This is a genomic window from Enterococcus sp. DIV0901a (assembly GCF_051711525.1).
GTDB lineage: Bacteria > Bacillota > Bacilli > Lactobacillales > Enterococcaceae > Enterococcus_B > Enterococcus_B faecium.
The window spans coordinates 2,296,542-2,354,212 of the sequence record NZ_JBIOMW010000001.1; the positions used below are offsets into that span (position 1 = coordinate 2,296,542).

Consider the following 57,671-nt stretch of genomic DNA (forward strand, 5'->3'; position numbering starts at 1 on the left):
TTCAATCATCCCTTTGATTGCATCAGCTTTGCTTTCGCCAAATGCCATCAAGACGATTTCTTTACTTTTCATAATTGAACCGATTCCCATTGAAACAGCTTTTGTTGGTACATCTTCTGCTTTATCGAAGAATCGTTTGTTTGCATTGATTGTTGATTCTGTTAAGTCAACTACTGAAGTCGTTCCGTCAAATGAAGCACCAGGTTCATTGAAACCGATATGTCCATTTTGCCCGATTCCTAAGATTTGGATATCGATTGGATGTGCATCGATGATTTGATCATACTTTTTGCATGCTGCTTCCAGATCTTCTGCTTTTCCATCTGGTACAAACGTTTCTTTGAATGGTTTTTTATCAAATAATTGGACATCCATGAAATGACGGTAGCTTTGTTCATCTGAACCGCCTAGTCCAACGTACTCATCTAAGTTTACAGAAGTCATTTCACTGAAATCCAAATCGCTTGAAGTCATTTCTTTATATAAAGTAACTGGTGTGCTTCCTGTTGCCAATCCTAATACTTTTGCACCTTTGTTCATACCTTCTTTGATGATTTCAAATGCTTTTTTTCCGCCTTCTTCAGCGTTTTTTACACGAATGATTTCCATAGTGATTGCTCCTTTGTATTTTGGTATAGCCCAATTATAGCATTCTTTTTTTCTTTTTACAATAATTAGTATAGACCAAATTGCATTTTTTTCATTTTCTTGACAATAAATAGGAATCCGTGTTAGGTTTCATAAGATGGTTCAATCAAACAATCCATGTTGCATGAAAACCAAGCAAGTGATTCACTGTGGACGCTTTATGTCTGCAGTTTTTTTATGAAAAAGGAGTTATTATGAGTATACTGACATTAAACAACATTACCCAGCAATTTGGCGACAAAATCCTCTATGAAGGTGTCGATCTGCAATTAAATGCTGGCGAACATCTTGGGCTGATTGGACAAAACGGAGCCGGTAAAAGTACATTGATTAAAATCATCACTGGTGAGATCTTACCAGATGACGGACAGATCCATTGGCAAAAAAATATTCACAAAGGTTACCTCGATCAATATGTGGAAGTCGATGAAACATTAACAATCGAAGAATTTCTAAAAACTGCGTACGCAAAAGAATACGAAAAGGAAGAAAAAATTGCTTTTCTTTACCAAACATATAGCGAGACCTTCGATGATTCTTTGCTGGAAAAAGCTGGGAAACTCCAAACGGAATTAGACCAAGGAGTGTTTTATCAAATCGACACCTTAGTTGCTGAGATGAGCAGCGGGTTGGGGATCGATGTCTTAGGTTTAGATTCACTGTTGAAAAATCTAAGTGGTGGACAACGTTCAAAGGTGATTTTAGCAAAACTACTTTTAGAAAACCCAGATGTTCTGATCTTAGATGAACCAACCAATCACTTAGATGATCAGCATATCCAATGGCTGACGCAGTTTCTTCAGGATTTTGACGGTGCGTATATCGTGATTTCCCATGACCAAGAATTTCTTGATCAGATCACCACCCATATCGCAGACATCGAGTTTGGAAAGATTACTAAGTATACTGGCCATCTAAAACAAGCATTGAAACAAAAGGAACAAAATCGCGAAAGCTATTTGCGCCAATATCATGCTCAACAAAAACAAATCGAAAAGACCGAAGCTTATATTCGAAAATACAAAGCCGGTTCCCGATCAACGATGGCAAAAAGCCGACAAAAACAATTAGATAAAATCGAACGGCTGACGCCTCCAGCTTCAGCAAGTAAAGCTGTCTTTGATTTTCCATTCTCGCCTATTGTCACGACATTAGCAGTGGAAACAACTGATTTAGTCATCGGATATGATCGACCGCTACTTGCACCCATCAATTTGACCATCCGCTTTGGTGAAAATATTGCCATTCGAGGCTTCAACGGGATTGGAAAATCTACTTTATTAAAAACACTGATCGGTGAGATTGAAAAAATAAGTGGCGATTTCCACTTCCCAGATAACACAAAAATCAATTACTTTTCACAAGATCTGTACTGGGAAAATCCATTAGAAACACCACTACAATATTTAAGCAGTCAATTTCCAAAAGCGACTATCAAAGAATTACGTCGCCAACTAGCTAAAGCAGGGTTAGTTAATCAATTAGCAAGTGAACCTCTCACTACATTAAGTGGTGGGGAACAAACTAAGGTAAAACTTGCACAGTTGACAATGAACCAAGGTAATTTACTGATTCTCGATGAACCGACGAACCATATCGATCAAGAAACGAAAGAAAGCTTACAAGACGGGATACAGAAATTTCCAGGAACAGTAATCATCGTCTCTCATGAACAAGAATTTTATCAAGATCTTGTGCAACGAGTCATTGAGATTGAACCAAAATAAACGTTTGATTGAATAGTTGAAAAAAAGGAGCTGTGACAAAAGTTTTGTCACAACTCCTTCTTCTGAATAAATGGTGGCCAATTAGCTGACCTTCGGTATTAGCTCAAAAAACGGCAAAATATGAGGAGCTATTTTTATTTGGCTATTCTTATTACTTGATGCAGAACAGCTTTTCACAACCTCTTTTCGTCTATTTTTTATTTTCGAGATTTCTCTTTCCTTTAAAAACAACTGTTTGAAAGAAGAACGCACATCCTTGAAAAACAAGCCCGCTAACCGTTACACCTAACCAGCCATACTGCTGCCACATTGTCGTCCCTAGCAATGAACCAGCCGCACCTCCAATAAAGTACATAAACATAAATACAGTATTATTTCGGTTGCTTGCTGCTTCACCTAGCCCTTGTACTCGTGTTTGATTGGCGACTTGACCAAATTGATTCCCGACGTCTAATAAAATAATAGCTAAAAGCAAAATGGCCAAATGGCTTCCGCCAACCAATAAAGCAATAAAGCTTATTGTTTGCATAACAAGTCCCATATACACGATTTTTCTTTCAGAATAAGAATCTGCCAGTCGTCCCACGATAGGTGCAGCAACTGCTCCAGACAAACCAAAAATCGCTAATATCCCTGCTTCGAATGTTCCCCAATTGTAGGCGGGACTGCTGATATAAAAAATCAACGTAGACCAAAAGATAGAAAATGTTCCAAACATGAAAAATCCACTGACTGCCGCTTCTCTTAATAGACGTTGAGAAGCAACTAAATGCGGCAAACTTTTAAGTGAATCAAGGTATGAAACAGCTGTACTACTTTGCTGGACAGAACGCGGCATTTTCCAGTAAAGCAGAAGTGTAAGAATTCCGACTGCACATAAAGCAAATAAATAGATCATCCGCCAAGAAAAAAGACTTGCAACAATGCCAGATACCGTGCGAGAAAGCAAAATCCCCACGAGTAAACCGCTAAGCAATGTACCCATGACCTTCCCTCTTGCTTTTGGTCCCGCTAATACCGCACCATAAGGAATGATGATCTGTGGTACGATTGAAAGTAACCCAATCAAGAAAGAAGCGCATGCAAATAACGTAAACGAAGGCGCAAAAAAAGCGGCCAACAGAGAGACGGCAGATAACGCTGCCATTCGAATGATCAATTTTGGACGATCCACCACGTCCCCTAAAGGAACTAAAAACAGTAACCCTAACGCATAGCCTAATTGGGTCAACATCGTCAATATCCCGACTGCACTTGTGCTAACAGATAAGCTTGCTGCTACTTTCGTTCCAATCGGCTGGATATAATACATATTGGCAACAACAACGCCACAAGTGATTGATAATAGTAAAATAAGCGAAGTTGTTAAAGGTGTTTTTTCATTACTCTTCATTGATTTCCCCCATTTCCTATCTTAGTTTACAACTTATGGAAAAGATTGGAAATAGAAAAATACAACTATTCGCCACACTTATTATTTGTGCTTTTGTTTTCCTTGTTTTTTCTTGCGATCTTTATAAATAAAGACAACTAACCCTACTAGTACAGTAACACTTGCAACCAACATAACTGCAGTTTTATTATATCCATGAAACAGAGCTTCTCCACCACACGCATACAACACAGACGAAGGGATGACTCCAATCACGATCGACAATATGATTTGCTGTAGAGGCAATTTCATCGCATCTGCAGCAAAATTGACCATAGAAGATGGGATCACCGGTATCATGTAACCTAACATTACGCCTATTTTTGGATGTTTCATTTGCCGAATAGATTGCACCCAATGATTCGTTTCGGTTTTCTTATCTAAAAATTTCAATCGGTGCATCAAAAACACAGCGGAGATATTGCCCAAAGCATTCCCTAAAACATTGATACCTGCCCCAATAAACGGACCAAAGCTCAAACCAGCGATGACTCCAACTACTGAAGTAGGAATACCTGGAACAGCACACATCACCGCTGTCAATACGATCAAGAGTATCGATGCAAAAGTCCCATGCGAACGAATATGTGCGAGTAGCTCTGCCTTACTTGCTCTCGGATTTAAAAATAATTGGATGTCTGTCTGATATTCTAAATACAACCGATAGCCCACTACCAGTATCAGAATGATTCCCAACGTGATCAACATCAATCGGATTATTTTCTTTTTCATATTTCCTCCTGAAAAAAATCTATATTCATTAAATAATAGTTTAACATAAAAACAAAAAAGCACCGAAATCCAACATAGGATCTCAGTGCTTTTAAATAGTAAAAATTATTTAACAGTTACAGATGCGCCAACTTCTTCAAGTTTAGCTTTCAATTCTTCAGCTTCTTCTTTAGATACGCCTTCTTTAACTGGTGCAGGAGCGCCATCAACTACAGCTTTAGCTTCTTTCAAGCCTAAACCAGTTGCTTCACGAACTGCTTTGATAACTTTAACTTTTTGGTCTCCAGCTGCAGTTAATTCTACAGTGAATTCTGTTTGTTCTTCAGCAGCAGCAGCGCCACCAGCAGCAGCTACAGCTACAGGAGCAGCAGCAGATACGCCAAATTCTTCTTCAATAGCTTTAACTAGGTCGTTAAGTTCTAGGATAGTTGCTTCTTTTAACTCAGCAACGATGTTTTCAATGTTCAATGCCATTATAATTTCCTCCGTTTAATTGTTCTTTTTTATTTAATGCTTTATGCGGCAATTAAGCTGCATCTCCATCTTCTTTGTCTGCCACTGCTTTGACAGCGTAAGCCACGTTGCGGACTGGCGCTTGTAGTACAGATAGCAACATAGATAGAAGTCCTTCGCGATTTGGCAATTTTGCCAATGCTGTGATTTCTTCCAATGAAGAGACTTTACCTTCGATGATACCGCCTTTGATTTCTAATGCTTTTGCTTCTTTAGCAAATTCGTCCATGATTTTCGCTGGTGCGACTACATCTTCGTTACTGAATGCAACAGCTGTAGGTCCAGTGAATACTTCGTCCATGCCTTCAAGGCCAGCTTTTTTAGCTGCACGTGAAAGAATAGAATTTTTGATAACTTTCATTTCTACGTTAGCATCACGAAGTTGTTTACGTAAACGTGTTACTTCATCAACTGTTAATCCGCGGTAGTCAACGACTACTACTGATGCAGCTGCTGTAAATTTTTCGCTTACTTCATCAACGATTGCTGCTTTTTTTGCGATAATTGCTTCACTCATTTTTGAGTTTCACCTCCTGAATTTTGATGGAAGAGTTTTTTGCACTGAAAAGGCAAGTCACTTTTATAGTTACTTTGCTCAACCAGTATTGTTCATCACCTATTCACTTCGTTCATAGTGATTCTACTCGCTTTGCTCGAAAGGAAACTCCTTTCGCTTTGCTCAACCAGTATTGTTCATCATCTCTTCACTTCGTTCATAGTGATTCACAATAAAAAACTCTATGCCACCGCAGACATAGAGGGACTATTGAATATATTCAATAAACGTCCTCGGTAGGAAATTAAGGCTTGATGCCACCTACTGTCTTCGGTACAAGTTAATTATTAACCTCAACTAGCTTAGCATGCTAAACTAGTTGAGTCAAGAATTATTTTTCAGTTGGATCAATCAACATTCTAATATTTAATTAGAAAGAAGCTTGGTCAACATGGATACCAGGTCCAAATGTTGTTGTGATCGTTACATTTTTCATGTATTGACCTTTAGCTGCTGATGGTTTAGCTTTTAGCAATACATCATGGATTGCTGCAAAGTTTTCAACTAATTTTTCATCGTCAAATGAAACTTTTCCGATTGGTACATGGATATTTCCAGCTTTGTCCACACGGTAAGTTACTTTACCAGCTTTCACTTCGTTTACTGCTTTTGTTACGTCCATTGTAACTGTACCAGTTTTAGGGTTTGGCATTAAGCCTTTTGGTCCTAATACTCGTCCTAGACGACCTACAGTAGCCATCATATCAGGTGTTGCAACAACTACATCAAAGTCAAACCATCCGTTTTGGATTTTTTGAACCATGTCGTCGTCACCTACGAAATCTGCACCAGCTGCTTCAGCTTCTTTTGCTTTGTCTCCTTTAGCAAAAACTAAAACAGTTTGTGTTTTACCAGTTCCGTTTGGTAATACAACAGCACCACGGATTTGTTGGTCTGCTTTTTTAGGGTCTACGTTCAAACGGTATGCAACTTCAACTGTTGCATCAAATTTTGCAATGTTTGTTTCTTTTGCTAAAGCTACTGCTTCGGCAACAGGATAAACTTTACTTGAATCAACTTTTTTTAATGCATCTTGCATTTTTTTGCTCTTTTTAGCCATTTTGGTTCCTCCTTGATTGTGGTTATAACGGTTGTACCTCCCACGTGTTCTATATCTTTCAATATAGAGCCAACTGAGAAGCTGCTGTCTTAGGGTGTATAGATTATTCTACAGTGATCCCCATGCTTCGTGCAGTTCCTTCAACCATGCGCATTGCTGCTTCAACGTTAGCTGCGTTTAGGTCTTCCATTTTTAATTCAGCGATTTCTCTTACTTGATCGCTAGAAACTTTCGCAACTTTATTTTTGTTTGGTTCGCCTGAACCTTTTTCGATTTTAGCTGCTTTTTTCAATAGAACAGCAGCTGGCGGTGTTTTTGTAACGAATGTGAATGAACGGTCTTCGTATACAGAAATAACAACCGGAATGATCAAACCTGCTTGATCAGCTGTACGAGCGTTGAATTCTTTTGTGAATCCCATGATATTGATACCCGCTTGACCTAGTGCAGGACCTACTGGTGGAGCTGGAGTTGCTTTACCTGCAGGAATTTGCAATTTAACGATTTTTTCTACTTTCTTTGCCACGAGACATACCTCCTTAAGTCCGTGATGTGGTTAATTGGAGATGCATATTTCTCCTCCCACGTTTTATCTGATCTGAAAAAATCCAGACAAATAATGTGCAAAACAATGCACACTGGTACAGTATAGCAAATTTATTTGTTTTTTCAAGATTTTTTTCTGCTATTTTTACATTTTGCTTGAATAAACGCTAAATTTATTCTAAAAAAACAACAATTTTTCGTTCCCATTTCTTCTTTTATGTTACACTTGCGCTAGCATGGTTCAACAGATGAAAGCAAACAATAACACGGTTTTTTAGACCCTTGTACAAAGATTCCTACATAACAAAATGAGGTGGAGAAAATGAAAGATTTAAGGTATAGAAGTGTCTTTGATATTATTGGACCTGTGATGATTGGTCCAAGTAGCTCTCACACTGCCGGAGCTGCTAGAATCGGGAAAATCATACGTAGTATATTTGGCGAACAACCTGATTCTGTAGATATTTATCTATATGAATCATTTGCAAAAACCTATCGGGGGCACGGAACAGATATTGCATTAGTTGGCGGTCTGTTAGGGATGGAACCCGATGATGAACGTTTAGCTGATTCTTTGAAATTGGCATATGAAGCCGGTATGGAAGTCTTGTTTGTTCCTAAGAGTGAAAAAGCCGAACATCCAAACTCTGTAAAGATGCTTCTAAAAAAAGGAACACGAAAGCTTTCAGTCACCGGCATTTCGATCGGCGGTGGCAATATCCAGATTTCTGAATTGAATGGATTCAAAATTTCTTTAAGCATGGGTACTCCTACCTTGATCGTTGTCCACCAAGATGTTCCAGGTATGATTGCTAAAGTGACTAGTATACTTTCTGAGACCAATACAAATATCGGTACTATGACAGTGACACGGGAATCAAAAGGCGAAAGTGCCATCATGATCATTGAAGTAGATAATCCTCAAGTTGAAGAAACGGTAAAAAGACTCAAACAGCTGCCAAATATCGACAGCGTAAATTATTTCGATTAAGGAGCTAAAAAAATGTTTTTATCGATTGAAGAATTAGTAGATCAAGCAAAAGCTTATCCAAGTGTAGCAGAATTGATGATTGCAGTTGAAATGGAAATGAGTGGCCGTTCCCGTAGTCACATCATCGAGATTATGGAAAAAAACCTCTCAGTAATGGAACAATCAATCAACGAGGGAAAAGAAGGTGTTACCTCCGTCACAGGAATTACCGGTGGTGATGCAAAAAAATTAGATGATTATTTAAATGAGGCAGACTTTTTAAGTGGAGAAACAATCTTAAAAGCTGTACGCAATGCTGTAGCTGTTAATGAAGTCAATGCAAAAATGGGGTTGATTTGTGCTACACCGACTGCCGGAAGCGCGGGTGTTGTTCCTGGTGTGCTGATGGCTGTCCGAGATCGGCTTGATTTGACACATGAACAGCAATTGGAATTCTTATTTACCGCTGGCGCTTTCGGGTTAGTTATCGCAAACAACGCTTCTATCAGTGGTGCAGAAGGGGGATGTCAAGCAGAAGTTGGTTCTGCAAGTGCAATGGCAGCAGCAGCTTTGGTTTGTGCAAAAAATGGGACTCCTCATCAAGCAGCACAAGCAGTAGCCATTACATTGAAAAATATGATGGGACTGATTTGCGATCCCGTTGCAGGCTTAGTTGAAGTCCCGTGTGTCAAACGTAATGCTTTAGGCTCTTCTCAAGCTTTTATCTCTGCTGATATGGCATTAGCGGGTATCGAAAGTGTCATTCCGCCGGATGAAGTCGTTGCTGCAATGTACCAAGTCGGACGTCAAATGCCGTCGATTTTCAAAGAAACAGCAGAAGGTGGCTTAGCTGTTACGCCAACTGCTAAACGACTTGCGGAAGAGATTTTAAATAAGAGGGCGTGATAAAGCTCCTTAATTTCGAGTATTAAGAGATTAGTTATCTTCATAACAAAAAACGAAGAGAGGACTAATTGCCCTTCTCTTCGTTTTTTATTAATCCATCAATTTCGTATTTTTTACTTCATCGATCGTTTTTGTTCCTGCAAGTTGCATCGTGATCGACAATTCTTTGTTCAGGTGTTCAAAAACAGATGTTACTCCTTCTGCCCCACCTAGATTCAACCCATAAATCACTGGTCGGCCAATCGCAACTAAGTCAGCACCACTTGCCAGAGCTTTGAAGACATGCTCTCCTCGACGGACACCAGAGTCGAAAATCACTGGTACACGTTTGTTGACTACTTCGGCAATTTTTGGCAATACTTCAAAGGAAGCAGGACCTCCATCTAATTGACGTCCACCATGATTGGATACCCAGATACCATCTGCCCCTGCAGAGATAGCGATTACTGCATCTTCTGGCGATTGTATTCCTTTTACGATAACTGGAAGATGGGTGATTTCTTTGATTGTTTTGATGTCATCTGGTGTCAAGCCTTGTTTTGCAGCTGCATAAATTTCTGCGATTCCTTTTCCTTCGCCATTACCACTTGCACTTTGTTCGCTATACGCAGCTAAGTTAGGCATTGGTAATGGAAATTGGAATTGATTGATGACGTCTTCTTCACGGTAACCACCGAGCGTTGAATCTGCCGTTAAAATGATAGCTTTAGCCCCTGCTTCTACTGCTTTGTTCAAAATGAACTCATTGAATCTGTCGTCTTTACTCATATATAATTGGAAAAACTGCGGTGCGCCTGGCGCTGCATCGGCTGCGTCTTTGATTGTCGTATTTGCATAAGTGCTGATGGAAAAGATTGATCCAGCAGCAGCTACTCCTTTAGCTGTATCAGCTTCCCCTTTTTCATGTGCCAATCCTTGGGCCGCTGATGGCGCTTGGATAATCGGTGTATCTAATTCAATTCCGAAAACAGATGTATGCAAATCGGCTGAGTCGATTCCGCGTATTATCCGTGGCATGATTTTCTTTGTATTAAAAGAAGTCGTATTTTCTTTCATCGTCCACTCATCTTCAGAACCACCGCGAATATAGCCAAAAGCTCCTGCTTCCATGCGCTCTTTTACACGACCTTCTAGTGAGGCAATGTTTACAATATCGATTGGATGTTCTTCATTACTTGTATGATAAGTCATAGTAGATCCTTCTTTCATCTTCTTGATTACATATAAATCATACTAAACTTACAAAAAGTAAGCAAACATTTACTCTCAGATACTTTTATCGCTATTCTTTCCAAATAAATCGACTTACAAGCTGATCTACTTCTTGGTTTTCATGAAGCATACTATGAGAGGCATTTTCACCTGTCACTACTTTTTCCTCTATTTCATTTCCGCGTTGCTTCAACAACGCATAGACCGCTAATGCACTGTTTAACGGTACTGTTCCATCACTCAAGTCTGTTTCATCTAGTTGACCAGCAATCAAGAAAAATCGAGTGGTTATAGGAATATTACCGATCATTTGCTGGTAATCTTGATAGCGGTTAGAAACGACAGCAGGCCCCTTTGCTAACTCATCTGTCAGAGACTGCGCACTGTCATCGACAAAATCATTAAAAGGCGCGCCAATTGCTGTTAATGTCTGAACTTGTGGCAATGACGTATCCTGTCCATACGTTCCTAAATAGCGTAGTGCACTAACTCCTCCCATGGAATGCCCCACTATGTTGACTTTATCTATGCCGTAGTTTTCTTTCAGATACAAAAGACAAGATTTGATCCATTCTGCTTGATTCCACTCGTTATTTTTATTATCTTCAAACAATACTTGGACCATCGGATTGTCTGCTTTTCCAGACAAATCTCCTGTTGCTTGTATTTGTCCATCTGTTCCTACTGTTAAAACCAATTCTTTTACTGCTTGCTGATTTTTTTCCAAACGCCGCAACATCCCTTTAAAGGAATTTTCTGTCCCGCTGTAGCCGTGGAAAAAAAGTGTTGGAATAGTGGTTTTTTCTATCACTTTACTGGATTCTGCCGTTTTTTCTTTATCAGAAACTTCAGTAGTATTTATCTTCGTCGTCTGGCAACCACTTAACGCAAACAAACTGATAAGGACTAAAGCTGCTGCAGTTGCACGTTTGCATAAATTTTTGATTGGTTCTGTCATACACCTCTTCCTTTCCATATAGAAAAAAAGAAAGACTTGAAAGGCCAATCATATGATCGACATTTCAAGTCTCTTTATTAATCGATTTTATCTACTTGATCGAAATCAAGTTCTGTACTGGTTTCACGTCCAAACATATCGATGTTGACTTTCAATTTTTCTTTTTCTCCGTCAACTTCTGTTACTTGTCCTTCTAATCCAGCAAATGCGCCTTCGATGATTTTCACGACTTCGCCAACTTCTACTTCTAGATCATTTTGTCGCAGGCTCATACCGATAGAACGCAAGATATGATTGACTTCTTCTGGAAGTAATGGTGCTGGTTTGCTTCCGGCTCCGTGTGAACCAACGAATCCTGTCACACCAGGTGTGTTGCGGACAACATACCATGAAGCGTCTGTCATGATCATTTCAACAAGTACGTATCCTGGGAATGTTTTATGAACGATTTCTTTTTCTTTCCCATTTTTGACTTCAGTTTCTTTTTCTTCAGGAACAACGACACGGAAAATAAAGTCGGCCATTTTCATACTTTGCGCACGAGATTCGATATTTGCTTTTACTTTGTTTTCATATCCTGAATATGTATGCAAGACATACCAGTTTTTTTCAAAAGATTCCATTGAAGGCTCCTCATTTCATTGTAAAATAAAAAAACCTCAGTACACCCGAAGTTTTTCTTTCGCTTCATTATAGCACTAAAAGTACGTTGTGGCTAGCGAGTTATTTTAAGATCCAGCCAAATAAGCTTTGGATGGCTGTATCCATTACGTAAAACATCAATCCGAAAATAATAGAAGTTTCGATGACTACTAACGTATCTTTACGGAGTTGTTTTCTGCTTGGCCAAGTTACTTGTTTGATTTCATCTTTTACGCTTTTTAGAAATTTCATGAGACAACCTCCCTTGCTACTGTTTATTTCGTTTCTTTATGTAATGTATATTGATTACAATATTTACAAAACTTATTGATTTCCAAACGTTCGCCGCTTTTTCCTTCACTGACTGATTTTGTGTAGTTGCGAGACCCACAAACGGAACAAGCGAGTGCTGCTTTTTTCTTTGCCATTTACTTCTGCCCCCTTGCTGAGAATCAGACTTATACTTCATAACAGTATCACGTAACTTTTTACTTGTCAATTTGTGAAATAAACTATCTATTGTTTTGGATAAAATTATGATATGATTAATTTGAAATTAAGCTAAAATGAGACAATTGGAGGTATAGCGATGCTATTAAAAACACTTGTATATAAGAAAAAAGATCTGACAACCGTTACAGAGACTAGTACATTAGAAGAAGCATTAAAAATTTTAGAAACTTCCGGATACCGTTGTGTGCCGATCTTAGATTCTTCAGGTAATATTTTCCGTGGAAACATTTACAAAATGCATATCTATCGTCATAAAGCAAATGGCGGTGATATGACGCTTCCTGTCACTCATCTTTTGAAAAACGCTACAAAGTTCATTTACCTGGATACTTCTTTCTTCAAAGTATTCTTTACGATCAAAGAGCTTCCTTATATTGCTGTCCTTGACAGTGAAAATCATTTTTATGGTATTTTGACACATAGTACGTTGCTTAATATGCTCTCTCAATCTTGGAGCGTAGAACAAGGAAGCTATGTACTGACAATTGCTTCCACAGGAAAGCAAGGAGATTTGGCTGCTATTGCAAAAATCATTTCAAAACACAGCAGCATTGCCAGCTGTATTACTCTTGATATCGAAAAAGACGAATACATTCGACGTACATTGATCACGCTACCGGCTAACACTGAAGCGAAAGTATGTGAAACGATCGTCAACCACTTAGAGAAAAAGAATTATAAAGTGGTAGAAATTGAAAATTTGCAAAACCAAGAAGCATAATCAAAAAGCGAAAAAAGAAAACAGCTAATCTGCTTTCTTTTTTCGCTTTTTATAATTAGACACGCTTTTCAAAATCAAGCGCGCGATCTAAATAATACATCAATGGTGCTGAAACAGCCATGACGATAAACTCACTTAATGCAAGCGTGCCATAGGTTGTCCAAAATGCTTGGCCACCTGTTGGAACTAACATATAAGCAATCAGTCCCATGCTGATGGTAAAGAAGATCGTGTTCAATACTAAACGCATCTTTACATTTTTCACTTTGTTTTGCAATAAAGCTGTCAGGCCTAAAGAAAGCAATGTTTGGCCGCCACCAAAAACCACATCCATGATACCAAAACCAAAGAAGGCATTATAGACGATGACCCCGCCTAAAACTCCCCAAAGCAATTTACGGTTAAAGACAACTAAATGATTCAAACTTTCTGAAATACGAAACTGGATCGGCCCTGAGGATACAGGCGCAACTAAAATAGTTAACGCTAGATAAAGAGCCATGATGATGCCATTTACAACGATTACGGATAACCGTTGTCTGCTTTTCGTTTTTTGCATTTTCTCTCCTCTTTTCTCCTAGTTTTTTTAACGCGGGATGGTTGATGAACCGCGGTTATGTGAAACAAACAATAATTATAACAGACTTTTCATTTATTTCAATCCGTCTTATCTGCTTTTAAAAAAGCAAAAGCTTAAATAATGTAAACGTTTGCTAAAAATCGTGGGATATGGTATAAAGTAAGTGTAAGGGGTCATAAGAATTCCCAGTAAAGCAGACGAAGTAGGATCTGCAAGAACAGAATTGTTGTGAAACTTAAATAAATAAAAAAGGATGTGGGAATTTGAGCAACCTCTTACTAGAGAACGGTCTAGCAAGCAGCTGAAGATCTAAGTGGACATGCCGAACCTTGGAACTTCTCCTTACGTAAGTAATGGATCATGCGCTTGCTAGGCTTTTTTGTGTTTTTCGGTCTTCGGACCTTTTTCATTTTCCTAGACTTCTGCTATAATAACCAAGAATTAATTTTGTAACAGATTTTTTTGAAAAAACAAGTTTCTTTCATTCAAAAAATAGAAAAAGCTTGCTAATTATTGGTTAACCAGCAAACAGGAGTATTAAAATATCTTGTTTTATTGAATAGCAGGAGGAAATTATGAAATTCCATTATCATATATTGATCAATCCATCGGCAGGCAGCGGAAATGGCTATAAAGTAGCAGAAAGAATTTTACCGGTATTAAAAAATAAGCATATTGACTATACACTTCATTATAGTGAATACAAAGGACACGATGCTGAGATTGCTGAAACTTTGGCAAAAGAAACATTGATTCCTTGGATAGAAGAAGAACAGAAAACAATCGATATTTTCCCCCTTTTGATCATCGTAGGAGGTGACGGCACCTTACATCAGGTACTTGATACTTTCTATCAGATGGAAGTAGAATTCCCAGTTGCTTATATTCCAGCAGGTTCTGGAAATGATTTTGCTCGAGGGGCAGGCCTTCCAAAAAATCCCAAAAAAGGACTTCAGCTGATTTTAGCAGCTCAATCACCAGAAAAAGTCCACATAATGGCTTATGAAGAAAAAATAAGTGAAAAAAAAGGAATAGCTGTTAATAATTTCGGTATAGGATTAGATGCAGCTATCGTCCATGCGACAAATCATTCTTCCACAAAAAAGCGATTGAACAAATACAACTTAGGATCATTTTCGTATTTATTCTCTATTCTCCGTGCTTTATTCACTCAAAAAGGATTTCCAATTCTGGTAGATGCAGGAGGAAAACAATTAAGTTTTTCAAACGCATTTTTATGTACAGCAACGAAGCATCCTTTTTTTGGCGGAGGAATCGCGATTGTTCCAACTGCTGATGCGTCTAAACCAGTCATTGATTTTGTCGTGGTCGAACGAATCAATTTCTTTAAAATCTTGTGGCTCATTCTTTTACTTATACAGAAAAAACAATTGAAATCGAAATATTTCCATCACTACACAACAAACAGATTACGTATCGTTTCAACAACACCGCAACATGGTCAAGAAGATGGAGAAGAAATGGAAAAACGACCTTTTGATATCACAATAACCACAACTAAACAGTTGTTTTGGTGTTAATAAAAGAGGTTTTGTCAGAAGCTACATCTGGAACACCGTTTATTCGGAAAAAAGGACTGTGACACGACTTTTGTCACAGTCCTTTTTTTACTATGCAGTTAATTCTTTGCCCAATTGGGTTGCCATCGATAGTTTCTTTCTTTACCCAAAATAAATTGGATCATTGAAAACACCGCAGCAAAAGCAACTAAGACACAACCATTGAACCAAAAAGATTCTGCAAATGTTTGATTGTAACTGAGTGTTTCACTGATCAAGTTATTATTTTGAACAAACCAATATGTTGGTGTGAATGCCGCTATTTTGCTAACCATTTCTGGCAAGTATTCTGCTGGTACAAACACCCCACCGATAAAGCAACTGCCTGTGATAAAAATATCTTTGATCCCACTGCTGGTTTCTGAGTTTTTTACCAATGAAGTGATACAAGCCGAAAAGCTAATGACCGGCAATAAAAACAAGAAAGTATTTAAAATATGATACCATACCGTTATATCCCACGAGGTGTGGATCACTAACAGAACCATTAGAAGTAAGAAGCCACTGAACAACAGCAGCGAGTAACTAATCAAACTAAAGGTTACTTTGCGATTCAAGTTTCGTTTGGTAATGGGCGCACTCTGGTTTCGTTTACTGATCTCTTTGCGATTAAACGCTAGATTGATGACGCTGAAACCGCTAAAAATGGATAGAAACAACCCATAAGACAAGAAATTAAAGGTTGTGCCCGTCAACAGCTTTTTCATCCGCTGACTATATCCCGCACTTAGCTCAACTTCTCCAGTAACCGAGAGTGCCATTTGTGTCTGTTCCATAGCTGCATCGATTGTTTTATCTTCTTCTTGAAACAGAATCAGTGTTTGCAAAAAGGTGTTCACTTGCTGTGTAACAACTGTTTTAGAAAAGGCATCTGGGCGACTCTGTATCTTGATCGTCGGCATCTTTCCTACTTCGACTTGTTCGGTAAAGTCTGCAGGCAGATGTAAGATAATGTTTACACGATTAAAATAAAGAGCATCATCGATTTCTTTTTGTGAGGTTCCATCCAATGTAACGACTGTTTCCTTGTCATTCAAATATTTACGAAGGCCATCGACTACAGGCGACTCTTCTTCACTAATCAAGGCGATTTTCGCATCTTGCAGAGAGGTATTTTCAACATCAATATTTTGCGCAAAAAAGAATGTGGCAACAACAGTGATAATTACACCTATCAGTAAATTCGATTTATTTGCTTTAAGCAATGTCCAAATCGTTTTATAAAGCGTCATAACGCACCCCTCTTTCCATCCAAGCATTTCCTAACGCAAAAAGGAAAATAAATCCGATCAACCATAGAAGATTGGTATAAAAACTAGCCAAATCAGTGTAGAAATAAAGTTTATACAAACTTTCGCTGATCAAGTTGACGAGATTTAATTGACCAACAATCGGAATATGAAGATCAATCCAATACTTCACTTGTTCCGACCCCATCATACCAGCAAAAAAGCTCATCGCAATCGTCACTGAAATCAAGATGCTATCCTTTTGCACCAGATTCATTTTTGGTATCAAATTACCAACCAATGTACCTAACAAAATCGCACACAACGACCCCAGAGCGGTAACAATCATCAACCATTGCCAACGTTCACCAAAGTCTACTTGATAGATAAAACGAAAGACAGCTAACATAATATAAATCTCTGTCAAAACAATCGTAAAGCTTGCTGCCAAATTAGCGATTGAAACTAACGATTGCTTTCTAGGAATCAAGGACAAGCGAATACCATTTGACGATTGATTTGCTTGCTGATCCTGTACATTGCGGACCCCCCACATCGTCCCGTAGAGAATCGCCATTCCAATCAGAGTGAAGAAATAAAAACTTTTGAAACTCATATTACGACCTGCATGAACTTCTTGAAAAGATACTTCTTGTTCAAAAACAGTCATGATGGGCGCGAGATCAACGTTCTCCACTTCTGCCACTTTACTCGAAATTATACCAATACGCTGTAAAAATTGATCCATGACGTTTTTCATCAACGTCTGACTCATTCCTGCTTGACCCACATGGAGCGAAACAGATGAACCATCAATGAGATAAAAACCAGCCAAATCATCTGCATTTAGCTTTTCATTCGCTTCTACTTCCGATAGTTCCTGTACTTCAAATAATGGTTTATCATTGACTTCGACTTGTTCTAAGACTGTGGTAAAATTTTCCGAAAGCGCTGTTTGATCCGCTTTGATTACAATTCCAGTATTAATCGTTTCGAGATTGCCACCTTGATCAATCTCGCCAAAGGCCGCCATAAACATCAATCCTAAAAGAATTGGAAAGGCCAATGTCCAAAACAACATGGATTTATTTCGCAGCAGTATTTTTGTGCGATATTTATAAAAATGCCAAAACATTATTTCCCCTCCTCTAGTCTCTCAAATCCTTGCCAGTAATCTCTAAAAAGACATCATTCAAGGACGCTTCTTTGGTTGCTATTTTTCCGTAACTGATCTTTTCTTCTTGTAAGATTGTAAGAATCGGCAACAATACTGTATTTAGTTCAGTAGTTGTTACTTGGAGCTGACCTTTTTTATAAGCGATTCCATCAGAAGCTATTGTTCGCTGAATCGCTGACAACACGTTTTCTGGGAGTAATGGGATGTCGATCGTCAAACGATCCGCCGTCCGTACCATATCTTTTAGAGATTCTTTGGTTCCTTTAGCAATCACCTGTCCTTGATCCATGATCACGATCTGGTCGCAAAGAATTTCTACTTCTTCCATGTAATGTGTTGTATAGACAATGGTTGCTCCTTGTCGATTCAGCTCCTTGATACTTTCTAAAATTTTATTCCGACTTTGGGGGTCTACAGCTACTGTCGGCTCATCTAAAAAAATTAACCGCGGCTTGTGGGCAATCCCACATGCGATGTTCAACCGACGTTTCAAGCCACCACTAAGTTCTCCTGGACGAAACGAAACATATTTTTCTAATCCCACTAATTGAATCACCTCTTCAATCAAGGCTTTCCTTTTCTCTTTTTCGGAAACATATAAACCGCAAAAATAATCGATATTTTCTTGCACACTTAGTTCGTCAAAGACCGCAACGTCTTGAGGAACGACCCCAATCATTGCCTTGACAGCATAATTTTCAGGAGTCATTGTTGTCCCGAACAATTTAATGGTTCCTTTGTCATAATTTAACAAAGAAAGCATACAGTTGATGGCAGTCGATTTCCCACTGCCGTTTGGTCCTAACAGACCTAAGACTTCTCCTTCTTGTACTTGCAGATCAAAATGATTCAATGCTACAAAATCTCCATAGCGTTTGACTAATTTATCAATTTCGATAATCATCATGAAAAACTCCTTCCAAATTTCTTGTTGATCTGACTATAATAAAGTGCAAGAAAAGAAACTAGTGACGATTGGCTAAACCACACATGACATTTGTCACAATGAAGGAGTCTGCTATGCATAAATCTCGGCTACTCAACGAAACTAGCTTTCTACTGGTTATCTCATTGCTTTTGCTGGTAAGTCAAGGATTCGTTGCTATGCAAGTTATCTATTTATTGATCGCCGTTTTATTCACTGGTGTCAGTTATTTACTGCCTACAAAGCCAAATTGGATTTTCCAAGTTATTCTATTTCTTTTATGTGCCTTTTTACCTGATCTTGTCCTGTTTCTGCCAGCGACGATGCGAGTGATCGCCCCTGAAGAAAGCCACCTTGATTACTTGTTTTTGTTAGGTTTTTTGTTGATTTCGACGGTTGGTAATCATCCCCCCATCAAGGTCGCCTTTGTCGTAATTTTGCTGTTTTTTTCCTTTTACTTACGAAAAAAAGATCAACGAACGACCGATCTTGAGAAAAAGTACATTGTCTCCAAAGATACTCATTGGGAAAAACAACAAGAGTTATCGGAACAAAATAAAGCATTGGCCCTGTCACAAGAAACACAATTAGCCTTGCAAATTGTGGAAGAACGGAACCGAATTGCCCGAGACATCCATGACAATGTCGGTCATCTGCTGTCAAGTGCGATTTTACAAATTGGTGCGCTTGAAATGATCAATCAAGAACCAAAACTAAAAGAACCATTAGAAAATTTAAGTGCCACCGTTCACACTGGGATGGATCGGATTCGTCAAAGTGTCCATGACCTCCATGAGACATCGATCTCTTTTCAACACTCCTTAGAGTTTCTGATCGCTGATTTTCCTTCTTCTGTTACGATTGAAGGAAACTTGTTTGAAGGATTGAATGAAACGCAGCAAAACTGCTTCTTAATGGTCATCAAAGAAGCCTTAACCAACAGTATCAAACATAGTCATGCCAAAACCGTTGTTTTACATTTTCGAACGTTGCCGGCCTTTTATCGCTTGCAAATCACGAATGATGGCACCAGCCCACAAAAAAATTCTGCTCCCGGTATTGGTTTGAAAACGATGCGTCAACGTGTTCAAGAACAAAAGGGACAAGTCCATATTTTCCAAGAAAACCAGCAATTTCAGTTAACGATCATTTTACCAAGGGAGGGACACCAATGATAACAGTAGTCATTATTGATGATGATCCATTTGTGACGAAATCGTTACAAACCATTTTAGAAAGCACGAAAGAGATCCGTGTGTTAGGCATTGGTCATTGTGCCAAGGATGCGCTAGTCTTATACGAAACCCATCGTCCCGATGTTTTGCTGACGGACATCCGCATGCCTAAACAAACGGGCATCGATGCTGCCAAAGAAATTTTGGCTAAATTTCCCAAAGCCATCCTTTTGCTTTTGACGACATTCAAAGATGAAGAATACATCCGCGAAGCATTTTCCATCGGTGTCAAAGGGTATTTAATCAAACAGAACTTGCAAGCGATTATTCCTTCTGTCAAATCCGCTTATAATGGACAGGCCGTATTTGGTAATGAAATCATCGAGACTTTCACTCAAATGTTGAAGAATAAACCGACGATTGATAGTCATGCTTATGCTTCTTTTAGTGAACGTGAGCTTGCAATCATCAAAGAAGTAGCTGCCGGGAAAAACAATAAAGAAATTGCAGATGCCTTGTACTTGAGTGACGGCACTGTTCGCAATTACATCAGCCAATTACTAGAAAAGCTAGATTTACGGGATCGCACGCAATTGGCTATCTATTTTTATCAGCATTTGCAATAAGTCTTATCTAACACAAAAAAACCTGAATGATGCTCCTTCGCATCATTCAGGTTTTTTTCACATCTTCTATTCAATTGTCCCGCAAACCATTTCCTCACGATTGAAAGAATCAAGGATTCGCAGGGCTGCCAGGATTCGTTGGATTGTTCGGCGTGTTAGGCGGAAAAATAGGCGCCTTGTCTAACGTTTTTTCTAGTTTTGATTCTTCACGATCGTCTCGTTCTACATCAGGACTTTCATTCAATTTGAATTCTTTTTCCATCTCATCTAACTTTTTAAAGTCATTGCCAGATTCTTTTGCTAATTTCGCTAATTTATCTTCGGTTTCTTTAGCCATAAAGTAACGCCCCCCTTTTGATTTCAGCTTAGCATATCACACTGAAAAAACAAAAGAAAACGCTAACCAACGATCATTTTTAGCTATTTCTCATCTTTAAAATCAAGCATTTTTTGCCGGTATAAAATCGTAGGGAGAACTGTTTTCCATACCAATCATCGGATCTACTAACTGGTTATCGATCACTTCTGCTGTAAGAACGAAATCTTTAGAAACAGCAGGTTCTACCTCTTCTTTCTTTTCTTCTCCAACAAATGAAGAAAACAGATCTGGTTCCACTGTTTCCGTTACTTGTTTTTTCGATTCATTCGTCCCACTGTCATCTTCTACAGGTAGCTTTTCTTTTACAACCCGTGGCTCTTTTGTATAGTTCCCATCTTCAAATGGATCATTTCCGACCAAAGAATCTTCATAAGCTGCTAGTTTGGTCCGGAGAGTGATATTCATTTTATCATTATCTATGATCCTTGATTTCAACGTAGTCATCCGGCTTGCTGATTCATTCGCTACACAAGTGACATAGGCTTGCTCTTCCCCTAACAAAATCAACAGTTCCTTACTGCGGGTCACTGCCGTGTAGAGCAAATTACGCTGAAGCATTCGCTGATATTGATGGACCATGGGCAAAATAACCATCTTGAATTCACTGCCTTGTGATTTATGGATTGAGCAACAATAAGAAAGAGTGATTTTATTCCATTCGTTTCTTTTATAAGTGACCTCATTTGCATCAAACTGGATAACTAATTCATCCACTTTATCTTCAGAATCTTTTGCCAAGATGATACCCGTGATTTCTCCCATATCTCCATTGAATACATTCAATTCGGGAGTATTGACTAATTGGAGGACTTTGTCTCCTATCCGATAAACGGTGTCGTTCCAATGTACTTCCTTTTTTCCAGGTTTCCCTGGATTGAATATCTCCTGCATCATTTTATTTAACGCATCGATCCCTGCAGGTCCCCGATACATTGGTGCTAATACTTGGATATCTTGTGCACGGAATCCCTTATTTTTCGCTTTTTCCACAATTTTAGAGATCAAGGGTTCAATTTGATAAGCATCACTTCGGAAATAGGAACGATCTTTTTGATTCTTTGTGAAATCTTTTGGCAGACGTCCTTCTTTGATCTCATGGGCAAGAGGAATAATACTAGAACCATCACCTTGCCGATAAATCTGATTGAGTTCCATTTTGGGAATTTGTTCGATTTCCAAAAGATCATGGAGTACTTGACCAGGACCGACAGAGGGAAGCTGATCTTTGTCTCCTACTAAGATAACTTGCATATTCGTCGGAATCGCTTTGAATAATGTGTTAGCCAGCCATGTATCGACCATAGACATCTCATCAACAATCAAAAGTCCGCCTTCTAATTCTTTCGTACTGACTGAAGGTGTTTTTTCCCGTCCATTCAGCCCCAGAAGACGATGGATCGTACTGGCAGGCAGACCTGTCGTTTCGTTCATTCGTTTAGCTGCTCGGCCAGTTGGTGCTGCAAGTAGAATAGGAAAAATTTCTTGGGTATATTTTGAAGGATCCAATTCCAGTCCGTTCAACTCTGCAAAAAGATTGACGATTCCGTTGATCACAGTAGTTTTCCCCGTACCTGGTCCTCCTGTTAAAATAAATAGAGGGGAACGGATTGCTTCAGCGATAGCTTGTTCTTGCGAAGGTCCATACTGTATGCCGAATATTTTTTCGATACGCCGAATATTCTTCTGCACTTCTTTTTCAGGATAATGGATTTCTTTTTTACGACTGAGAAGGCGCTGGATCGAATTACCGATCCCCCATTCAGAAAAGTACAAACTGTTTTCGTAAAGATTAGTCTCTTCTTGTTGTATCTTTCCTTCTTCAACAAGTTGGATAATTACAGTAGCAACCTGATCAGGCTGGATTTCAATTGGGCGACTTGTTTCTAAAATACGGATCGTTTGCTGAAGCAATGTCTCCGCCGGTACGTATGTATCTCCTGTTTGAACTGCATGCTGAAAAATCTGATGCAAGATAGCTGCTCGAATTCTTCTCGGTGAATCTGCTGCAATACCGATTTGTTCGGCTAGATTATCTGCACGTTTGAACCCGATTCCTTCTATGTCTTCGACTAGCTGGTACGGATTTTCTTCGATGATATCCAAAGACTCGTTCTTATAGGCCTGGTAGATACTGAAAGCTAACTGACTACCGAACCCGTAACGATTCAGTCCCATGATCACTTGATCCATCCCGTGGTTTAGCCGAATCGTCTCAGCAAGCATTTCTCTTTTTGGCTTCGTCAAACCGGAGATTTGTTTTAATACCGAAGGATCAGCAATGATTTTTTCGATAGCATCTTCTCCCAGCAATTCTACAATTTTTTCTGCTGTTTTCTTCCCGATTCCTGGGAATTTTTCGCTGGAAAGATACGCTACGATCCCATTTGCAGTTGTTGGCTTTTCTTGCTCATATCTTTCGAGTTTAAGCTGCCTTCCGTATTTAGGATGATCCACTAATTCTCCATAAAAACGATAAGTCTCATTTTCTTGAATATCGCCGAAACTTCCGGTGACTACAATCTCTTTTTCACGGTAATCAGCTGTGGTTTCACTGATGTGTACCAAAAGCACTTTGTAAAAATTACTAGGATTTTGAAAAAAAATCGCGGCAACTGTACCAACGAAATAAGGCATTTCTTCTGGCTGCATCGGAAGCCGCCTCCTTCTTCTATAGTAAAGGTTCTGGTGCTGTTTCAGTTCCTAAAAAATCTGTTTGGTTCCATACTTTCAGTTCATATGGCAATAATCTGCAAGGCTCTTCAGTCTCTAAAATCGTCAAACTACTATTGAACAATCCACCCATTTCACGCAACTCACTTAGCTCTTTTCCTGTCATCCATTGAATAGCTGCAGTTAAAGAAGCTCCATGTCCTACGAATAAAAGTGGGCCATCTTTATGTTGGGCAACCGCATCTGCTACAACAGTTTCGATACGTGTGATTGCCGATTCAATCGTTTCTCCGTGAAAAGGAGAAGGATCATACAGATCTAAATGATTACGCAAATTCGGCAGATTATCCGGATATTTCTGGTACATTTCATCGATCGACTGACCTTCTAAAGTACCCAGCCCTAGTTCTCTTAGCTTATCTGTATAAAAAATCTCTACCGGACGAGCAAGCTCTTTGTTGATACCTTCTGCTGTATCACGTGCTCGCTTTGCTGTACTGGAATAAATTGCTTTAAAAGGAACATATTTTACCTTTTTCCCAAATGCTTTGATTTCTTCGTAACTTTGTGGCAAAAGCGGAGAATCGCCATTGCTCCCTTGAAAACGTCTTTCCTGATTCCATTGTGTCTTCCCATGTCGGGTAAAATATAGTTCCATACGCAGCACTCTCCTGTCTTTCTTTTATTTTACTCTATAATAAACTGTCTAATCCAGCTTGTCATTTTCATAGTGATGCGTCAATTCTAAATTAGGGAATCCTTGCTGGCGAAGTGCTTCATACACTATCATTGCAGCTGTATTCGATAAATTCAATGAGCGGACATGCTCATCATTCATAGGGATGCGTAAACACTTTTCTTCGTTTTCACGCATAAATGTTTCTGGCAAACCGGTTGTTTCTTTTCCAAATAAAAAGAAGTGCTCTTCTCCATCAGCAAAATTTTCGTCACTATATACTTTATGGGCAAATTTTGAGATCAAATGTAGTTTACGATTACCTAAAAATGTTAAAAAAGCTTCTAAATTACTGTGGTAAGTAATATTTACATCATTCCAATAATCCAACCCTGCCCGTTTTAGATGTTTGTCATCAGTTGAAAAACCTAGTGGCTCGATTAAATGAAGCGGAGTATTCGTGGCTGCACACGTACGGGCAATATTTCCAGTGTTTGCAGGGATTAATGGTTCAAATAAAACGATATGATTCATCAGGATCATTCCTCTCATATTTATGTTCGTTTCTATTTTCTGACAATTTGATTTTTGCATAAAAAAAAAACGTATCAACTCGGTGTCAGTCACTGCGAGTCGTTACGTTAGTGAAGCTCTTCTCACTAACTTTTATCAGAACAGGAACCTGATAAAAACCAATGAAAAAACAACTTGTTGCTAATATAACACCCTCAACTTTTTTTTGCAACCTCTACTCATTAAAAACTGCTAGAAAAACGCTTTCTCTTAGTTCCTTTTAATAATTCTATGTCAATTGTAATCTTCTTCAAAGGATTCTTATATAAGTCTGCTTTGATTCGCTCTTCTACCTGCCATTCTAAAGGTGACATGGCCAAAAGATCTTTTTGATTTTCCTCTGGTATCTCAAATTCATAGGTTACACGCTGACGTTCAGTTAATTTCATTGCTTCAGCAAACTTAGCTACTACACGTTCATTGGAATAACTCTGTTTTTCAGGTTGATTCGGATAAAAAGCCTGACGTAGTTCCTTTAAATAATTTTCTTGTGGCACCACCTTCAACACTTCTCCATCTTCTGAGAGTACACGTTGGAATTCTTGGTAATGAGAAGGCGAAAAGATATTTAAAACCGCGTTGAATGTTTGATCAGCAAACGGCAAATTGGTCAAATCAGCTACACACCAAAATGCTTCGGCAGATTGTTCTGTAGCTGCGTAGACTCCTTCTTTTGAAATATCAAATCCAACAGCATTTTGAATCTTTTTCAATTTTGAAAGTTCATTCAAGAAGCTACCTTCTCCGCAGCCAACATCTAATAGCGAGACTTCTTCAGGTAAATGCTGCGCAATAGTCTCAATAACGGGCTGATACATGCCAGATTGGATCATTCTACGCCTTGGAACGAACATTCCTTGATCGTATTCTGTTTTAACCGCATGGGATAAAAAATAAAGTGTTCCTTTTTTGGAAAGGTCAAAACGGTGATTATTTTTGCATATCAAGCCATTATCAGACTTTTTTACTTCTTCTTGGCAAACCGGACAGCGGAACAGCTGATGATTTTCTGCCAAAAACTGGCGTCCTCGGTCAATTTTTTTTAACATACTTCCCCCTCATTTCTGTTTTATCTTACCGTTAGATGCTCACTTTGGCAACTGCTAAAAATATGATACAATGCCTAGAAGAAAGTGAAAGATAAAGGAGAAGATTAGATGATCAAAGAATTTTGCGCTGAAAACTACACATCTATTCCTCTAGCAATTGCTAGAGGAGCCGATCGGATCGAATTGTGTGACAACTTAGCGGTCGGTGGCACAACCCCGAGTACTGGTGTGATCGAAGAAACGTTAAGTTATGCTGGGGAAAAAGATATCCCCGTAATGACGATTATTCGTCCTAGAGGGGGCGACTTCGTCTATAACGATATCGAATTGAAAATCATGCATACTGATTTGATTGAAGCAAAGAAATTAGGGACGGATGGCGTAGTATTTGGTTGTCTTACTCCTTCAGGCTGGCTAGACGAAGAGGCCTTGGAACTATTGATCGAAACAGCAGAAGGGTTGCAGATCACCTTCCATATGGCTTTTGACAGTATTCCTGAAGATCGGCAATTCGAAGCAATCGATTGGCTGGTAGAACATGGTGTTGACCGTATCTTGACTCATGGCGGTCCTGCTGACAAAACTATTGTAGAAAATTTCCCACGGCTTAAAGAATTGATTGCCTATACAGATGGCCGCTTAATCATTTTGCCTGGTGGTGGTGTCACTGCAGAGAATGCAGCACATGTAGCTAAAGAATTGAACGTAAGCGAAGTACACGGAACCAAAATCGTGGATCTTCAGTTATAATCTTATAAACAAAAAAACATTTGCAACAGGCATAATGCTTATTGCAAATGTTTTTGTTTTTTTACATAAAATAGCCCATAAATAAAGAAGCAATATTGAAATAAATCAGTACACTCGTCAAATCGCTCAAAGTCGTGATAAAGGGGCCGCTTGCTACTGCTGGATCAAATCCTAGACGATCCATTAGCATCGGGATTAAACTACCTGCAAGATTCGCCACTGTGATTGCAAATAGCATAGCCATCCCTATGACAAACCCCAAGATAAAATTATGTTTCCAAAAACCTACGATTAGAAAAATCGTGATCCCCGTAACAGCTCCTGTGACAACGCCGGTCAAGACTTCAGCCAAAACAAGTCGAACAAATCCATGATCTTTCTCATCAGAAATCGCAAGTCGACGAACAGCCACAGCTAGCGACTGGGTTCCAGCATTACCGGCAGTTCCTGTAATCAGCGAAATGAAGACTGCTAAAATACTCGCTTCACTTACCAAGTCTTCATAGTGACTGATTAAAGAAGCGGTCGACATACCTAAAAACAACAGAGTGATCAGCCAAGGCAAACGTCGAGACGCTGCCTTTACTGGATTTTCATTAATTTCTTCCACATTGACCCCGGCAAGTCCTGAATAATCGCTAGCAGCTTCATCATCAATAACGTCGATGATATCATCGACTGTGACGATTCCTAACAAATGATCATCATAATCGGTAACAGGAAGAGCTAAGAAGTCATAATCCCTAAATGTTTGTGCCACATCTTCTTGGTCGTCGCCTACATGAACTGAAAGCACTCGTTCGCTCATCAGATCAGAAATCATTGCGTCGTCATCATTCACGATTAGGTCGCGCAGAGAAATAACCCCTACTAGCTGACCTTCTTGATTAACGACATAGATGTAATAGATTGTTTCAGCTACATCTGCTTCGTTCTTCAGCACGTACATCGCAGAGCGAACAGTTTGATTGGCTACGATCGAAACAAATTCAGTTGTCATGATCGCGCCAGCTGTTTCATCCTCGTAATGGAGAAGTTCCTTGATTTCACTGGCATCGTCTGCCGACATCAAACTTAAATATTTAGCAATTTGCTTTTTATCCAGCGTATTAAGCAAGTCAACAGCATTATCTGTATACATCTCAGAAAGCATATCAGCTGCATAGCTAGGACGCATTTCATCTAGGTATTCTTTCATATGTTCGTTGTCTTCTTCAATCACATCGAACATATCCGCTAATTCTTTAGGCGACAGATAGGAATAGATCAGCTGTCTGTTCTCTTCTGTAAGAGATTGGTAGAATTGCCCCTGCTCATAGATATGCATCTCTAAAAAACTGTTTCTGAATGCCTGAATATTATTTTCCCTTAAATCTTGAGTCAACTGGGCAAATCTTTCCTCTAATTCTTGATTTTCATCCAAACCAATCTCACCTCGCCTTATTCTTCAAACCGTCTCACAACTGCCTCCATGTCTGCGGCTAAAGGCTGCTTGAACTCCAGCAACTCTTCTGTAAATGGATGGTAAAAACGCAGATCATAACAATGAAGGGCTTGTCTTTTTATTCCCAGATCCATTCGCCCGCCATACATATCATCACCGAGCAGGGCACAGCCAATTGCGGAAAAATGAACTCTTATTTGATGTGTCCTTCCTGTATGCAGCTGGATATCAACTAACGCGATTTCTGTTAGTCGCTTCTCTATCCAGTACTCAGTCTGTGCCGAACGTCCTTCATCAGAGACCATTCGCTTCAATAGCGAAGAATAATCTCGGGCGATCGGCAAATCGATATGTCCATGTGCCGATAAATCTGAAAGCCTTCCACTGACTAAGGCCTGATATTTTTTCACAAACTTCTTTTCACGAAGTTGCATATCTAATTTTGCGTGCGCAAATCCATGCTTTGCAAAAAGCATCAAACCAGATGTATCCCGATCTAGTCGCGTCACCACATGGATTACTTGGTTTTCGTAACCTTTTTTTTTATAATAAGCCTTTACACGATTAGCCATTGTCCCATTTGGATGGTATTGGGCAGGAATAGACGAAACGCCTGCTGGTTTATTTACTACCAGAACGTGTTCATCTTCATACACGATATCGATCGGTGTTTCATCCAAAAGTACGGTTTCATGTTCTCCTTCAGCAGGAATCACAATGGTTACCTTATCATCCTTAGCTAGAGAAAACAAGACATTTTCTACTTGATCATTAACTTTGATTTGACCGCCTTGAAATTTTATTTTCGCTAACAGACCCTTTGAGATCCCTTTTTCTTTTAAAAAATATTTTACTTGCTGAGAATGATCTTTCTCATAATCCCATGTAAACTGCATATCAATCCTCACTAATAAAGGCATCTTTCACACGATGCCAAAAATGCATATGTCGATAAGAAGCAAAATGGATCCGTTCTTCTGCTATTCGATAATAAATTGAGCGGATATTTGCTTTTGCGACATTCAATTGATCAACCGTTACAAGATAATCTTCTGTATTTTCCAATTTTATTTCTAGCCATTCATCATGGGCAATCACGATCGGAGAACCCAAAGTACGAAACACTCGATTATTCAGTGAAGCAATCTCTGCCAACTGAAAGGCATTGATACTAGGATGGATCACAGCACCGCCGACACTTTTATTATATGCTGTCGAACCAGTAGGCGTAGAAATCGTCAATCCATCTCCTCTAAAACTTTCAAACAGCTCGTTTTTGATGTATACATCGGCTACCATCGTACGATTGGCCCGTTTAATCGTTGATTCATTCAGTGCTAAAAAATGCTGGTCCGGTGTTTCATCCAAATAACTGATCCGAACATCCAGCAAGGGATAACTAACACTTTGTTCCCGATTCGTTCGTAAGCTGTCTACTAGTTCTTCCAGCTCGTAATCCCGCCAATCCGTGTAAAACCCTAAATGACCTGTATGCACGCCCAAGAAACGCACATCATTCAGACAATGACTGTAGTGATGGAACGCCGACAATAATGTGCCGTCTCCGCCGACTGAGATGACTAATTCTGGCTCATGATCATCTCGTTGAATCCCTGCTTGTTCTAAAAGTGCGTTCAACCGTTCTGTCACTTCTATAGTCTTTGCTTCTTTATTATGAACGATCGCTACTTTCATCCCCTGCCTCCTCTCTTTCGCTTTCTTTCTTCAAAAGCGTTCGATAGTAGACATCATCTGATTTTCCTCTTCCATGGGAGAATAACCGCTGTGCTTCTTGGATTTCTTCACGGATACTGGACATCTCTTCATCCAACTGATAGGCAGCTTCTGCCGCACGCTGAAGTCGTTCACTCATTTCTTCTGGAAAAACGCCTTGATATTTATAATTCAGCGAATGCTCAATCGTTGCCCAGAAATTCATCGCAAGAGTCCGAATCTGGATTTCCGCCAAAATTTTCTTCTCACCGCTGATCAGCTGTACAGGATACTCGATCACCAGATGATAAGAACGGTAGCCACTTGCTTTTTTATTTGTGATGTAATCTCGTTCTTGGAGAACTTTCATGTCTTTTCTTTTACGGATGATCTCAACAACTTGATGGATATCTTCTACAAACTGACACATGATCCTTAACCCGGCAATATCAGACATTTCTTCTTCTAAACGTCCCATTGGAATATGCCGTAATTGTGATTTTGTTACAATACTATCGACTGGCTTGACTCTCCCAGTGACAAATTCAATCGGGACATGTCGATTTTGTTCACGGAACTGTTTGCGGATCCCCCGCAGTTTCACTTTCAATTCTGATACAGTTTGTTCATATGGTGCTAAAAATGCTTCCCAATCTCGTTCCATAGCTGATACCTCTACTTCATTAACATTCATTGTTTATTCTACCATATATGCAAAGTTTTTTCGTACTCTTGATTTATGCATTGACCAAAAAAAGAAAATTAGGCAAAATAGACAAAAAGGAGTCGATCAAATGACACAAATGCTTGAAATCGAATATAAATCTATGCTGACAAAGCAAGAGTACGAGATATTCATCGCTCACTATCAATTAACAGATAAAGATTTCCGTGTACAGACTAATATTTATTTCGATACCGTTGATGAACAGCTGAAGAAACAAAATTGTGGCCTACGGATCCGTTTCGTTGGTCATCAAGCTGAATATACATTAAAAACACCTGCTGAAAAAGGGCGTCTCGAAACAACGGATACCTTTATAACAGAAGAAGCAGAAGCATTTATCTTCGAAAAACGTCTGCCTCGTTCAGGCGCAGTTTTTCAAAAACTTTCTGATTTGAATATCGATCCTGCTTCATTAATCCAAACCGGAAAGCTTACAACAAAACGGGCTGAATTCCCTATTGAAGAAGGACTTTTAGCTATTGATGAAAGCTGGGGAGACAATCTACACGATTTTGAACTGGAACTAGAGGTAGGGGATGCATCTGTGGGAAAAATTGCTTTTATAAATTTTTTAAAACGTTTTTCTTTACCTTATCGTCCTGCTAAAAACAAGATCCAACGTATGCTTGAAGCTAAAAATTAGAAACCTTTCATTTTCACAAGGCACTTGAGTTCATTTTTTTACTTTTTTCTGTTAAGTTATAGGATGTGAAAGAATCTAGTCACTAGTTGTATAGAATCTATTTTGGGGGAGATTCATATGATCGAAATCTATTTATTTGTTAATCCTTTAGGGGAATACTGTTTCGAAATGGAACAACAGTTATTACAATTTATCGAAGAAGAGTACGGGACACCATCAAAAGAAAAGATGCAATTTCGCTTTCTTCCTTTGGTCAATTTGCAGACAATTGGGGATGTCATGCAACAAAAAGGAATTTCTCAGAACAATCTTGAGGAACGTAATCACTTATTCTCAATGACTTATTCTGCAGCATTAGACTGCAAAGCGGCGCAGTTTCAAGGAAAGAAAAAAGGCCGCCGTTTTTTGATCAAATTGCAAGAAGCAGTCGGCTGTAATGACATACCATATTCTCAAGAACTTGCTGAATCCATATTTGAAGAAATCGGCGGCGATTTGAATATGTTTAAAGAAGATCGGCAGTCTGACTTCGTTAAAGAAGTATTCTTTTCTGATCAAAAAATTGCTCGGGAAATGGGCATCACAAAACACCCTTCTGCAGTCGTTTACAATTATGCCTGCGACCGTGATTTTGGTGTTTTAGTAGAAGTAAAAGGTACAAGTAGCCTTTGGAGAATCACAGAGCTGTGTAAAACAACAGATAACTCATATCAAGTTTTTAATGGTGAACATTTACATACAAATGATTCTCAGTTCCATTCAAGAACTAGCCATTTACACTTGCTTTCTAATTAAAAAAATACGTCGACTCCCTTACAAGAGAGCCGACGTATTTTTTTCGTTTCTATTCGAGAATATCAAAAATAGAAAGCCTTATAAACGATCGATCAATTCTTCTAATTCATTTAGACGTTGTTCAAACATCGAAATTGCATCTTCGATATATGCAGCCTGTGTCATATCAACTCCTGCTTTTTTCATTACTTCCACAGGATAATCGCTGTTACCTGCTTTTAGGTAAGCCAAGTAGTTCTCTAGTGCCTCTGGTTCCTGGTTTAGTATTTTCTTCGCCAGTGCTGAAGCAGCAGAAAAGCCAGTCGAGTATTGGAAAACATAGTAATTATAATAAAAATGCGGTATCCGTGACCATTCGAATTTAATTTCTGGGTCTTCTTCGACTGCTGGACCATAATATTTTGCATTCAATTTACCATAACTATCACTTAGGTATTCACTAGTCAATGGCACACCTTTTTCATCTTCCGTATGCATGAAATGCTCGAATTCAGCGAATTGTGTCTGGCGGAAAACTGTTCCTTTAAACCCATCCAAGTAATGGTTGAGTACATAAGCCCGTACACGAGGGTCTTTTTCTGTTTCCAATAAATACTCCGTTAGGATATTTTCATTCGTTGTCGAAGCAATTTCTGCTAAAAAGATGGAGTAGTCGCCGTACACATAAGGCTGGTTCGAACGAGTGAAATAACTATGAACACTATGTCCCATTTCGTGGACAAGCGTAAATAGCTGATCCAGCGTATCATGCCAATTCAATAAAATATATGGATTTGTGTCATAGCTTCCCGAAGAATAAGCACCGCTTCGTTTCCCTTTATTTTCGACAACATCGATCCAACGTTCAGAGAATGCTTTTTCTACGATGGCCATGTATTCTTCACCCATTGGTTTCAGTGCTTCTAAAGCTTTTTCTTTTGCTTCTTCGTACGTAAAGGTAATTGGAGCTTCCCCTAAGACCGGTGTATAAAGATCATACATGTGCAGTTTTTCCACTTCTAATAAACGTTTCCGTAATTCCATGTATCGATGTAACAAAGGCAAATGCTTGTTTACCACGTCTACCAAAGTATCGTATACACTTTCAGGAATATGATTATTGCTCAAAGACGCTTCTCTGGCAGAGCTGTAATTACGGACTTTCGCTTTAAAATTATGTCCTTTTATATGTGTGCCTAAAGTAGAAGCAAATGTATTTCTAAATTGTTCGTAAACACTGTACAATCCCTTAAATGCTGCTTCGCGTACCCTTCGATCCGTGCTTTCTAGCAACTGACCATACACGCCATGAGATAATTGGACTATTTCACCATTTTCTCCTTCAATCGTTGGAAAAACTAGATCTGCATTATTCAAAACAGCAAATGTATCACTTGAAGCATCAAAGATTTCACCTGCTCCAGCAAGAAGAGATTCCTGCTCAGCAGATAAGACATGGGCTCGATTATCTACTATTTGCTGGATATAATGGCGATAGACTTCCAATTTTGGTTCTTCTTTGAAATATTGCCAAATCTGGTCATCTGACAATTGCAATATTTCTGGTTCAAACCAGGAAACGGCTTCACTAACTTTCGAAAACAGACTGCTTGCTCTTGCATAAAGCGCTTGGTAATCTGTATTTCCAGTGTCTTGATCGTTTTTAAGGTGCGCATATACATAAATGACTTCAGTTTGGCGATAAACCCTCAATACGAATTCAATCGCATTTAAAAATTGAGAAGCGCCTTGATCAAGTGTTCCTTTGTGTTTTTCAGATTGTTTTAACTCTTCTGATAATTCCAAATATTTCTCATCAAACTCTTGGTCGCTTGAAAAGATCTTGGTCAAGTCCCAAGTTAAATTTTCAGGCAATTCTTCTCGTTTTGGCAACTGCTTTACTTCCATGAAATCCACTCCTTTTCTTCCCTTAGCTCTATCTATCAAAATAGATCATAGTCTAACATCCACATGTCACAGCATCTAACTTTTCTACTCATTCATGTGTCTGCTTCCATCAATTTTAGCATAACTAAATCTTGTTTTACATAGAAAACCGATTCCTAGCCTATTTTTATACTTACTATTTTTTCAAAGAAGACAAGTGTATGCATTCGTTAAAAAACTGCTGATAGACCATCTCTTCATCAATCATAGGAAAAAGCCATTCCCTTTTATGTTCTTTTATTTGGCAAAGCCATGAGTTGAAATCAGGAACTTTCTGGTTTTCCAAGGCTTCTTCGTACAACATTCGATAAAGAAAAACCTGTTCTTGTAAATAAAAGAAAAACCGACTTTTTTGATAGATCCACGATGATAGATGCAAAAGATGTTTATGACGCAAGTAGCATTGTTCTTGTATGGATACTGTATTCTTTTGCTTGTGAATAAGTTGGCGTGTCAGCCATTTCTTCCCATCTTCACTCACTTTTTCTATTTTTTTCATTTGGTTCATTTTAATTTCGTTACTAGTGAATATTTCTTTAAGGTCCCTACTAGAAAAAGTCCAACAGCTACTGCAAAAGGAAATATGCCCTGATACAGTCTCTGTAATATGATGATACAAATAAAGCTTTTGTTTCTTGAGATCAGCTTTCCAGCAATGCACTCCTCTTTTTCTATTATAGTAGCAGCAACTTTTTTCTATCAATGAGAATTGCGATTGTCCAAGAAAAGAATTACCAAGTATCCACCATACTTGGTAACTGTTATTCAAATAATTTTGGGTTCTTTCAATAAATCTCTGGTGAGACAGTCTAGAACATTGGATTTCTATTGCTAGATTCGCCAACAAAATATCCGGCCTTTGCCGCAACCTCGGCAAATAGGCTTCCAAAAATACTGGTTCTACTGACTGTCCCAGCCAATTCATGAAGCATTCCTTTAACTGTAAGTGCTCTTTTGATTCTCTTTCACTAAAGACCGAACAGTTATCTGATTTTTGATGGGCAAAATGAGCACATTTTTTCTTTCCCTTTTTCAAAATCACTCTTTTTCGACAGCCACGACAATAATATTTCTTTCCTTTTTCTGCATGTTTAGCAAAACAGCACTTATTATATTCATTCATTGCAAGCAGCATTTTTCTCCCTCTGAACTTATTTACGTCTAAGAATTTATTTACACGAAAAAAGAGGGCGTGAAAAAGCTATTCTGCATCAAGTAATAAGAACAGCTAAACAAAAATAGTTCCCAATATTTTTCGTTTGGTTGGGCTTGTTACCGCAGATGCAAGCTTTTGAACACTATTTATACGAAAAAAAGACTGCGACACAATTTTTGTCACAGTCTCTTACTATAATGCTGATTTATACAAAATAAAATTTCGTTCGCTCGATAGCATTACGTGCCATCAGACATTTTCCATATTCATTCAATGTTTCTGGTGTACGATCGCTCTTTTCAGCAAACTCCAAAATTCGAGCAATCTGATTCTCTACATCCGCTTGGTTGAGATTTTCCATCCAGAAGTGAACGACTAGGTAATAGCGCTCTTCGAATAAATACAAATCAGTCCAAGCAGACTCTAGTTCGACATCTGTTGCAAGTTGGATCACTTGTTCAAAATCTTCAAAAGCAAAAGTTGCTTGTCTTTCCTGTTCTTCTAGGGCGCTTCCAGATAATTCTTCATCCGGATCGCTGCCAATAATCTGCTGACGAAGAAAGTCACTCACATCTTCTGAATCAACAGTAGAATCTTCTGATTGAGAAATTTCTTCATCCGGAAGATTTTTACTGATAAACAGTTCTAATCCGTCTCCTTTTGGCAAAACTTGGAAAGTGACAGCTTCGCTTCCTCGGAACTCCTCTTCGATATCAACTTCTTCCAAAATACTATAAAAGAAATTTTCGATTTCTTTGTGATTGCCAAGTAAATCCAAAAATGAAACGCCCCGTTCCTCTAAATCTTCATGACCAATTAGTACACGGATCGTATTTTCATTAATATGTTCCATTTCCATTTTGCTACACCTCACTTTGCCACAATGTTTAATATAGATTCATTGTAGCGAAATCAGCTTAAATGTAAAGAAAAAAAATCTCGCTGTTAAGTGAATTTAATAAAACCAGCGGATTTTTCAACCTTTCAAGCTATCTTATTTAACTATAACATTTTTGGCAGACGAATACTATATAGCCGACTTTTCAGCTAATTTTTCCTCTCTATTTTTCGTGCAATCATCATCTTCTACTACCTTTTTATACATCTAATCAAGAATACTTTTTGTAAAAACAAAAAAACTTGGAAAAACTATCTTTGTAATAGTCTTTTCCAAGTTTCGTATTATCCTTCTATAATCCAGCCATCAATTGTGCTTGACGTAATTCTAATTGTCGTACATCGCGCGGTAGGAACCGACGAATTTCATCTTCATTAAAACCAACTTGCAGACGTTTATCATCAATCATGATTGGACGGCGAAGCAATCCAGGATTGTTTTGCACAAGTTCCAATAATTCTTGTAACGGCAGATCATCTAAATCCATGTTCAGTTTTTGGAATACTTTGGAACGTGTCGAGATGATTTCTTCTGTTCCGTCTTCTGTCATTTGTAAAATCGCTTTTAATTCAGAACTGTTCAATGGTTCTGAAAAAATATTACGTTCAACAAATGGAATCTGATGTTCTTGCAACCACGCACGAGCCTTTCTGCAGGAAGTACAACTTGGGGAAGTATATAATGTTAACAACGTGCACCACTCCTTTTCGTGATAAGAATCACTTTTTTGTAACAGAAGATCATAATAATCTCCCATCTGTTTCTATTATACATAATCAACTTTTAAATAGCTACCTTTTTTTCATAATTTTTTTAAAAAAATGAAAGTTATCTAAGGTTAATATACAGTAAAACCAGCATTCTCGCTTTTTTTATCATTTAAAAATTAGAGTTTTCAAATCTAATTCAAATTTTCTAAACATATGAAACAGCGTATAAAACTGTACTATTATTTTATCTCAAAAGCTAAATGAAACCGATTTCTTAAGATTTTTTATGTTTTTTATTTCTTTAATAGTAATGTTTTCTGTCATTTTAAATAATACTGTTCTTTATCATAACGCTTATTTTCTCTGTTATATAAGCGTAGTATTTTAAAGCAATGATTACTAAATAAAATTTACTATAAACAAATAAATCAAATAACGTTATTTTATGTTTGAATAGTTATATTGAGACTGTATTAAAAAAATAAATCTTTCGAAAATTCCACAGAGATTGCATTAAAATAAATCAATCGACTTCTACCATAATGATTAATTTGTTCATCAAACTTATTGACGTGTTTCACGATTTTTAGTGAAAAAAACTGAAATATAAAAACCTTATTCTGTCAAGGAAATAGAAATATAGTAAGAAAAACCTTTATTTATCAGCTTTTTTAGACAATTTTTTCTGTTACAATAGTCAAGGATTTGTGAAAAAATCAATGAAAACCGAAAGGCGTGTAAAATTTTGATTAAATCAGTTGTGTTTGATGTTGATGATACGATGTATGATCAGCAGCAGCCATTTCGAAACGCGGTCAAAAGAGTCGTTCCGCTTGTTTCAGATGCAGATATGCATCCACTATATATCCGGTTCCGCCATCATAGTGATGAAAACTTCCCAAAAGTAATGGCAGGAGATTGGACACTAGAATATATGCGAGCACATCGGATCAGCCAATCACTAAAAGATTTAGACTACCCTCATATTACGGAAGAAGATGGCCTCTTATTTCAAAAAATTTACGAGGAAGAACTTGATAATATCTGCTTGCATGAGGAGGTCAAAAAAACCCTCGATTTCTTGAAGGAAAAGAATGTCCCATTAGGAATTATCACAAATGGGCCGACTGACCATCAGACAAAAAAACTGAAGCAACTTCAATTGAACAATTGGATTCCTTCCCGCAATATGCTCATTTCTCAAGCAACAGGTTTCCAAAAACCAGAAAAAGAGATTTTTCAGCTGGCTGAGAAAGAATTTCATATGCTTCCAGAAGAGACCTTATACGTTGGCGATAATTACGACAATGATGTTCTAGGTGCAAAAAGTGCTAACTGGCAAGCGCTTTGGTTCAACCATCGAGAACGCAAAATTGAACAGACTCCAATTTGCGATATCGAGATTTCTTCTTTTGATCAGCTGTTAGAGACAATGAAGACAATCTTTGTATAACCTTTAAAAATAGAAATAAAAAAATGATAGCAAGGAAGCTGGGATAAAATGGAATCCCAGCCTCCTTGCTATTTTTTAAATCAAATAAACAATCGCTTCTTTAGAAAGACTTTCTTACCCATTACTGAACGCTTTTTCGAGTCTCTTACTCCTCGATTTCTCCTACACTTAAAATCATGCGGATGTCTTCTTCAGTCAGTTTCGTCAACTGTTCTTCATTACCTTGGATCACTTTTTGGAACAGTTCGCGTTTTTCTTGCTGGAGTGAATCCATGCGTTCCTCAATCGTTCCTTCAGAGATCATACGCCACACTTCTACCACATTTTTTTGTCCGATCCGATGTGCACGTCCAGCAGCTTGTTCTTCAATGGCAGGATTCCACCAAAGGTCATACAAGATGACCGTATCTGCTCCCGTGAGATTCAATCCAGTTCCCCCAGCCTTTAAGGAAATCAGAAAAACATCTTTTTCGCCAGCATTAAATGCGTCTACCATACTTAACCGATCTTGTGGTTTCGTACTGCCTCTTAAATAAAATGTCGAGATCCCTAGCTCGGCTAACTCTTCTTGCAAGATAGTCAGCATCCCTGTAAATTGAGAAAACAGCAAAACTCTTCGTTTGTTCTCTTTGGCAGCTACCAGTAGATCTTTTACTTGTTCGAGCTTGCCGGAACCGCCTTGGTAATCTTCAATAAACAGACGAGGATCGCAGCAAATTTGTCGCAGTCTTGTCAGACCAGCAAGTATCCCGATCCGGTTTTTCTTGAATGCTTCAGAATCCATTGATGTGATTTCTTCACGCATTTGACGCAAGTAAGCTAAATAAACAGTTTTTTGTTCTTCTGTAAGTGCAGAATATAGATTCATCTCTGTTTTTTCCGGCAAGTCTTTCAACACAGTTTGTTTATCTCGCCGTAAAATAAACGGTCGAATCATTTGCGCAATTTCTTCTGCGGCAAGTTCCCTGAATTTTGTTTTAGTCGGGAAAAATCCTGGCATAATCGTTGCAAACAATGACCACAATTCTTCTAAATTATTCTCGATTGGTGTCCCACTCAGTGCAAACCGCTGAGGTACAGCTAATTCTCTCAATGCTTGTGCAGTTTTCGTACTGCTATTTTTGACCATTTGTGCCTCATCAAGAATCAAATAATCAATTTTTTGCGACTGATAATTAGCTAGATCCTGTCTTAAGCTGGCATAAGAAGTCACTCGGATATCTGTGTCTTTAGCCAGTAATTCTTCACGTTCTTTTTTATTCCCATTGATTACTTGGATACTTAAAGAAGGGGCGAATTTTCTCACCTCTGCCTGCCAGTTGTAAATTAAGCTCGCAGGCGCTACGATCAAAGCAGAGAAGCTTTTCCGTTCTTCTTTTTCCGAAAGTAAAAAGGCAATTGTCTGTAGTGTTTTCCCAAGTCCCATTTCATCGGCTAAAATACCGCCAAACTGATAATGACCTAACATCTTCAACCATCGAAAACCTTGCTTTTGATAATCTCTCATCGTTGCATTCAATCCTTTGGGAAGCTGTGCCTGGTATCTTTCTGGATGAATGAGATCTTGTACCATCGTTTGGAACGATTCACTAAAAGTAGCATTGCTTTTTTCCAATTGATTTTGAATGATCAATCCTTGATTTTTAGGTACATGGATCGTTCCTTCTTCTGTACGTATCGATTCCCGTAATTGTTGCAACACTTGGCTTGTTTGTTGAAATTCTTCTGAATCAAAAGAAAGAACCTGACCATTTTCTAATGTATAAAAAGCATCATTTCTCAGCAAGCTTTGCAGGACATGATCGATTTCTTGCTCCTCTATCCCTGTCACATCGAATCGAATATCGAGCCATGAACCGGTCTCGGTTACTTCGATTTTCGGTTGATGTTTATGCGCATCTAAATACAACTCTCGCAATTTTCTTCCAAGTCTGACTTCACCAAACTGACGGAAGACAGATAGTTCTGTGCGGAAAAAGGCATATAGTTCTTCCCCGCTTGGCAATGGACGTTCATAACCAGTTTCATTTTTCTGGTAGCGATACATTCTGAATAGATCAAGTACTCGTTTCTCTTCTACTGTGTCACGTAACACCTGAAAAGTCTGATCTGTCGAGACCTCATGCTTCGGGTCAGTCGAATAGATGACTTCGCCATAGACGAAATCGACTCGAGCTTGGATTTTTCCTTTTGCTTTTCGGAAAAAGAAAATAAATTCGACGGGGATATCTGCTACTTCCTCTTCTACTGCAGGGGCAATAGCTACGTCGCCGATCTCTGAAAGCAGAGGGATAATCTCTTTAAACAAAGACGGTAATTCTTTTTTCTTGAACACTACTTCTGGTTTCTCCAATCGGCGAATCAATTGTTTCCAAGTTTGATAAACCGTTTGTTGATATTTCGTCAGAGAATAAAATGTCCCTTGGATAACTCCCCACTGATAATGCATAAAGAAAAAATCAAAATCATTCAATGCTTGCAGCAAATAATCTTCTCCAAATTTTTCCACTTTGAATGATAAAGGTTTGTTTTGATCGGAAAATTGTATTCCTTGATCGTTTTGTTCATTTATCTGCAGATGCAAACGTGTAGTCTGATTCATCTGCTCTAACAGGAAGCGGGCTTGTTCTACTGGGAGAAGCAGATATCTTTTATCTAGTTTTCCTTTGACTTGTAAGCCGTTCGTACCTAATAATTGATGCGTCTGAGCACTTCCTGCAAGATGCGTGAGTATTTTTTGATCTTCTTTTTGAAACGCCCGTTTATCTAGACGAAACTGGTACTGTTTATTAACAGTGTAAGTTTCTTTTTCTGCGTAAGCTTGTAAAAAATCATAGATGTTTTTTACGATATATGTTTTTTTCGGTGATGCCAATGAACCGATACGCAAGTAAAGTGCCAAAATAGAAAGCTCTGGGTGATACTGATTAGTCTCAATCGTTTCTACTTGGTATTCAATAATCAAAGGTTGCACCGCTTGAGGATTGTTTTGTGTTTTTAGACGAGAAAAACCTTTTGCAATGATTTCTCCCTCACTTGTTGCTTTTACCGGTTCTAGCATTGGCTGGTCTTTTTTCATGATACGAGATAGATTTTTCGACCGTAAATAAAGTTCCACAGCAACTGTATGCTTACAATATTTATGTTCCTCCCAATAAGGACATTGGCAGTAATCTATCTCTTTTGCTGTACCATCCAAATCAACCATATACAATTCACTGCCCAAGACTTCTGCATGCCACACGTTTTCTTCTTGGTCAGGGACAACCGATAACACTCGGCCTTCTTGCAAGTATTGACGTCCACGTGCAATGACTTTTTCTGGAATACTCCATTTCATAGTTACCAATCTCCCTTTTTATCCAAGTTGATAGCGTATTTTGCTTTGTCCGCTACCTTCTGTATCAATTCTTATTTGTTGTAATACTCGTTCTTTCAATTCTCTTACATGACTAATGATGCCGATCATTCTTCCTTCACTTTCGATCGTTTCTAAAGCTTCCATTGCCATTTCCAAAGCTTCTTCATCTAATGACCCAAATCCTTCATCAATAAACAATGCATCGATTGCTACACCACCAGCTTGTGTCTGGATCACATCGGCAAGAGCTAATGCTAAAGAAAGTGCTGCAATAAAACTCTCACCGCCAGACAGGGTATGCGCACTTCGAGACATACCTGCCTGATCATCATAGATATTGATTTCTAATCCGGTTTTCCCTCGATAACTGCCAATGGTATCCGCTAGCTCAAATTGATAACGATTTTTCGTTAAACGTTGGAGATGATCATTTGCTACTTGTAACACTTCTTGAAGATAAACCTGAAGCACATACCGTTCCAAACTAGTCTTCTTAGGATTTTCTCCGTTGAATGTTTGCGAAAGCTGCTGTAATTGCGTAAGCTCATCTAATTTCGTCTGGCTTGTGTGATAAATCGAAAGACATTCATCGTAGATTTTTTGATTACTAATTTTTTGTTCTTGTAAACCGTATATCTTTTCTTGCTTTATTTCGATCATACGTCTTATTTCTTCTAACTGTTGGCTGATCTCTTCTGTATCTGGGAATGTCTCAGTTAGCTGGATATTTTCTAATTGACGCAGCCGGTCAGCTGTCACTAATTGCTCTTCATGATAAGAAGTAACTGTACGTTGGTTTTCTTTATATTGTGCTTGCTGTTGTGCAAATGCACAGATTTCTTCAATTGTTGAAAAATACGACTGGCTTTCTAACTTTTTAGCTATTCTTTCTTGTTCCTTTTCTATTTTTTCATCTATTTTTTCTATTTGTTCATGTTGAAGATCAAGCTGTGTCCGAAGCGTATGAAGATCTTGCAACAATTGCACTCCTGCTTTCTGCTCAACAGCTAGTTGATTCGAGTCTTCTTCTAACTGTTTTTCAAGTCGTCGTATCTCCTCTTCTAAACAGTTACTATCCGTATCTTGCAATTGTTGTTCTAAACTTTTGATTTCTCCTTGCAGTTGCTGGAGCTGATTATTTTTTTCTGTCTGCTGCTGTTTGTAGACAGCTAATTGTTGTTCGAGCTTTTCTGCTTGTTGTCTTATTTCTTCCAGCTCTATTCTTGCATTGGCCATCTTGCTTTTTCGTCTATCTAAAGATTGTTCGATTACTACAAGAGCTGTTTTTGTTTTTTGTTCTGTTATCTCAGGAAATGCCTTTTTCAAAGCCTGTTGCAAGTGTTCTTCTTGTTCAGCCAATTGTATATTCGTTGCCATGATTTTTTGTTCTAAATCTGATAATTGTTGTTGAAGATTATTTTCATGTGCTTCACTTTTGGCAATGATTTGCTGAGTTCTTTCTACAGCAGACTCAGCTTCTGCCAGTTGTTGTTCTACTTTTAAGATATCTTCCTTATTTGGCTGTTCGTGTTTTAATTGTTGTATGGGGTGTTCCGTTGATCCACAAACAAGACATGGCTCCCCTGGACGCAAAAAAAGCTGAAGACGAGCAATTTGCTGCTTTGCCCATTGGCTTTTCAGCTGTTCTGCTTGTTCTGTCTGTTCTTTCAATAGCTGACTATTTTTTGTTATTTCTTCAGTTGCTTTTTTGAGTTCTTCTCTTATCTGTGCGAGCGACCCAGTGTCTTTTGCTTTTTGTTTTTCTATTTCTTGCTGCTTTTCATCTAGATATTTTAACTGTCCAAAAGCAAGACGATCTTCTTGCAGTTTTTCCTGATCCAGTAAATTTTCTTGAAGAATTCGAGTTCTTTCCTGATAGATAGCGAGATTTTGATACAGCTTCTCGGCATTCAATTCTTCTTTATCCAATGAAATTGTTAATTGTTCTGCGTCTTGTTTTTTACTACGTAAGGATTCGACAATTGGCACCATCATCTGTTTGTTTTGCAGTTTTTGAGCAGCTTCTTTGATTTTTGTTTGTCGGCGTACGCGGTTTGCTTCATTTTTTTGCCACTCTTCATAATTCTGCGTAGTCATCGCTAGTTTCTTTGTTTGCTCACTACTTTTTTGTGACAGTTCTATTTTTTCAGCTTTTATTTCTTGTAGGCGCTGGATTGGTTCGACTAATCGTTGCGTAAATTCATAATACCCAATCCATCGTTTCTTTTCCTCTATTTCGTCTTTTTGAGCAGCTAATTCCTTTTGCTTGTTTATTAATATCGTTTTTTCTTCATAACTTTTTTTCAAGCTTTCAAAACGATAGTAGGAATTTTCTAGTTGCTTTTGTTTTTCCTGAAGTTCCGTTAGAGCTTCTTTTTCTTCCGTGATTTGTTTTTCGAGTATTGCCTGATGGTTTGTCCATTGGGCTAAAACGGCTTCAAACCCTGCTGCTGGTTCCTCTTCTTTGACTAAAACAAACCTTTTTTGCAGAAGATGCAGCTCTTGCTCTAAATGATCCAATTTTTGTTGCTGTTGTTTTGCTTTTTCTTTTAATCGCTCATTGAACTGTTGGAAAAATTGAGTACCGAATAAATGACGTAAAACAGTCTCTTTATCACTGCTTGATGAAACCAAAAAATTACGGAATTCTCCTTGGGGTAGTAAAACGATTTGAGAAAACTGTTTCGCATCGAGATTCATCAGTTCTCTGATCAACTGATCTGCTTCTGTACGTTTTGTGATTTGTTTTATTTCTTTTCCTTTCCCATCAAAAATGGTCAACGTTACTTTGGCTGCCTGTTTTTTTGTTCCGTTTCCTTTTCGTTTTGCTAAAACTTGTTCTGGTTTTCGTTCGATTTCATAGCTCATCTGCTGATGTTCAAAAGAAAAAGTCACGCTTGTTTCTTCGTCTGGTGTAGCAAACAAAGAACGCATCTCTTTTCCAGAGCGAAGTCTTCCGGAAGTTTCACCAAAAAGTGCGAAGGTGATCCCATCAAAAATCGTCGTTTTGCCAGCTCCTGTCTTCCCGCTGATCAAAAAAAGCGGTGCTTCTGTCAAACGTGAAAAATCTACGGTCTCATTGATAAAAGGACCAAAATTTTTAAGTTGTAATTTTTTCGGTTTCATTCTTGATCATTCCATTTCCATGATTTCTTGCAACGTTTCTCCGAGCCATTTTTCTTGGTTTGCAGTTAGCTGCTCTTCCGTCATTTCACTAAAAAATGCTTCTGCTAATTTTTGAGGATCTTTCATTTCTAGTACTTTTCGTTTGCGCTTTGTTTGTTCTGCTCGACCGTTTGCCCGTTCAATCCCCAAAATACGAGGATATATTTGCCGAAGCTGGTTCATCATATTCGGGATGATCGTTCTATCAGTGAGATAGATATAGATGTAATTCTCCCGATTGACGGACTGATAAAAGGCAGGATCCAGCAATTCTTTGAAACTCGCTGTTATTTCTTCAATATCATGCAGGGGTTCGATCTCCCTAAAATTCAACTCCAGGCCTGTTGTCAGGTCAACGATCCATACGCCTTTTTTTTGGTTGATCTCAGATAAAGAGAATTTCAATGGGGAACCGCTATAGCGAGCATTATCCTGTCTCAAAGCAGCTTGATTATGCAAATGTCCTAGTGCTACATAATCAAACGGTGTAAGTAGTTCACCAGGGATCGAATCCAACCCGCCTACTTCGATTTTCGTTTCCGAATCAGATTTTACACTTCCCATTACAAAAAAATGGCTAATCAATACTTGTTTTTTTTCTGAATCAAATAGCTCCTGCATTTTATCTATCACCTTGGCTACCGCTTGCTTGATCGTTCGGATATTGTCATCTTCGAAATATAATCTCGCTGCAATTGGTTCAAAGTAAGGAAGAAAGAAAAATTGTACGTTTTTAAACTCGACTGGTTCAAATGCTTCTGCTAGCTGTGTTCGCAAAAAATAGTTCGAATAACTGAACCATGGCGTACCCGCTGAAAGTCTCGTACTGCTATCGTGATTTCCCGATATAGCAAAAATCGGGATCTTTTCCTTTAAATTCCAATCGACCATCAATTCATTGTATAATTCTACGGCATCAACAGCTGGGACACTCCTATCATATAAGTCTCCGGCAATCACGATTGCCTCTACTTTTTCTTCTTTCGCGATATCTAGTATAGAAGATAGTACATGACGCTGGTCTTCAATCAAGTCATAACCTTGTAGTTTTTTTCCGATATGCCAATCGGCTGTATGTAAAAAACGCATTCAATCACCTCAAAAAATGTCCTTCTAATTATTATAACACTTTGATCCATTACATGACACCTGTCTTCTATTTTACATATTGGAACGCAAAAAGAGGGCAGACTTGACGTCTCTCCCTCGTTTTCATTGAAAAAGTCTGAACTGAACAGGACAGTAGATTCAAAAGACCGCCCACGCATAAACTTATCATTTTATTTTTTTTTGACTTCATATTTGAAATCAGGGTTCACTTCTTTGTCCAATTTGTCAAAAGCTGCTTGTGTTCGTCGTTCGATCTCCGCCATACCTTCTTTATCCGTTTTCTTGATATCTGATAAGTCGATTGGTTCACCGAAACGCACTGTCACTCTCTGACGCTTGAACAGATCCCCAAGTGTCAACGGACCTTGATATACAGCTGGCACGATTTTCGCTTTAGACATTCTGGAAATCAATGCCATTCCGCCTTTAAGTTCTGTAGCATGTCTTGTCCCACTGGGAAACATGATCAAACTCAAATTTGTCGATTTCAAAATCTTTACAGGTGTTTTAATGACGCTTGGTCCTGGATTTTCTCTTTTAACTGGAAAAGCATTGGATCGAGTTAATATAAATCGCAGAACTGGATTTTTGAACAGTTCTTCTTTTGCCATAAAGCTGAATTCCTTGGGTGCTGCAGCTACCGCCAGATATAATGGGTCCCACCAAGTACGATGGGGAGCAACTAGTATGTAATTCTCATCTTGCGGTAAAACTTCTTTATTCTCATAGCGGGCATTTCCATTAACTAAGGCTAATAGTACTCGAACTACCCCGCGCATAAATCGATAAAACATAGTCTCTTCCTTTCCCTTCTTATGGTCATAGTATGCATAAAAAATAGAGGTTTGACAAGCCACCTTGGTTCTTTTTAATAAAAATAGTATAATACAGACGACTATTTTTTTCATTTTGGAGGGAATCCATGCTTCACGAAGACGAACGAATCGACCAATTATACGCAGAAGATATCAAGATTATCCAAAGTTCCAAAGTGTTTTCTTTTTCTTTAGATGCTGTGCTGCTTGCTCACTTTTCCCGTGTACCTAAAAAAGGGAAGATTGTTGACCTTTGTGCAGGAAATGGCGCAGTTGGACTTTTTTTAAGTAAACGAACCCAGGCGGCTATCGACGCTATCGAACTTCAACCTCGTCTAGCAGACATGGCAAGACGTAGTATCGCGCTTAACCATTTAAATGAACAAATGACCGTCCACACCATCGATCTGAAAGACAGCTTATCTGTCGTTCGACATAATTCTTGTGACTTAGTCGTCTGTAATCCACCTTATTTCAAAGGGCTGCCAACAAATAAAACGAACCCTAATAAACACCTGGCAATCGCCCGTCATGAGATCCATACGACGTTAGAAGAAGTGATCGATATTTCAAGTAAGCTACTAAAAACAAATGGACGCTTTACTATGGTCCATCGTCCTGATCGGTTCTTAGAAATCATTCAGGTCATGGAAGACTATCGAATTGCACCTAAAAGGATCCAATTTGTTTACCCAAAACCTGGAAAAGAGGCAAATATTTTGTTAGTTGAAGGAATCAAAGAAGGCAAATTAGACGGATTCAAAGTCGCTCCACCATTGATCACTTACAATATGGATGGAGAATACACTGTAGAGATTCGTGAGATGCTCTATGGCAAATGAACATTATTTTTACGTGTTATTCTGTAAAGATCAGACATTTTATGGTGGATATACAACCGATCTTTCTAGACGATTAGAGGAACATAACAATGGTACTGGTGCTAAATATACTCGTCTTCAAAAAAGAAGACCTGTTAAGATGATCCATGCAGAAGTATTTTCTTCAAGAAGCGAAGCAACAAAAGCAGAAGCTGCATTCAAAAAACTCACCCGAAAACAAAAAGAACGTTATTTACAGACACACTCAACCGTTTTGCTTCCTGAATCTATATGAATGTTAAAAACACGATAAATATAAAAAAACTTCAGGCAAAAACAAATGTTTTTGCCTGAAGTTTTTTGTAGCTATCATTCTGTCACGTTTGTCTCACTGCTGTTCGTACTTGAACTTCCTCCTAGCAAGGCTTCGCTGACTAAGTGAATGTAATGTGTCATCCCTTCAGGATTTGGATGGACTTGATCATCATAAAACCAGTCACTATGGTCATTACTGTAGCTGTACCAATCAATCAGCGTCATATTGTCGTATTTTTTCGTCATCTGTTCAAGCATCGCATTCACGTCATTTTGCCAGCGCTTCGTCGGTACTCGGACATTGACCCAGTATACTTTTCGATCACCGATTGCATCCATCACACTATCAAACTGAGCTTCCGAGAATGAGCCATTCGTTCCTAGTCCAATCAGAACAGTGTCTTTCAACAAATCTTGTTCCTTTAATTTTTCAATGTACGGTACACTGGCATATAATTGTCGTCCGACATCTCCATCTACCACTACTTTTGGATAAAGTTCTTGTAGATCCGTTGCAGCATCCAACATAACTGAATCACCAAATGCCGTTAGTTCTAATTTTTGTGCCTTATTCCCTTGTGCCTTGGACAACTCGTACTTATCAAGGATCGCTTGGTCAACCGAACTAGTGGTGTTTTCTGAATTGTTTCTGGTTTCTTCTGCTAATTTTTTACTTTCAGCGATTTTTGCCTGCAGTTGTTTTTGATCGGCTGTTACAGCGTTTTTCGGTGCCGTAACGAAACCAACGAGTGCAATTGCTACAAGTAATGTGCCTGGAACAACCCATGGTTTGCTCTTACTGATGATCGGTTTGCTGAACCATCCTTTCATCACTTGGAATGTACGACCATAATCAAAACGTGCTAGCGGACGCTCCACATATCGATAAGAAAGTTCACTGATGATTAGAATCAATGTGATTTCCACTAAAGTATGCAACAAAACATGATCAGCAATATCAGTCACCTTTGCTTCATAAAAAATCATAACTGGAAACTGATACAGATAAATGCCATAGCTTCGTTTACCAATCCAAGTAAATACTGGATTTGTCAGCCATCGATTCAAACTTGCTCCAGGGTGTGCTGTCACTGCAACTAGCACTACGCATAACAGACTCACTAGGAGCATTCCTCCGTAATAGATGAAATTGTAATGATCATCTAAAAAGAAGAAGCAAAGAATCAGTGCCAAAAGCGAGATTCCTCCAGCGATATTCAGAATATTTTTCGCTTGTTTCGGGATGTTTTTCTTTAAACGCGTACTTGGCCAAACAAACGCAAGCGCACTTCCCAACCATATAGAAAACAGACGAGTGTCGGTACCGTAATAAACACGGGTTGGATCGCCTCCTGGTGTATACAAGATCATCATCAAGATGGCGGAGAGGAAGGATGTACCTAACACAGTATAAAAGATCCATTTTCTTTTACGAACAAATACCATCAACAATACAAACAAGATCGGCCAAACCAAATAGTTTTGACCTTCTACTGCTAAAGACCAGATATGCGTAAACGGTGACTCATTAGCAAATCGATCGAAATAAGATAAACCGTTATTGATTTGCCACCAGTTGTTGACATACAGTAAGCTGCTGACCACAACTCCTCGAAGATTGTTTAACAGCCCTCGCTGAAACAAAGTGATATAAGCCGAAGCTGTCACAAGCATAAAAACAAGTGCCGGATAGAGTCTCTTCATTCTTCTGACATAAAATTGCCAAATATTGATTTTTCCATTTTGTTCCCATTCCTGCCGCAGCAGATCCGTGATCAAATAACCAGATACGACGAAAAAAATCGGAACGCCCAAATAGCCGCCTTTCATACTAGTTGGCAGAAGGTGATAGAAGATAACACCCACCACAGCTAATGAACGGAGCCCATCAAACCCAGTGATGTAGCGGCTGTTTTTTAACCTTTTTTGTTTTTCCATTCAATATTCCAACTTTTCATAAACTTTTTTCATTCGTAATATACGGGTATTAAGTGAAAATAGCAAGTAGAATCGTGTCCTTTCTCTACTATTTTTTTCTATCATCCCATAAATTTAAAAAAATAAACATGCTTTTTTTCAACTTTAAGAAAATTTCAAATAAAAAAGCAGTTTTTCTTTGCTGATTCTACTATGGTAGAAAAAAACTGCAGACAAACGAACGTCTGTCTACAGCAGTATTTCATGAATTTTTGTCAAACTCGATCTAAATGCCATCCTCATAGAAACGACCAAGTATCTGGACGTTTTCTGCAATACTTACAAAAGCTTGTGGATCAGAAGCTTTCATTGCTTCTCTAAGTAGAGGCAGTTCGTATCGTGTAACGATCGTCATCAATACTGTCTGCTTATCATGCTTATAAGCACCTTCTGCTTCATTGATGATCGTGATCCCTCTACGCATACAGTTTTGGATTTCATTTACTACTTTTTCTGGATGTTTCGTTACGATCATTACCTGCATCTTCTTTTGTTTAGTATAAACGACATCAGTTACTTTTCCACTGACGAAAATAGACAACGTACTGTAAAACATATATTGCCAGCCAAATAGAATTCCGGCAACAAAAACGATCAATGCATTGAAGTAGATCGAAATAGAACCAATCGACTTTCCTGTTTTTTTACGAATCGTGATACTCACGATATCTAGACCGCCCGATGATAGGCCGTTTCTCAACGCTAGCCCAATACCTAGTCCCATCACAGCCCCCCCAAACAACGCACAGATGATTGGATCGGTAGATAGGACTGTTTCCGGTAAAATATGGATACAAAGGGAGGTCAAAGTGACTGTGATAAAAGTGAAAATTGTAAACTTCTTCCCGATTTTTAACCACGCCAATACAAACAAAGGTATATTCAGTAAATACAAAGTTGTTGATACCGGTACTTCGAATCCTATCAGTGATTTTGACAAAGTCGTCAAAATCTGAGCTAGACCAGTAATACCACTTGAATAAATATGTCCTGGCTGATAAAAGAAATTCAATGCAACTGATGCGATCAACGCATAAACGATAGATACCGAAAGCTTGGTCGTGTAATCATGATAAGCCCAATTTTCGAATGTTTTTTTCATGGAAAAGCCCCGCTTTATATGTTATGGCTTCATTATAAAGTGTTTTTCAATTAAATCAAGGTTGTCAAAAGAAGCGTATTCGACAAATCCTTTTTGCCTTTTTATCGGCTATTCTTCTACATTCGTTACATCAATATTCAATTCGAACAATTGTAAAGGCGAAACCATACTTGGTGCATCACTCATCACATCGGCTGCTTTTCCGTTTTTAGGAAAGGCAATGACTTCACGAATATTATCTTCTCCGGCTAATAACATTGCAAAACGGTCCAATCCTAATGCAATACCGCCATGTGGAGGGAATCCGTAATCTAAAGCTGTTAACAAGAAACCAAATTGTTCTTCCATTTGTTCTTTTGTAAAGCCTAGAGTTTCTAGTACTTTTTCTTGAAGCTCACGAGTATGAATACGGATAGAACCTCCGCCTAGTTCATAACCGTTCAAGACGATATCATAAGCTTCTGCATAGACTTTTGCAGGGTCTTCAGCCAATAACGGGATATCTTCTTCTTTTGGCATCGTGAATGGATGGTGAGCAGAGACATATCGACCTTCTTCTTCTGAAAATTCAAATTGTGGCCAATCAGTTACCCATAAGAAATTGAATTTCGATTCATCAATTAGTCCTAATTCTTTTCCTAAACGTGTCCGGATAGCACCTAATGCAGCAGCGACGATTTCACTTTTATCTGCGCCAAACATCAGCAAGTCACCTGGTTTTGCATCTGTTGCTTTAATGATTGCTTCTGTTGCTTCTCCCATGAATTTAGCAATTGGACCTTTCAATCCGTCTTCTTCTACTTTCAGCCATGCAAGTCCCTTAGCTCCGAATTGTCCTACATATTGACCTAACTGATCCATGTCTTTTCGTGAGTAGCGATCTGCAGCGCCTTTAGCATTCAATGCTTTCACGACACCGCCGTTTTCAAGAGCCATTTGGAAGACTTTGAATTCTACTTCTTTGACTGTATCGCTTAGATCGATCAATTCCATGTCAAAACGTGTATCCGGTTTGTCGCTGCCGTAGCGAGCCATTGCTTCATCATAGGTCATACGAGGAAATGGCAATGTGACTTCGATACCGCGAACTTCTTTCATTACCTTCGCAATCAATCCCTCTGTGTAAGTTTGGATTTCTTCTGCTGTTAAGAACGTTGTTTCAATATCTACTTGCGTAAATTCAGGCTGACGGTCTCCACGTAAATCTTCATCGCGGAAACAACGAACGATTTGATAATAACGGTCGAATCCAGCATTCATCAGCAATTGTTTAAACAATTGAGGAGATTGCGGCAACGCATAGAAATGTCCAGCATGGACACGTGAAGGAACTAGGTAGTCTCTTGCGCCTTCTGGTGTAGATTTCCCTAGGTAAGGTGTTTCGATATCGAGAAAGTCATTATCGTCTAAATAATGACGAATCGCTTTTGTTGTCGCATTTCTTAATTTGATGTTTTTAGTCATTTTTGGACGACGCAGATCCAAATAACGATATTTCAAACGTATTTCGTCACTGATTGCTTGATCATCTTCAATTTGAAATGGCGGGGTTTTTGCTTGATTCAAAATCACGATTTCACTTGCAATCACTTCGAATTCACCAGTGGCCATTTTAGGATTTACTGCATTTTCTCCGCGTCTTCTAACTTCCCCAGTCACTTCGATCACGTATTCACTGCGACATTTATCCGCGATTTCCCATGCTTCTTTGTTGATTTCAGGATTAAAGACGATTTGAACGATTCCTTCACGATCACGTAGGTCGATAAAGATTACTCCCCCAAGGTCTCGTCTTTTTTGTACCCATCCTTTTAATGTAACTGTTTGTTCTAATTGTTGTTCGGAAACTAATCCGCAATAGATCGTTCTTTGTGCCATTTATTTTTTTCCTCCTACTCGAATAAAGTCATTTCATCATAGACTTCATCAAAATGTTCATATATCTCTTCTAATGGAAAACTTTTTTCTTTTCGGCTTGCCATTGCTTTGACATTAATCGTTTGACTAGCAAGCTCATCTTCACCGATCACCAATACTAATTTGGCATTCGCTTTATCTGCTGTCTTAAATTGCGCTTTTGCTTTACGGTTCATGAAATCGCGGTCAGCTGAAAAACCAAAGTTTCGAATCGCTTGGACCACTTTCAATGCTTCGATATTTGTTTCGTCTCCGAGTGCGACCACGTAAGCATCCAACTCATTAAATGCAGGGATAACTACTTCCTCTGCCTCCATAGTCAAGAGTAATCGCTCGATACCCATTGCAAATCCGAAGCCAGGTGTTGAAGGACCACCTAGTTCTTCCACTAGATTGTCATAACGTCCGCCTGCGCAAATCGTTGCTTGTGCCCCCATTTTTGGTGCGTCACTCATGATTTCAAAAATCGTATGTGTGTAATAATCTAGTCCGCGAACCATATTACTGTCGATTTCATAAGGAACAGCCAATGCATCCAGCATGGAAACAACGGTATCAAAATGTTTTTGAGCAGGCTCGCTTAGATAATCTAAGATAGATGGAGCTTCTGCCACAAATTTTTGATCTCGTTTGTCTTTACTGTCCAATACGCGTAATGGATTTTCATGAAGGCGGCGTTTAGAGTCTTCACTCAGCTCTGATTCAAAAGGTAAAAGATAGTCGATCAATGCTTGACGATAGGCTTGACGCGTTTCTTTATCACCTAATGAATTGATGACTAGCCGGATTTGCGTGATCCCCAACTGTTTGAAGAAATCAAGTGCCATCACCATGCTCTCCACATCAGTTGCAGGGTTTTCTGATCCAAATGCTTCTACTCCGATTTGATGGAATTGACGTAACCGTCCTTTTTGAGGGCGTTCGTAGCGAAACATTGGTCCCATATAAAAAGTTTTGAACGGTTTCGCATACTCTGGGCCGAACAATTTATGCTCAACAAAAGAACGAACGATTGGTGCTGTACCTTCTGGTCGAAGCGTCACATGGCGTTCCCCTTTGTCATAAAAATCATACATCTCTTTTGAAACGATATCCGTTGTATCCCCTACACTTCGGGATATCACTTCATAGTGTTCAAAAATCGGTGTACGCATTTCATTATACTGATAATCTCTGAATAATAAACGTGCTGTTTCTTCGACAAACTGCCATTTTTCTGATTCGCCTGGCAAAATATCATTTGTTCCTTTTGGTCTTTGGAAACTCATAGTTTTCTCTCCCTTTCTTAGCTATGTAAATAAAAAAATCACCCTTGTTCATCATGAACAAGGGTGAATGAAATTCATACACGGTACCACCTAATTTTGAAAGATTTCTCTTTCCTCTTACGAATAACGCTCGTACGCGGGACGGCTTTTCACTCGTCCATCTCCAGAGTGTCTTTAGGCTAATGAAACTTTAGATCATTTTCAGCCTCGATGATCCTCTCTTGTAAAGTTTCAAAAACTTACTCGCTCTTTCATTGACATTCGATATTACTTATAACCTACTAAAAACCAGTCTCAAAGTCAAGAGATATCTGACTATTTCCCCTCACAAAAACGTTTTAGTTCAGCTTTTTGGTATTTTGTTTTAGACTAGACAAAAAGGAGGAATCAGCTATGGCAGAAATAAGAATCGGACATTCACAAGTCTACGCAGAACAGCTTGGATTAGGAGCAAATGCCGTTGGAGGACATAATCTTTTTGACGGTTTGGAAGATGAGACAGGAAAACAAGTAGTTCGTACAGCTTTGAATAGCGGGATCAATTTGATCGATACCGCTTATGCTTACGGAAACGGCCGTTCCGAAGAACTGATTGGCGAGGTACTGAAGGAAAAAGAATATGATCGCTCACGTGTCGTCATCGCTACAAAAGCTGCTCATGTACCAAATAAAGGGCGAACATTTGATAATTCTCCTGGGTTTCTCAAACAATCGGTGGAAGATGCACTAAAACGTCTGCAAACTGATTACATCGACATTTTTTATATCCACTTTCCGGATGAAAGCACACCAAAAAATGAATCAGTTGCTACATTGCATGAATTAAAAGAAGCAGGAAAAATCCGAGCAGTCGGTGTGTCAAACTTCACGTTAGAACAATTGAAAGAAGCGAATGCAGATGGATATGTCGATGTAGTAGAAGATAAATACAGTTTGATCCATCGGCAGGCTGAAAAAGAATTATTCCCTTATCTTGAAAAAAACAAAATCAGTTTTGTTCCCTATTTTCCTCTTGCTTCCGGTTTGCTGACAGGAAAATATGAACTTGGTGAGGAAAAACAATTTGGTGAAGGAGATCCTCGAAAAAGAAATCCAGATTTCCAAGGAGAACGTTTCAAAGAAATTTTAACCGCTGTCGATGTACTTCGCCCCATTGCTAAAAGATACCAAGCCACTCCTGCGCAACTTGTTTTAGCTTGGTACATGAAGAATCCACGAGTGTCTGTAGTTATACCTGGAGCTAAGCGTCCAGAGCAAGTATCTGACAATGTCCAAGCTTTAGATTTGCATTTATCCAATGAAGATTATCAAACCATTGATGAAGCATTTCGTGGATTTTGATCAATTGACCTTATCAATTTATAGTAATATGAAAAAAGGAAGATCAGCACTGTTTGATCTTCCTTTTTTTCGATAAGTTTATGCTAATCTAATTCTTGTAAAGTAGCGCTCGGCTATTCGGATAAGTCGGAAACTGATTGAATGGAATCGTCCAATCTTGTTCAGGTACAGAGAACTCAAACTTATTTACTAGCTGATCGGAAAACACACGTAGACTATGAAGAGTGATCCATTCTCCTGCACAGCGATGCATTTGTCGAAAATCTCCCCCGCCTTGTGCAATCATCTCATATTCTTCTTTATAGGAAATATCTTTTGCTTTCCCTACATACCGTTTGATCATAAAGGAATCTGGCGCTTCAACTGTTCGTTCATCATGGTCTGTTCCATATAAATCTAAAATAACCCAACTGCCTTCTGGTATACGATAACCATCTACTTCTACTTCTTTCAGCGAAATCGCAGGTAGCATTGGGAAGAAAGGATAATAGCGTCTCATTTCTTGAATAAACGGATCTTGCAACGTCGAAAAGTCATTTTTTAATTGCTGATACAAATCTGGTCTACTGAAAAGTGCATGTCCCATCAATGCCGCCCACACAGTTAGAGCAACCGTTGGACGGATGATGTTCAATAATTCAACAGCTGCCACTTCCAGAGGTAAAAGCTGACCATCTAAATCTGTGGCATTGGCAAAAGCATATAATGCCACATTTTCTTTTCCAGCCACAGGATTTTGTCGAGCTTCTTCAATCAAGCCTTGCGCCCATTTTTCTGATTTTTTGCGATTTTCGACACCTTTTATGTGATCAATCGGAGAAGTAAACGTTCCGCTGATCATAGAGATTTGATATTCTGCTAATTTTTCGACCTCATCTTTAGAAATCGCTGATAAATTGATACCTGCCCACTCGCAAATAGATGTAAAGAAAACCATCTTACTTAAATCAAATAGTTCAAATTGACCATGCTGTGCTTCAAGTGCTTGTGTCAGATTCTTATCTAAGATACGATGATAATCTTCCATTCTTTCCGGTGTCATTAGATCCATAAAAATATTTTTCCGATGGTGATGAGCAGCTCCATCCAAAGTCTGTACTCCACCTTGACCAAAAAGTGTCTTCAATACTAATTTTGGCATAGCACCTTTTCGTTTGAAATTCCTTGGATCATAAAATACTTTTGCTGCTGATGATCCGTAGATCGTGATAGCTTCTTTATTGAAAATCTTTGCTTTGACGACGGGAGCGTCCGCTTCATGGCGTAACTCCTCCAACATGTTGTATCCTTTTTGATACAATTTTTTTAAATCTGTGATTTTGATATCTACTACTGGTACTTCTTTCATCTTCAGCAACCTCCTATAAAAAATAACTTGTATAATTTAAGCTTAACTTTTTTTCCGACTGCTGACAAAAGAAGCGCTTTTTGCAGACAAAAAAGCCACTTAAGTTAGAGTTTTTCAGTCTAACTTAAGCGACGTGTTTCATAGTTTTTACTAGTGAAAACCAGATTACTTTATTTGTTTTTAGAATCAATAATGATCGTTACAGGTCCATCATTGACGAGAGAAACCGACATATCTGCTCCGAATTGTCCGGTAGCGACTGTGATGCCGCGACTTCTGATTCCTTCATTGAATGATTCGTATAAAGGAATAGCTGTTTCTGGTCGTGCGGCTTCCACAAAGCTTGGTCGATTTCCTTTTTTCGTATCCGCAAACAGTGTGAATTGAGAGATACTTAAAATTTGTCCTCCCACATCTTCTACACTAATATTCATTTTTCCTTGTTCATCTTCAAAAATACGCATTTGTGCAATTTTTTTTACCAGATAGTCCACATCTTTTTGCGTATCGGTTTCATGAATGCCTAATAAAACAAGTAGGCCGTAGCCAATTTTTCCAATTTCTTGCTGATCGACTGACACAGCAGCTTTACTTACCCGTTGAACAACTGCTCTCATATCTGTCCTCCTATCCATTCGTCCGGCGTACACTGTAGACATCAGGTACTGCTTTGATTTTATCCACGATACTCTTTAGGTGGGATAAATTCTGGATACCAACCGTCAAATGGATCGTCGCCATTTTATCTTTATTCGTCCGTGCTTCAACGCTGTTGAGATTTTTCGTTAGCGCATTGACTGTTTGAAGTACATCATTCAATAAGCCTGAACGATTATAGCCGTAAATTTCCAAATCTGCATCATACTCTTTTCGTGTATTCGATGTATCTTCCCATTCGACTTCAATCAAACGTTCTGCTACATTTGGTTTGTCAGGCTGAACATTCGGACAATCTCGACGATGAATGGATATCCCTCTGCCTTTAGTGATATAACCAACGATATCATCACCAGGAATCGGATTACAGCAGCGACTGATACGAATTAGTAAGTTTTCTACCCCTTGAATGACAACGCCACCTTCATGACGTACTTTCATTTTGTCAGGTTCTTTTTTCGGCTGATTCATGATTTCTTCTGCT

Annotated in this window: 54 protein-coding genes, 1 riboswitch and 1 other annotated feature (2 of these 56 cut by a window edge); of the genes, 14 read left to right on the forward strand and 40 right to left on the reverse strand. The window is 38.6% G+C overall.

From position 1 onward, the window contains the following. On the reverse strand, positions 1-609 hold the 5' portion of the coding sequence (gene nagB, locus IGL70_RS11080) for a glucosamine-6-phosphate deaminase (RefSeq protein WP_002287787.1). Its footprint begins 93 nt before the window's first position; the window shows 609 of its 702 coding nt (coding positions 1-609); the start codon lies at positions 607-609; the stop codon falls past the left edge of the window. Positions 610-842: 233 nt separating this feature from the next. Between nagB and IGL70_RS11085 the strand changes: the two genes are divergently transcribed. Continuing rightward, a complete protein-coding gene (locus IGL70_RS11085) occupies positions 843-2,375 on the forward strand; it encodes an ABC-F family ATP-binding cassette domain-containing protein (RefSeq protein WP_002290558.1) in 1,533 nt (510 codons plus the stop codon). Between the two features lie 190 nt (positions 2,376-2,565). On the opposite strand, the gene IGL70_RS11090 is transcribed toward IGL70_RS11085, so the two are convergent. From IGL70_RS11090 to rplK, 6 genes are all read right to left on the reverse strand, one after another. Beyond that, positions 2,566-3,768 carry an MFS transporter gene (locus IGL70_RS11090; RefSeq protein WP_002301341.1) on the reverse strand — a complete coding sequence of 401 codons (1,203 nt, stop codon included), beginning with the start codon at positions 3,766-3,768 and terminating at the stop codon, positions 2,566-2,568. Positions 3,769-3,849: 81 nt separating this feature from the next. Next, positions 3,850-4,539, reverse strand: a complete 690-nt coding sequence (locus IGL70_RS11095; protein WP_002301342.1) for a TVP38/TMEM64 family protein — start codon at positions 4,537-4,539, stop codon at positions 3,850-3,852. A 105-nt stretch (positions 4,540-4,644) separates the two neighbouring features. Further along, positions 4,645-5,013: a 50S ribosomal protein L7/L12 gene (rplL, locus tag IGL70_RS11100; protein WP_002294588.1), complete on the reverse strand. Its 369-nt coding sequence runs from the start codon at positions 5,011-5,013 to the stop codon at positions 4,645-4,647. Positions 5,014-5,065: 52 nt separating this feature from the next. After that, positions 5,066-5,569, reverse strand: a complete 504-nt coding sequence (gene rplJ, locus IGL70_RS11105) for a 50S ribosomal protein L10 (RefSeq protein ID WP_002291634.1) — start codon at positions 5,567-5,569, stop codon at positions 5,066-5,068. Positions 5,570-5,772: 203 nt separating this feature from the next. After that, positions 5,773-5,900 (reverse strand) — a sequence feature (ribosomal protein L10 leader region). A 78-nt stretch (positions 5,901-5,978) separates the two neighbouring features. Next, positions 5,979-6,668 (reverse strand): 50S ribosomal protein L1, encoded by a 690-nt coding sequence (gene rplA, locus IGL70_RS11110; RefSeq protein ID WP_002294587.1) that lies wholly within the window; start codon positions 6,666-6,668, stop codon positions 5,979-5,981. A gap of 103 nt (positions 6,669-6,771) precedes the next feature. Then, entirely contained in the window at positions 6,772-7,194 is a 423-nt protein-coding gene (gene rplK / locus IGL70_RS11115) for a 50S ribosomal protein L11 (protein WP_002291638.1), read from the reverse strand. Positions 7,195-7,536: 342 nt separating this feature from the next. On the opposite strand from rplK, the gene sdaAB reads away from it, so the two are divergent. Both sdaAB and sdaAA read left to right on the forward strand, forming a co-directional pair. After that, the gene (gene sdaAB, locus IGL70_RS11120) at positions 7,537-8,205 is read left to right on the forward strand and encodes an L-serine ammonia-lyase, iron-sulfur-dependent subunit beta (RefSeq protein ID WP_002307114.1); all 669 of its coding nucleotides are present in this window, start codon (positions 7,537-7,539) and stop codon (positions 8,203-8,205) included. Between the two features lie 12 nt (positions 8,206-8,217). After that, positions 8,218-9,090 (forward strand): L-serine ammonia-lyase, iron-sulfur-dependent, subunit alpha, encoded by an 873-nt coding sequence (gene sdaAA, locus IGL70_RS11125; protein WP_002294584.1) that lies wholly within the window; start codon positions 8,218-8,220, stop codon positions 9,088-9,090. 90 nt (positions 9,091-9,180) lie between these two features. Here sdaAA and IGL70_RS11130 read toward each other — a convergent pair whose 3' ends face one another. The 5 genes from IGL70_RS11130 to rpmG form a co-directional block, all read right to left on the reverse strand. Then, positions 9,181-10,281, reverse strand: a complete 1,101-nt coding sequence (locus IGL70_RS11130; protein ID WP_104873877.1) for a lactate oxidase — start codon at positions 10,279-10,281, stop codon at positions 9,181-9,183. 91 nt (positions 10,282-10,372) lie between these two features. Beyond that, entirely contained in the window at positions 10,373-11,260 is an 888-nt protein-coding gene (locus tag IGL70_RS11135; RefSeq protein WP_010829736.1) for an alpha/beta fold hydrolase, read from the reverse strand. Positions 11,261-11,337: 77 nt separating this feature from the next. Next, positions 11,338-11,883 (reverse strand): transcription termination/antitermination protein NusG, encoded by a 546-nt coding sequence (nusG, locus tag IGL70_RS11140; RefSeq protein ID WP_002294580.1) that lies wholly within the window; start codon positions 11,881-11,883, stop codon positions 11,338-11,340. Between the two features lie 100 nt (positions 11,884-11,983). Continuing rightward, complete coding sequence (gene secE, locus IGL70_RS11145; RefSeq protein WP_002294579.1) at positions 11,984-12,154, reverse strand: preprotein translocase subunit SecE; 171 nt, start codon at positions 12,152-12,154, stop codon at positions 11,984-11,986. Between the two features lie 23 nt (positions 12,155-12,177). Beyond that, a complete protein-coding gene (gene rpmG, locus IGL70_RS11150) occupies positions 12,178-12,330 on the reverse strand; it encodes a 50S ribosomal protein L33 (RefSeq protein WP_002294578.1) in 153 nt (50 codons plus the stop codon). Positions 12,331-12,491: 161 nt separating this feature from the next. On the opposite strand from rpmG, the gene cbpA reads away from it, so the two are divergent. Continuing rightward, entirely contained in the window at positions 12,492-13,136 is a 645-nt protein-coding gene (cbpA, locus tag IGL70_RS11155; protein ID WP_002294577.1) for a cyclic di-AMP binding protein CbpA, read from the forward strand. A 55-nt stretch (positions 13,137-13,191) separates the two neighbouring features. On the opposite strand, the gene IGL70_RS11160 is transcribed toward cbpA, so the two are convergent. After that, positions 13,192-13,695, reverse strand: a complete 504-nt coding sequence (locus IGL70_RS11160; protein ID WP_002294548.1) for a QueT transporter family protein — start codon at positions 13,693-13,695, stop codon at positions 13,192-13,194. A 12-nt stretch (positions 13,696-13,707) separates the two neighbouring features. Next, positions 13,708-13,754, reverse strand: a riboswitch (PreQ1 riboswitch). Between the two features lie 537 nt (positions 13,755-14,291). On the opposite strand from IGL70_RS11160, the gene IGL70_RS11165 reads away from it, so the two are divergent. Further along, positions 14,292-15,257, forward strand: coding sequence for a diacylglycerol/lipid kinase family protein (locus IGL70_RS11165; RefSeq protein WP_002318552.1), 966 nt, complete (start codon positions 14,292-14,294; stop codon positions 15,255-15,257). 98 nt (positions 15,258-15,355) lie between these two features. Here IGL70_RS11165 and IGL70_RS11170 read toward each other — a convergent pair whose 3' ends face one another. From IGL70_RS11170 to IGL70_RS11180, 3 genes are read right to left on the reverse strand one after another with little or no spacing between them, the layout of a single operon-like run. Beyond that, entirely contained in the window at positions 15,356-16,528 is a 1,173-nt protein-coding gene (locus IGL70_RS11170; RefSeq protein WP_104765620.1) for an ABC transporter permease, read from the reverse strand. Beyond that, complete coding sequence (locus tag IGL70_RS11175; protein WP_002294551.1) at positions 16,515-17,660, reverse strand: ABC transporter permease; 1,146 nt, start codon at positions 17,658-17,660, stop codon at positions 16,515-16,517. Before IGL70_RS11175 ends, IGL70_RS11170 begins: the two co-directional genes overlap by 14 nt. Positions 17,661-17,673: 13 nt before the next feature. Beyond that, positions 17,674-18,606: an ABC transporter ATP-binding protein gene (locus tag IGL70_RS11180; RefSeq protein ID WP_002324227.1), complete on the reverse strand. Its 933-nt coding sequence runs from the start codon at positions 18,604-18,606 to the stop codon at positions 17,674-17,676. A gap of 86 nt (positions 18,607-18,692) precedes the next feature. Here IGL70_RS11180 and IGL70_RS11185 point away from each other — a divergent pair, with 86 nt between their 5' ends. Together IGL70_RS11185 and IGL70_RS11190 are read left to right on the forward strand one after the other, a co-directional pair. Further along, positions 18,693-19,802: a sensor histidine kinase gene (locus tag IGL70_RS11185; RefSeq protein ID WP_002317394.1), complete on the forward strand. Its 1,110-nt coding sequence runs from the start codon at positions 18,693-18,695 to the stop codon at positions 19,800-19,802. Continuing rightward, positions 19,799-20,428, forward strand: coding sequence for a response regulator transcription factor (locus tag IGL70_RS11190; RefSeq protein ID WP_010726334.1), 630 nt, complete (start codon positions 19,799-19,801; stop codon positions 20,426-20,428). Before IGL70_RS11185 ends, IGL70_RS11190 begins: the two co-directional genes overlap by 4 nt. A gap of 109 nt (positions 20,429-20,537) precedes the next feature. Here IGL70_RS11190 and IGL70_RS11195 read toward each other — a convergent pair whose 3' ends face one another. From IGL70_RS11195 to IGL70_RS11215, 5 genes are all read right to left on the reverse strand, one after another. Beyond that, positions 20,538-20,765, reverse strand: a complete 228-nt coding sequence (locus IGL70_RS11195; protein ID WP_002289596.1) for a hypothetical protein — start codon at positions 20,763-20,765, stop codon at positions 20,538-20,540. Positions 20,766-20,867: 102 nt separating this feature from the next. Beyond that, positions 20,868-23,456, reverse strand: a complete 2,589-nt coding sequence (recD2, locus tag IGL70_RS11200) for an SF1B family DNA helicase RecD2 (protein ID WP_113792430.1) — start codon at positions 23,454-23,456, stop codon at positions 20,868-20,870. Between the two features lie 19 nt (positions 23,457-23,475). Further along, complete coding sequence (locus IGL70_RS11205) at positions 23,476-24,135, reverse strand: histidine phosphatase family protein (protein ID WP_002294557.1); 660 nt, start codon at positions 24,133-24,135, stop codon at positions 23,476-23,478. 48 nt (positions 24,136-24,183) lie between these two features. Then, complete coding sequence (trmL, locus tag IGL70_RS11210) at positions 24,184-24,687, reverse strand: tRNA (uridine(34)/cytosine(34)/5-carboxymethylaminomethyluridine(34)-2'-O)-methyltransferase TrmL (RefSeq protein WP_002289592.1); 504 nt, start codon at positions 24,685-24,687, stop codon at positions 24,184-24,186. Between the two features lie 221 nt (positions 24,688-24,908). Further along, positions 24,909-25,775, reverse strand: coding sequence for a methyltransferase domain-containing protein (locus IGL70_RS11215; protein ID WP_002294559.1), 867 nt, complete (start codon positions 25,773-25,775; stop codon positions 24,909-24,911). A gap of 108 nt (positions 25,776-25,883) precedes the next feature. On the opposite strand from IGL70_RS11215, the gene IGL70_RS11220 reads away from it, so the two are divergent. Next, a complete protein-coding gene (locus IGL70_RS11220; RefSeq protein ID WP_002294560.1) occupies positions 25,884-26,525 on the forward strand; it encodes a copper homeostasis protein CutC in 642 nt (213 codons plus the stop codon). 61 nt (positions 26,526-26,586) lie between these two features. On the opposite strand, the gene mgtE is transcribed toward IGL70_RS11220, so the two are convergent. Genes mgtE through IGL70_RS11240 form a run of 4 tightly spaced genes read right to left on the reverse strand, consistent with a single transcriptional unit; the run spans position 26,587 to position 30,346 of the window. After that, on the reverse strand, positions 26,587-27,948 hold the full coding sequence (gene mgtE / locus IGL70_RS11225; protein WP_002294561.1) for a magnesium transporter: 1,362 nt from the start codon (positions 27,946-27,948) through the stop codon (positions 26,587-26,589). A 17-nt stretch (positions 27,949-27,965) separates the two neighbouring features. Further along, on the reverse strand, positions 27,966-28,865 hold the full coding sequence (locus tag IGL70_RS11230) for an RluA family pseudouridine synthase (protein ID WP_010728074.1): 900 nt from the start codon (positions 28,863-28,865) through the stop codon (positions 27,966-27,968). 1 nt (position 28,866) lies between these two features. Beyond that, the gene (locus tag IGL70_RS11235) at positions 28,867-29,664 is read right to left on the reverse strand and encodes an NAD kinase (RefSeq protein WP_002289847.1); all 798 of its coding nucleotides are present in this window, start codon (positions 29,662-29,664) and stop codon (positions 28,867-28,869) included. Next, positions 29,642-30,346 (reverse strand): GTP pyrophosphokinase, encoded by a 705-nt coding sequence (locus IGL70_RS11240; protein WP_002289848.1) that lies wholly within the window; start codon positions 30,344-30,346, stop codon positions 29,642-29,644. Before IGL70_RS11240 ends, IGL70_RS11235 begins: the two co-directional genes overlap by 23 nt. A 130-nt stretch (positions 30,347-30,476) precedes the next feature. On the opposite strand from IGL70_RS11240, the gene IGL70_RS11245 reads away from it, so the two are divergent. Both IGL70_RS11245 and IGL70_RS11250 read left to right on the forward strand, forming a co-directional pair. Beyond that, positions 30,477-31,052, forward strand: coding sequence for a CYTH domain-containing protein (locus IGL70_RS11245; RefSeq protein ID WP_002289849.1), 576 nt, complete (start codon positions 30,477-30,479; stop codon positions 31,050-31,052). Positions 31,053-31,169: 117 nt separating this feature from the next. After that, positions 31,170-31,847, forward strand: coding sequence for a ClpXP adapter SpxH family protein (locus IGL70_RS11250; protein WP_002289850.1), 678 nt, complete (start codon positions 31,170-31,172; stop codon positions 31,845-31,847). Positions 31,848-31,925: 78 nt separating this feature from the next. Here IGL70_RS11250 and pepF read toward each other — a convergent pair whose 3' ends face one another. The 4 genes from pepF to spxA all read right to left on the reverse strand — a co-directional run bounded on the left by pepF (position 31,926) and on the right by spxA (position 36,518). Then, complete coding sequence (gene pepF, locus IGL70_RS11255) at positions 31,926-33,734, reverse strand: oligoendopeptidase F (protein ID WP_104873875.1); 1,809 nt, start codon at positions 33,732-33,734, stop codon at positions 31,926-31,928. A gap of 175 nt (positions 33,735-33,909) precedes the next feature. Continuing rightward, on the reverse strand, positions 33,910-34,908 hold the full coding sequence (locus tag IGL70_RS11260; protein WP_002307085.1) for a competence protein CoiA: 999 nt from the start codon (positions 34,906-34,908) through the stop codon (positions 33,910-33,912). A 226-nt stretch (positions 34,909-35,134) separates the two neighbouring features. Further along, positions 35,135-35,788, reverse strand: coding sequence for an adaptor protein MecA (locus IGL70_RS11265; protein ID WP_104873874.1), 654 nt, complete (start codon positions 35,786-35,788; stop codon positions 35,135-35,137). A 331-nt stretch (positions 35,789-36,119) separates the two neighbouring features. Further along, positions 36,120-36,518, reverse strand: coding sequence for a transcriptional regulator SpxA (gene spxA / locus IGL70_RS11270; RefSeq protein WP_002296384.1), 399 nt, complete (start codon positions 36,516-36,518; stop codon positions 36,120-36,122). A gap of 764 nt (positions 36,519-37,282) precedes the next feature. Between spxA and IGL70_RS11275 the strand changes: the two genes are divergently transcribed. After that, a complete protein-coding gene (locus IGL70_RS11275) occupies positions 37,283-37,990 on the forward strand; it encodes an HAD family hydrolase (RefSeq protein WP_002294563.1) in 708 nt (235 codons plus the stop codon). A gap of 145 nt (positions 37,991-38,135) precedes the next feature. On the opposite strand, the gene IGL70_RS11280 is transcribed toward IGL70_RS11275, so the two are convergent. From IGL70_RS11280 to IGL70_RS11295, 4 genes are all read right to left on the reverse strand, one after another. Then, positions 38,136-41,330, reverse strand: a complete 3,195-nt coding sequence (locus tag IGL70_RS11280) for a DEAD/DEAH box helicase (RefSeq protein WP_010728073.1) — start codon at positions 41,328-41,330, stop codon at positions 38,136-38,138. Between the two features lie 18 nt (positions 41,331-41,348). Next, positions 41,349-44,477: an SbcC/MukB-like Walker B domain-containing protein gene (locus IGL70_RS11285; protein WP_002301654.1), complete on the reverse strand. Its 3,129-nt coding sequence runs from the start codon at positions 44,475-44,477 to the stop codon at positions 41,349-41,351. 6 nt (positions 44,478-44,483) lie between these two features. Further along, a complete protein-coding gene (locus tag IGL70_RS11290; RefSeq protein WP_002288955.1) occupies positions 44,484-45,605 on the reverse strand; it encodes an exonuclease SbcCD subunit D in 1,122 nt (373 codons plus the stop codon). Between the two features lie 191 nt (positions 45,606-45,796). Then, the gene (locus IGL70_RS11295; protein WP_002288956.1) at positions 45,797-46,420 is read right to left on the reverse strand and encodes a lysophospholipid acyltransferase family protein; all 624 of its coding nucleotides are present in this window, start codon (positions 46,418-46,420) and stop codon (positions 45,797-45,799) included. 128 nt (positions 46,421-46,548) lie between these two features. Between IGL70_RS11295 and IGL70_RS11300 the strand changes: the two genes are divergently transcribed. Both IGL70_RS11300 and IGL70_RS11305 read left to right on the forward strand, forming a co-directional pair. Beyond that, the gene (locus IGL70_RS11300; RefSeq protein WP_002301657.1) at positions 46,549-47,283 is read left to right on the forward strand and encodes a tRNA1(Val) (adenine(37)-N6)-methyltransferase; all 735 of its coding nucleotides are present in this window, start codon (positions 46,549-46,551) and stop codon (positions 47,281-47,283) included. After that, a complete protein-coding gene (locus IGL70_RS11305) occupies positions 47,273-47,557 on the forward strand; it encodes a GIY-YIG nuclease family protein (RefSeq protein WP_002304776.1) in 285 nt (94 codons plus the stop codon). Before IGL70_RS11300 ends, IGL70_RS11305 begins: the two co-directional genes overlap by 11 nt. A 74-nt stretch (positions 47,558-47,631) precedes the next feature. Here IGL70_RS11305 and IGL70_RS11310 read toward each other — a convergent pair whose 3' ends face one another. From IGL70_RS11310 to hisS, 4 genes are all read right to left on the reverse strand, one after another. Then, positions 47,632-49,515 (reverse strand): acyltransferase family protein, encoded by a 1,884-nt coding sequence (locus tag IGL70_RS11310; RefSeq protein ID WP_002303199.1) that lies wholly within the window; start codon positions 49,513-49,515, stop codon positions 47,632-47,634. Between the two features lie 265 nt (positions 49,516-49,780). Then, a complete protein-coding gene (locus IGL70_RS11315; RefSeq protein ID WP_002293644.1) occupies positions 49,781-50,656 on the reverse strand; it encodes a YitT family protein in 876 nt (291 codons plus the stop codon). Between the two features lie 108 nt (positions 50,657-50,764). Beyond that, positions 50,765-52,534 carry an aspartate--tRNA ligase gene (gene aspS / locus IGL70_RS11320; protein WP_104857614.1) on the reverse strand — a complete coding sequence of 590 codons (1,770 nt, stop codon included), beginning with the start codon at positions 52,532-52,534 and terminating at the stop codon, positions 50,765-50,767. A 14-nt stretch (positions 52,535-52,548) separates the two neighbouring features. Then, on the reverse strand, positions 52,549-53,841 hold the full coding sequence (gene hisS, locus IGL70_RS11325; RefSeq protein WP_002289103.1) for a histidine--tRNA ligase: 1,293 nt from the start codon (positions 53,839-53,841) through the stop codon (positions 52,549-52,551). 393 nt (positions 53,842-54,234) lie between these two features. Between hisS and IGL70_RS11330 the strand changes: the two genes are divergently transcribed. Continuing rightward, on the forward strand, positions 54,235-55,182 hold the full coding sequence (locus IGL70_RS11330; RefSeq protein WP_104873994.1) for an aldo/keto reductase: 948 nt from the start codon (positions 54,235-54,237) through the stop codon (positions 55,180-55,182). An 88-nt stretch (positions 55,183-55,270) separates the two neighbouring features. Here IGL70_RS11330 and IGL70_RS11335 read toward each other — a convergent pair whose 3' ends face one another. From IGL70_RS11335 to IGL70_RS11345, 3 genes are all read right to left on the reverse strand, one after another. Further along, positions 55,271-56,530, reverse strand: a complete 1,260-nt coding sequence (locus IGL70_RS11335; RefSeq protein ID WP_002301280.1) for a cytochrome P450 — start codon at positions 56,528-56,530, stop codon at positions 55,271-55,273. A 170-nt stretch (positions 56,531-56,700) separates the two neighbouring features. After that, positions 56,701-57,147, reverse strand: coding sequence for a D-aminoacyl-tRNA deacylase (gene dtd, locus IGL70_RS11340; protein WP_002289097.1), 447 nt, complete (start codon positions 57,145-57,147; stop codon positions 56,701-56,703). Positions 57,148-57,157: 10 nt separating this feature from the next. Next, positions 57,158-57,671 carry the final stretch of a RelA/SpoT family protein gene (locus tag IGL70_RS11345; RefSeq protein WP_002289096.1) on the reverse strand. It continues 1,700 nt past the right edge of the window, so only the last 514 of its 2,214 coding nucleotides appear in the window; its start codon lies beyond the right edge, outside the window; it ends in the stop codon at positions 57,158-57,160.

Excerpts from the sequence above, each read along its gene's own strand:
- IGL70_RS11170 (WP_104765620.1), bottom strand. The coding sequence starts at position 16,528 with ATGACGCTTTATAAAACGATTTGGACATTGCTTAAAGCAAATAAATCG.
- IGL70_RS11265 (WP_104873874.1), bottom strand. The coding sequence starts at position 35,788 with ATGGAAATGGAACATATTAATGAAAATACGATCCGTGTACTAATTGGT.
- rplA (WP_002294587.1), bottom strand. The coding sequence starts at position 6,668 with ATGGCTAAAAAGAGCAAAAAAATGCAAGATGCATTAAAAAAAGTTGAT.
- IGL70_RS11290 (WP_002288955.1), bottom strand. The coding sequence starts at position 45,605 with ATGCGTTTTTTACATACAGCCGATTGGCATATCGGAAAAAAACTACAA.
- rplL (WP_002294588.1), bottom strand. The coding sequence starts at position 5,013 with ATGGCATTGAACATTGAAAACATCGTTGCTGAGTTAAAAGAAGCAACT.
- IGL70_RS11195 (WP_002289596.1), bottom strand. The coding sequence starts at position 20,765 with ATGGCTAAAGAAACCGAAGATAAATTAGCGAAATTAGCAAAAGAATCT.
- pepF (WP_104873875.1), bottom strand. The coding sequence starts at position 33,734 with ATGGAAGTAAAGCAGTTGCCAAAACGAGAAGAATTGCCTGAAAATTTA.
- nusG (WP_002294580.1), bottom strand. The coding sequence starts at position 11,883 with ATGGAATCTTTTGAAAAAAACTGGTATGTCTTGCATACATATTCAGGA.
- cbpA (WP_002294577.1), top strand. The coding sequence starts at position 12,492 with ATGCTATTAAAAACACTTGTATATAAGAAAAAAGATCTGACAACCGTT.
- IGL70_RS11245 (WP_002289849.1), top strand. The coding sequence starts at position 30,477 with ATGACACAAATGCTTGAAATCGAATATAAATCTATGCTGACAAAGCAA.
- IGL70_RS11250 (WP_002289850.1), top strand. The coding sequence starts at position 31,170 with ATGATCGAAATCTATTTATTTGTTAATCCTTTAGGGGAATACTGTTTC.
- IGL70_RS11205 (WP_002294557.1), bottom strand. The coding sequence starts at position 24,135 with ATGGAACTATATTTTACCCGACATGGGAAGACACAATGGAATCAGGAA.
- hisS (WP_002289103.1), bottom strand. The coding sequence starts at position 53,841 with ATGAGTTTCCAAAGACCAAAAGGAACAAATGATATTTTGCCAGGCGAA.
- IGL70_RS11090 (WP_002301341.1), bottom strand. The coding sequence starts at position 3,768 with ATGAAGAGTAATGAAAAAACACCTTTAACAACTTCGCTTATTTTACTA.
- rpmG (WP_002294578.1), bottom strand. The coding sequence starts at position 12,330 with ATGGCAAAGAAAAAAGCAGCACTCGCTTGTTCCGTTTGTGGGTCTCGC.
- IGL70_RS11185 (WP_002317394.1), top strand. The coding sequence starts at position 18,693 with ATGACATTTGTCACAATGAAGGAGTCTGCTATGCATAAATCTCGGCTA.
- rplJ (WP_002291634.1), bottom strand. The coding sequence starts at position 5,569 with ATGAGTGAAGCAATTATCGCAAAAAAAGCAGCAATCGTTGATGAAGTA.
- IGL70_RS11215 (WP_002294559.1), bottom strand. The coding sequence starts at position 25,775 with ATGTTAAAAAAAATTGACCGAGGACGCCAGTTTTTGGCAGAAAATCAT.
- secE (WP_002294579.1), bottom strand. The coding sequence starts at position 12,154 with ATGAAATTTCTAAAAAGCGTAAAAGATGAAATCAAACAAGTAACTTGG.
- IGL70_RS11235 (WP_002289847.1), bottom strand. The coding sequence starts at position 29,664 with ATGAAAGTAGCGATCGTTCATAATAAAGAAGCAAAGACTATAGAAGTG.
- IGL70_RS11330 (WP_104873994.1), top strand. The coding sequence starts at position 54,235 with ATGGCAGAAATAAGAATCGGACATTCACAAGTCTACGCAGAACAGCTT.
- IGL70_RS11335 (WP_002301280.1), bottom strand. The coding sequence starts at position 56,530 with ATGAAAGAAGTACCAGTAGTAGATATCAAAATCACAGATTTAAAAAAA.
- aspS (WP_104857614.1), bottom strand. The coding sequence starts at position 52,534 with ATGGCACAAAGAACGATCTATTGCGGATTAGTTTCCGAACAACAATTA.
- IGL70_RS11280 (WP_010728073.1), bottom strand. The coding sequence starts at position 41,330 with ATGAAATGGAGTATTCCAGAAAAAGTCATTGCACGTGGACGTCAATAC.
- IGL70_RS11165 (WP_002318552.1), top strand. The coding sequence starts at position 14,292 with ATGAAATTCCATTATCATATATTGATCAATCCATCGGCAGGCAGCGGA.
- IGL70_RS11230 (WP_010728074.1), bottom strand. The coding sequence starts at position 28,865 with ATGCAGTTTACATGGGATTATGAGAAAGATCATTCTCAGCAAGTAAAA.
- IGL70_RS11295 (WP_002288956.1), bottom strand. The coding sequence starts at position 46,420 with ATGTTTTATCGATTTATGCGCGGGGTAGTTCGAGTACTATTAGCCTTA.
- IGL70_RS11315 (WP_002293644.1), bottom strand. The coding sequence starts at position 50,656 with ATGAAAAAAACATTCGAAAATTGGGCTTATCATGATTACACGACCAAG.
- IGL70_RS11095 (WP_002301342.1), bottom strand. The coding sequence starts at position 4,539 with ATGAAAAAGAAAATAATCCGATTGATGTTGATCACGTTGGGAATCATT.
- IGL70_RS11260 (WP_002307085.1), bottom strand. The coding sequence starts at position 34,908 with ATGCTGCTTGCAATGAATGAATATAATAAGTGCTGTTTTGCTAAACAT.
- IGL70_RS11135 (WP_010829736.1), bottom strand. The coding sequence starts at position 11,260 with ATGACAGAACCAATCAAAAATTTATGCAAACGTGCAACTGCAGCAGCT.
- IGL70_RS11300 (WP_002301657.1), top strand. The coding sequence starts at position 46,549 with ATGCTTCACGAAGACGAACGAATCGACCAATTATACGCAGAAGATATC.
- sdaAB (WP_002307114.1), top strand. The coding sequence starts at position 7,537 with ATGAAAGATTTAAGGTATAGAAGTGTCTTTGATATTATTGGACCTGTG.
- IGL70_RS11175 (WP_002294551.1), bottom strand. The coding sequence starts at position 17,660 with ATGTTTTGGCATTTTTATAAATATCGCACAAAAATACTGCTGCGAAAT.
- IGL70_RS11160 (WP_002294548.1), bottom strand. The coding sequence starts at position 13,695 with ATGCAAAAAACGAAAAGCAGACAACGGTTATCCGTAATCGTTGTAAAT.
- IGL70_RS11220 (WP_002294560.1), top strand. The coding sequence starts at position 25,884 with ATGATCAAAGAATTTTGCGCTGAAAACTACACATCTATTCCTCTAGCA.
- recD2 (WP_113792430.1), bottom strand. The coding sequence starts at position 23,456 with ATGCAGCCAGAAGAAATGCCTTATTTCGTTGGTACAGTTGCCGCGATT.
- trmL (WP_002289592.1), bottom strand. The coding sequence starts at position 24,687 with ATGAATCATATCGTTTTATTTGAACCATTAATCCCTGCAAACACTGGA.
- IGL70_RS11305 (WP_002304776.1), top strand. The coding sequence starts at position 47,273 with ATGGCAAATGAACATTATTTTTACGTGTTATTCTGTAAAGATCAGACA.
- IGL70_RS11180 (WP_002324227.1), bottom strand. The coding sequence starts at position 18,606 with ATGATTATCGAAATTGATAAATTAGTCAAACGCTATGGAGATTTTGTA.
- sdaAA (WP_002294584.1), top strand. The coding sequence starts at position 8,218 with ATGTTTTTATCGATTGAAGAATTAGTAGATCAAGCAAAAGCTTATCCA.
- IGL70_RS11285 (WP_002301654.1), bottom strand. The coding sequence starts at position 44,477 with ATGAAACCGAAAAAATTACAACTTAAAAATTTTGGTCCTTTTATCAAT.
- IGL70_RS11190 (WP_010726334.1), top strand. The coding sequence starts at position 19,799 with ATGATAACAGTAGTCATTATTGATGATGATCCATTTGTGACGAAATCG.
- dtd (WP_002289097.1), bottom strand. The coding sequence starts at position 57,147 with ATGAGAGCAGTTGTTCAACGGGTAAGTAAAGCTGCTGTGTCAGTCGAT.
- IGL70_RS11240 (WP_002289848.1), bottom strand. The coding sequence starts at position 30,346 with ATGGAACGAGATTGGGAAGCATTTTTAGCACCATATGAACAAACTGTA.
- IGL70_RS11130 (WP_104873877.1), bottom strand. The coding sequence starts at position 10,281 with ATGACTTATCATACAAGTAATGAAGAACATCCAATCGATATTGTAAAC.
- IGL70_RS11085 (WP_002290558.1), top strand. The coding sequence starts at position 843 with ATGAGTATACTGACATTAAACAACATTACCCAGCAATTTGGCGACAAA.
- IGL70_RS11310 (WP_002303199.1), bottom strand. The coding sequence starts at position 49,515 with ATGGAAAAACAAAAAAGGTTAAAAAACAGCCGCTACATCACTGGGTTT.